Here is a 57,671-nt window from a genome sequence, read left to right on the forward strand (position 1 = left end):
CATAAAACCTGACACTTTTTGCCAACCCTCTTTTTGATCTGTTTTAGTACATGGATTTATCTGTTATATAACGGATTTCGCTTAATTTTACAGGGAAAATCAAAGAAAAAAGTAGCTGTTTCATAAAAAAATTGCAATTGTTTGATATTTATCACAGCGTAAAATAGCTCATTGCCTTAAAATTTAAACAATTACGTTTCGTTTGGGAGGGGCTTATGTCAATTTTACCTGTTAAAAATGAGTTAGGTTTTTTTGAAATACGATTGGAATCTATCGGAGGATTAGGTGCGAACTTAGCCGGAAAAATGTTAGCTGAATCTGGGGTACTTGGGCATGGATTGAATGGTTCAAACTTTTCTTCCTATGGTTCAGAAAAGAAAGGCTCACCAGTAAAGAGCTTTATCCGGTTTTGCGATGCTGAAGTCGCCATTAGAGACCATAGTCCAATAGAGCAGCCTCATGTAATTGGGGTTTTTCACGAGGCTTTATATAAAACGGTTGATGTCGTAAGCGGTTTAACTGGTGACGGTATTGTATTGGTTAATTCAACTAGAGATTTTGATGACGTGAAAAAAGACTTGAAACTTAACTATGGTACACTGGCCATCGTTGATGCACTGAGCATTGCCGTTGAAGAAAAAACAAAAGTGAATACTGCTATGCTAGGTGCCTTATTCCGCATATGTAGTTTTTTAAATCCTGAATCTATGCGGAATGTTATTCGAAAAACTTTTGAAAAGAAATATCCTCACTTAGTAGAACCGAACATTCGTACATTTGATCGTGGATATAATGAAGTGCAATTCAAAACTTACGAGGTACCAGAGTATGCGGAAGGACGATCCTTTACAAGACCTGTGCCGCAGCTTGGATATAACACACAGGCTATTGGGGGAGTAATGATTTCTCAAGCGAATAGTATTTTGAAGGATTTAAGTGGCTCTAGACAAGGGTTTGTTCCAGAATTCCATCAAGAAAAATGTATCAATTGTGCTGCTTGCGATACAGTTTGTCCTGACTACTGCTTCGTTTGGGAAGAAGGCGAAGATAAACGAGGCCGAAAGCAGACGTTCCTTAAAGGAATTGACTATCAATATTGTAAAGGCTGCTTGAAGTGTGTAGAGGCATGTCCGACAGAAGCGTTAAATGACCTTCGAGAAATGATTGGTTATGCAAAAGAACATTCAGTAAAACAATACTTTCCATTTGTAGGGGGTGTAAGGTAATGGCAACTTTAGAAAAAGAATTACAAGCAATGGGTTTGCCTGAACAATTAGCTACATTTGAATCTGGGAATGAAATGGCCGCTATGGCAGCAGCTCAAATTAACTATCATTTAATGGGATACTTTCCTATTACCCCATCAACAGAGGTAGCACAATATTTAGATCAGATGAAAGCTCGTGGGGAGCATAATATAAAATTGATTGCAGCGGATGGAGAGCACGGTTCTGCAGGTATTTGTTACGGAGCTGCTGTAACAGGTGCACGTGTGTTTAATGCGACAAGTGCAAATGGATTAATGTATATGCTTGAACAGCTTCCAGTTCAATCTGGCACAAGATTCCCGATGGTTATGAATCTGGTTACTAGATCTATTAGTGGACCGCTAGATATAAGAGGAGATCACTCTGATTTATATTTTGCGTTAAATACGGGCTGGGTGATCTTAACGGCAAGAACGCCTCAGGCAGTATATGATATGAACATAATGGCTCTAAAAATAGCTGAGCACTCAAAGGTCAGATTACCGGTGATAGTCGCTTATGATGGCTTCTTTACTTCTCATCAAAAGCGTAAGGTAAACTATTTTAAAGATCGAAAAGTAGTACAAAATTTTGTAGGAGAATGTCCAACTGATTATCATTTTGCTCGAGACCCTAAAAAACCTGTCACTATCGGAGCACATATGAATGGTGATGATCTATTAAACAACCATTTCCAGCAATCGGAAGCAATGTATGCAGCTGGCGATGTTTTTAAAGAGGTAGCAGAGCAGTACAAAAAAATATCAGGTAGGGAATATCCCGTACTTGACCTGTACGGAATGGAGGATGCAGAGGTTGCTTTATTCTTATTAAATTCTGCGGCAGAATCTGCAAAGGATGTAGTAGACCAGCTCCGAGCTAAAGGAATAAAAGCTGGAGTAATCAGCCCAAATATTATTCGTCCATTCCCTTCTGAACAGATTCGTGAGGCACTGAAAAATATAAAAGCACTTCTTGTTGGGGAACGAGCAGATTCATATGGAGCAAACGGACCAAACCTCACTCATGAGGTGAAATCTGCCTTACAGGAGGATAAAGAAAATCAAACACTTGTATTAAGTCGTGTTTTCGGACTTGGAGGAAAGGATTTTTACGCCGATGATGCAGCGAAGTTCTTTGAGCTTGCTCTTGATGCAAAGGAAAAAGGCTATGTTGAGAAGGCATTTGATTACTATGGTCATGTGCCTGGTGAAGTTGAAAATGTGCTGAAACCAGTTATAGAACCTCAGTATGGAGATGCATTCAAAACGGGGTTAATTGAAGTGAAACAAGATGAAGAAACGAAAAAGCTCAAGGTGAAAATTCCGCCTTTACGAGCTTTGACGACAAAGCCAAAGAGACTAGCATCAGGACATGGTGCTTGTCCTGGGTGTGGAATCTTCCCAGGTCTCGAGCTATTCTTTAAAGGAATAGAAGGGGATGTGGTGGTTTTATTCCAAACAGGCTGTGCATATGTTGTCACAACTGCGTATCCACATTCATCTCATAAGCAAACCATGATTCACAATTTATTCCAAAATGGTCCTGCAACTTTATCAGGAACACTTGAAGCATTTTTAGAGTTAAAGGAAAGAGGAGAAGTACCGGTTTCAGATGATGTCACGTATGTGATGATTACTGGTGACGGTGGGATGGACATTGGTATGGGTTCTGCAATTGGAACGGCCTTAAGAAATCATAAACTGATTATGCTTGAGTATGATAATGAAGGATATATGAATACTGGGTCACAAATGTCTTATTCTACTCCAATGGGTCATATGACAAGCACAACCAATGTAGGAAAAGCACAGCAAGGAAAGGCATTCCACCATAAAGATACCGCACAAATAATGGCGTCAACGAATATACCGTATGTGTTTACTGGTACAGAGGCATTTCCACAAGATTTGATAAAAAAAGCGGCAAAGGCACAGTGGTATGCTCAAAATGTGGGAACAGTTTATGGAAAGATCTTAATTACTTGCCCACTAAACTGGAAGTCTGAGGAAAGATTTGGTCAAACCATTATGGAAGCTGCTGTAAATTCATGCTTCTTTCCTTTATATGAAGTGGAACAAGGGGAAACGACCATTACGTACAATCCGGAAGATAAGAAAAAGCGTATACCATTGTCAGATTGGTTAGCCTATATGGGTAAAACCAAACACTTACTGAAAGAAGAAAACAAACCAATGCTAGATGATTTTGGTAAGGAAATTGAAGCGAGATGGCAACGTCTGAAGGCAAAGCACGAAAATCCATTATTATAATAAGAAGGAGCAAAGTTAACTACTTTGCTCCTTTTACTTTTAGGTTCGAAATATTTTTACAATTTTTATTTTAAATTCATAGTGGAGAAAGGTACACAGCAAATTAAGATATAGAACTAAGAGAAAATGAAAAAGTTCGCTTTCATTAGAAAGCGTTCTTTTTTCCTATAGAGGAGTTTTGGGAATAGTGTAGAATTCATAATTAAGAAGTTCCTTTATAAGGAGAGATACCGTGAATACGTTCCTTTCAAGTATAGGTATGGAGAATGTGCGAATCAATCAAATGAAGAAAAATAATATAGAGATACCAATTGAGGATCTGTTTAAATCATTTTTTATAGAATCGCTTGATGCGATTATTTTCTGGAATGAAAATATGAGTGTCATTGATGCAAACGATGCAGCCTGTCGCTTATTTGAATGTAGCCTTGATATATTAAAGCAATATCCTATTGATACTTTTGTGTACGAAAAGGATGAAAAGTATTATGCTATCATACAGGACTTAAACATAAGAGGATCCATTCGAGACGAATTACTATTTCAAATGTACAATGGTCAAATGAAATATCTTGAGTTTTCTACCAAGCTTTTTGTCGTTGATGGATATCATATGACCATTTTTAGAAATGTGACTGAACGGTACCAAATGGAAAAAAAACTAAGAGTGAGTGAGCAAAAATTCCGAAAGATTTTTGAAGGCTCTCTTGACGGAATGTTATTATGGGATGAAAATCAAAGAATTATTGATGTGAATCCTGCCGGTGAAAAGTACTTGAAAGCAAATAAATATGAAGTTGTCGGAAAAACAATGCGTGATTTGCTGATCAATTGTCATTTCCCAGATGACGAGTTAAATGAAGTTACAAAAAATCTCATGATTGAAGGTCATGCAACAGGTACGTTAACATTAACGACAAGAAGTGGGAAGACTTTGCATTATGAGTATTCCACGAAGCAAAATGTAGTAAGCAACCTAAGTTTAACAACCTTCAGGGATGTTACGGAAAAGCTAGAAATGGAGGCAAATCTTCATAAATCTGATACCCTTAGTGTAATCGGTCAGTTGGCAGCTGGAGTTGCACATGAAATTCGTAATCCTATGACTGCATTGAAAGGGTTTATTCAGCTTTTAGAAGACTCTAGTGAAGGAAAGCATCCCATGTATTTTGATGTGATTTCAACTGAACTGAATCGTATTGACGCGATAATAAATGAATTTTTAATTTTAGCTAAACCACAAGCGATTAAATTTGTGGAGCATAGTATCACTCAGATCATGTCTGAAACAGTCAATCTATTAAGTGCCCAAGCAGTTTTGTACAATGTTCAGTTCCTCCTTCATTATGATGATGATTTACCAACATTAATCTGCGAGCCTAATCAGCTGAAAAAGGTCTTTATTAATATGATTAAAAATGGCATAGAAGTTATGCCGAGCGGTGGATTTATCACGATTTCAATGAATCCAACAACAGATAATCGGATACATATTTCCATAAAGGATGAAGGCTATGGCATACCGGAGGAAAAACTGAAAAAACTCGGTCAGCCGTTCTATACGACAAAGGAGAGGGGAACAGGCCTAGGTCTTATGGTTTCTTATCGGATTATAGAGGAGCACGAGGGTACGATTAAAGTCGAAAGTGAAGTTGGTAAAGGGACGGTTTTTCATGTGTATTTACCAGTCGGAAAATAAAGGTGGGTTCATGTATGAATAGATGGTATGGAACGGTTGAATCGCAGTTAGGGACTATTTATATAGTAGTAGAAAATGGACTAGTATCGGCCGTTCATATTGGAGAAGAGGATTTTCAGGAGCACGAAAGAGGTCAGCAGACGATCCTTTCACTTGAAAATGAACTGGTAAAAGAAGCAGTGAAGCAAATGGAGGATTACTTTTCAAAGAGAAGAAAGGACTTTGATTTGCCACTTCAAATGGAAGGTACTGAGTTTCAGCGGTCTGTTTGGAAGGTCCTTTACTCGATTCCATTTGGAACAACATACAGCTATCAGGAAGTAGCAGAAAAGATTGGAAATAGTAAAGCGGTCCGTGCGATCGGACAGGCGAATAAAGCAAACCGTCTTCCTATTATCATTCCATGCCATAGAGTTATAGGGAAAAATAAGAAGCTAACAGGCTATGCAGGAACACGTATAGATATAAAGGAAAAGCTCCTTACATTAGAAGGAGCTGGCTTTAAACAATAGTAAGATTACGAGTAGAGAAACCTTCTACTCGTATTTTTTTGAGTTTAAAAATGTAACTAACTCTTCAATGGATGTGAATTCATTACGCTTAAGAATTAATTCTCTACCTAACGCTAATGATTTTTCTTTCGCTGTAATTCGTTCCTTTTCATCCGAAAGACCATCCAAGTCTGCAACATGGGCAAGACCGATTGTTCTTCTTATAAGTTCACATCCAGCAAAACCAACCGCATCCTGAAAGTATTTTTGTAGAGTAGAAGAAAGGAAACCATCAATACGTGCAAATGGTTCTAAATTGTCATGTTCCCATAGAACTGAAAATTGATTTTCATACACATTCCAGAATGTTCTTACATGTGAGTATACCGCATCGGATTTTTCCTCGAAGGCAATTGCTTGGAACAATAAATTGGCAATTACTTGCCCTATATCAAAACCGACAGGACCAAAGTAAGCAAATTCCGGGTCAATTACTTTTGTTTCTTCCTTCGAAACAAATAAACTGCCTGTATGAAGATCGCCATGTAAAAGTGCCTCTGCTTCCGTTAAAAAGCTTTTTCTCAGTAACGCTACTTGAAGTTTTAACTCTGTATCATTCCATAGTTTTTCAACTGTTGAAGTGAGCTGTGGTTCAAAATCATTTGTTTCTGCATCAAAGTAAGGATCTGAGAAAATTAGATCCTCAGTAATTTTACATAATTCTGGGTTAATAAATTTTCCAACAAGCTCTTTCTTTTGGCCCTTATCCAAACCAAACTCCGATGTGAAAAAAGTTGTATTGGCTAAGTATGTTCCAAGATGACTTGCAAGCAGGGGATATTCGTTTCCATCAATTAACCCTTTTCTGGCGATAGTCAAATGAGATAAATCTTCCATAATCGTTATAGCTAACACTTCGTTCGTATAATACACTTCAGGAACAAATTCTGGAGCGTGCTTTTTAAATAGTTTTAATGCTTCTGCTTCAATAGTTGCTCGTTTTATAGTGAGTGGCCATGACTCTCCTACTACTTTTGCATATGGAAGAGCTTGTTTTATAATGATGCCTTTTCCATCTTGATCTTTAATATGAAAAACTAAATTTAAGTTTCCATCTCCTATTTCTGTACACGATAGAGTACTATTTTCGGAGAATAAATTTCTCTCTTTTGCTAGTGAGATGGCTGTTTCTTCTGTTAATGGTTGATAGGTTTCTTGTACTACTGTTGACATAATGATTATCCTCCTATTGCATAAAAAAACCTCTTTCTGCTAGAAAGAGGTTTGAGGCTTTAGTCAACAAACCTCTTATCTACCAGAAAGGAAATTTCTTTCTGTTGGAATTAGCACCGTGCCTTACGGATTCATCCGGCGCTAAATTGATAGCGCCCCATTTCACAATGGTATTACGGTCGGTTGCTGGGCTTCATCGGGCCAAATCCCTCTGCCTACTCTTGATAAGAGATGTAATTTTCAGTTAATATTCACTGATGAGAATCATATCAGCATAGTGTTAAAGTTGTCAATAGTTTTTAATATAAGTCTGTCCGACGGTCTGAAAATATCGGAATCGTGTTGCGGACTTTCTTCACTTCTGCCAAATCAATTTGACCAGTAACAATGGATTCAAGTTCGTCTCCCTCTGCAATTACTTCTCCCCAAGGATTAATAATCAATGAATGACCAGCAAATACATTGTCGGGATCTGAGCCAGAACGATTGCATGCTATGACAAAGCATTGATTTTCAATAGCTCTAGCAATTAATAAAGATCTCCAATGATTCAAACGAGGGAGAGGCCATTCAGCAACAACCACGATGGTCTCCGCTCCTTCTGTCGTATGAGCACGAATCCATTCAGGAAAGCGAATATCATAGCAAATCAATCCTGCAAACAAATGATTGCCGAGCGCAAAAATCCCTTTTGTACTTCCTGATTGAAGATGTTCGTGCTCGTTCATCAGCTTAAAAAGATGCGCTTTGCTGTATGTGGAAACAAGTTCTCCTTCATTATTTATGACAAGCAGTGTGTTATACACACCGTTGTTTTCTTGAGAAGCAACAGATCCACCAACTATATGCACACGATGTTGTTTAGCTAATTTCTGCAAAAATTCAATGCTCTTTTTTGCTTCCACGTCTGCAAGAACATCGAGGCGGGTTAAATCATAACCTGTTGTCCATAACTCTGGAAGAATGACTAAGTCAGGTTTTTCAGCCATTGCTGACTCTATTAATCTTTCCGCTTTTTGAAAGTTTTCTTCTACATTTCCAAAGCTTATGTCCATCTGAATACAGGAAACTCTCATAAGAAACCACCTTTTCTAAAAAAATATTAGTAAAAATACTTTACAAGTTGTCATTTACGATATACATTTGTGACTAGTTTTTCAATATAAAAATTGCCAATTACCCGAATATATAAAGTAGGTGGAAAAATGATGATATATCCTCAATCAAAATTATTAAAAAGCTTACCTAAACAATTCTTCGCTTCACTTGTTGCAAAAGTAAATAAGCAGATCAGTGATGGTCATGATGTGATAAACCTTGGACAGGGAAACCCTGATCAACCGACAGCTTCACATATCGTAAAAGCACTGCAAGTGGCAGCAGAGAATCCGAATAATCACAAATACTCTCCCTTCCAAGGCTTCGCATCATTAAAAGAGGCTGCTGCGACATTTTATAAAAGAGAATATAACGTAGATATCAATCCAGAGAAAGAAGTTGCCATCCTTTTCGGAGGCAAAGCTGGGCTTGTTGAAATCCCACAATGCCTATTAAACCCAGGTGAACATGTTCTCGTCCCCGATCCGGGTTATCCTGACTATTGGTCGGGAGTTGCTCTTGCACAAGCAGAAATGATTACGATGCCATTGAAGGAGGAGAATCAATTTCTTCCCGATTATTCAGCTCTAACAGATAGCGAGCTTGAAAAGGCTAAGCTTATGTTCTTAAATTATCCGAATAACCCGACAGGCGCAATAGCCAATGCTAATTTTTTTGAGGATACGGTTGCACTAGCTAAAGAGCACGAGATTTGTGTTGTTCATGATTTTGCCTATGGAGCGATAGGCTTTAATGGTCATAAACCGATTAGTTTTCTACAAACAGAAGGTGCAAAAGACGTAGGGATTGAAATTTATACGTTATCTAAGACGTATAATATGGCTGGTTGGAGAGTAGGCTTTGCGGTTGGAAATGAAAGTGTCATTGCAGCCCTTAATTTGTTGCAAGACCATTTATATGTAAGTCTTTTTGGAGCTGTCCAAGAAGCGGCAGTTGCCGCATTAACTGAGTCTCAAAGTTGTGTTCGTGAGTTAAATGCATTGTACGAATCTAGAAGAGACGTCTTTATCGGAGGACTTCAAGAATTAGGTTGGAATGTCGTAGCTCCGGAGGGGTCATTCTTTGCATGGCTAAAGGTTCCTACTGGTTATACATCTGAACAATTTTCAGATCTATTACTAGAAAAAGCACATATTGCTGTTGCCCCTGGAGTTGGTTTTGGTACATGGGGAGAAGGCTATGTCCGAGTTGGGTTACTAACCTCGGAAGCACGTTTGCGAGAAGCGGTTGAAAGAATTTCAAAGCTCCAAATTTTTAGTTAATGTATTGACAGTCGAATTAAATTCTGGAATAATCAAAATCAATTGAAAGTATAAACAATAATTCCATAATGAAAACATTCGTTTTCTTATCAAGAGCAGGTGGAGGGACGAGCCCGACGAAGCCCGGCAACCGACTTACATGTTTTGTAAGCACGGTGCTAATTCTTGCAGCAAAGGCTGATAGATAAGGAGATGTTAGTTTACGATACTAACCTCTTCCTGATGATAAGAAGAGGTTTTTTTATGTATATGCGTATAGGAGAGAAAGGACGAAAGCAAATGAGTGAGATCATCGCAACGTACTTGGTACATGACGCCAAACACAATCCTGAGAAAAAAGCAGAGGAAATTGCGCTTGGTTTAACGGTTGGTTCATGGACTCAATTACAAAAGCTTGAGCAAGAGCAATTGAAAAAATATAAAGGTAGAGTTATTTCCGCAGAAAAATTACACATAGATGAACATACGAATGAAACGGTAGCGGTGTTAAAAATCGCTTATCCTTCAAATAACTTTTCGCTAGATCTTCCAGCTATTTTAACAACGGTGTTTGGAAAGCTGTCTCTTGACGGGAAGATTAAGCTATTAGATCTTGATTTTTCACAAGAGTTAAAATCGGCTTTTCCAGGTCCTAAGTTTGGTATTAATGGTCTAAGAGAGAAGCTTGGGGTATATGATCGTCCGTTATTGATGAGTATTTTTAAAGGAATTCTTGGTAGAGATCTTCCATTCCTCTTCAGCCAATTGCGCGAACAGGCATTGGGTGGAGTCGATTTTGTAAAAGATGACGAAATTCTTTTTGAAAACCCATTAACTCCTTTTGAACAGAGAATTACTGGTGGAAGAGAAGTTCTGCAACAGGTTTATGAAGAAACGGGACATCGTACCTTGTATGCTGTGAACTTGACAGGACGTACGTCTCAATTAATTGACAAAGCTAAAAGAGCAAAAGAACTTGGTGCGGACTTACTATTATTTAATGTGTTTGCGTATGGTCTTGATGTTCTTCAAGAATTACGCGAAGAAGAGGGTGTTGGTCTTCCGATTATGGCACATCCAGCTGTGAGTGGAGCACTCACTTCGTCTGATGTATACGGAATTTCTCATTCCCTACTACTTGGAAAATTGTTGCGTTACGCTGGAGCCGACTTGTCTCTATTCCCATCTCCATACGGTTCGGTGGCTTTGGAAAAGAAAGCAGCATTATCGATTGCTGAAGCGTTAACAGATCAATCAGAAGCTATGAATAAGGGCTTTCCAGTGCCTTCAGCTGGTATTCATCCTGGACTTGTTCCACTTTTACTACAAGATTTTGGCTTAGATAGTGTCATTAATGCTGGTGGTGGCGTTCATGGGCATCCGGCTGGTGCGAAAGGTGGAGGTCTTGCTTTCCGCCAAGCTATTGAGTTAAGTCAAAAAGGATTGCCATTGAGAGAAAACTCGCAGCAATATCCTGAACTGGCAACTGCAATCGAACTGTGGGGAGTCACTGAGGTGGCGAAACAATCATGACCAAGAAAATAGCCGTATTTTGTGATTTCGATGGCACGATTACCGAGAAGGATAATATTATTGCCATTATGAAAAAATTTGCTCCTCCCGAATGGGAAGCGCTGAAGGACGACATATTATCTGAGAGGATTTCGATCAGAGAAGGAGTGGGAAAGCTTTTCTCGTTACTGCCTTCCTCAAAAAAAGAAGAGATCATTACGTATTCATTAGAAAATGTTAGAATTCGCAAAGGATTTCCTGATTTTGTGAAGTTTTTGAAAGAACAGGATATTCCTTTGTATATTGTTAGTGGTGGTATTGATTTCTTTGTATATCCCATTTTACAAGCTTATGGCCCTTTTTCAGGAGTGTATTGTAATGCTGCTGATTTTAGTGGCGAATATATCAATATTCTTTGGCCAAATGCATGTGATGAACATTGCCAAAATGATTGCGGCTGCTGTAAACCTAGTATTATTCGTGGGCTTAAAGAAGATTTCTACAAAGTCGTTATTGGTGATTCAGTAACCGATTTGCAAGCAGCTAAACAGGCTGATCTAGTCATTGCAAGAGAACTACTATTAGAAAAATCGAAAGAGTATGGCTTGAATCATAGAGAGTTTGTTGATTTCTATGATGTGATCAAGCATATGTCGAAGGTTAGGAGTTGATTGGATGAGTCTGTTAACAGAACGTTGGGAGCAGCTTGCTGATGTGAAGGATGAGCTTGCTGTTCGAGATTGGTTTATGGGAACGAGCGGGAATTTAGCTATAAAGGTTAGCGACAATCCTATACAATTCTTAGTAACAGCAAGTGGCAAGGATAAGCGGAAGCGAACGTCAGAGGATTTTCTGCTCGTCGATGGAAATGGAAACCCAGTAAATGAGACACATTTGAAGCCATCTGCTGAAACCTTATTACATGTGGAAATCTATAAAAAAACAGCTGCTGGTTGTAGTTTACATGTTCATACGATTGATAATAATATCATATCTGAATTATATGGCGATCAAGGAGAAATCACCTTTACTGGCCAGGAACTCATTAAAGCATTTGATTTATGGGAAGAGGATGCCGTTCTTCGAGTTCCCATTATCAGTAATCCAGCACATATTCCGACACTAGCACAGGAGTTTAGTGAGCATGTAAAAGAGGATAAAGGCGTTGTGTTAATCAGAAATCATGGGATAACCGTTTGGGGAAAAAATGCATTCGAGGCAAAAAAACTACTCGAAGCATCCGAATTTTTATTTCGCTATCATCTAAGACTTTTAGAATATAAAAAATAAAATTTAAAGGAGTAAAAAAATGGCACATATCGTATTTCAAAGTACAAAAGAAGAAATTAAAGATCAAAAAGAAGTGGCAGCGTTTTTACAATCTCAAGAGGTAATCTATGAGCACTGGGATATTACAAAACTTCCTAGCAACCTTCAAGAGAAATATATTTTAACAGATGAAGAGAAAGCAGAAATCTTATCTGTATTCTCAACTGAAATTACCGAAATTTCAGAGAAGCGTGGATACAAAGCACAGGATGTTATTTCTCTTGCTGAACACACTCCAAACCTAGAGCAACTATTAACGAACTTCCAACAAGAACACCACCATACAGACGATGAGGTCCGCTTTATTGTTAGTGGACACGGAGTGTTTATTATCCAAGGATTAGACGGAGAATTTTTCGAGGTGTTTCTAAACCCTGGTGATCTTATTTCAGTTCCTCCGAATGTTAGACATTATTTTACCCTTCAAGAGGATAGAAAAGTTGTTGCCATCCGTATTTTTGTAACAACTGAAGGATGGGTTCCAATCTACGAAAAAAATGAAGTAGAAGCTTAAAAATAGTTTTCAAGGCACTAGAGTCTAAACACCTAGTGTCTTTATTGCTTTTGGTGGATAAAATCGATAATTGTCGAAAAGTAATAGGGATTTTAGGGTGTTTTTTGTCGTATACAGAAATATTAAGAAAACTATGTCTTATTTTGCGATTCTATTTACTTTTATTCAAATTCTTGCAATAATTCATCAAGTGATGATTTTTATTTAGGGGATTTAAGGAGTATTAGGAGGTTAACGGGGTGCAGCAGAATAGCAGAGAAATGCTTGCCACGATTCAACAAATGAGAGAGAAAATGATTGAATCTGCACAAGCAAATGGTCTAGGTGGGGAAGAGACAATTGAGTGTAGTCAGGAGCTAGATAAGCTAATTTTTGAATATCAATGCTTATCACAAGAGAAGAAGAAAAGCAAAAAAGAAATAAAGATTACCAGAAAACAAGCTATGTTTGTATGGCCTAATAACATCATATGCGTTTAAATAGATTGAAAAGGAAGGAGACGATAGCGCTCCTTCCTTTTTTGTAGGTATTCTAATGAATAGCTCGTTTTTTAAATCTTCCCCCTCTAACTTCGGCAATGTCTGCAACGGCCAGAAAGGCATTACTATCTAGATCCTCTACAATGAGCTTGAGCTTTGCTTCTTCCAGTCGTGTAATGACACAGAAGATAACCTTTTTATCGTCTCCTGTATAGGCTCCTTCTCCAGTAAGGAAGGTGACACCCCGGCCGAGTCGAGCCAAAATCGCATCACCAATTTCTTTATGCTTATCGCTAATGATCCATGCAGATTTTGATTGATCTAACCCTTCAATAACGATATCAATTGTTTTAAAAGCAATAAAATAAGCTAGGATCGAATACATCGCTCGGTCCCATCCAAACACAAATCCCCCGGTACCAAAAATAAAAATATTAAAAAACATGATCACTTCTCCAACAGAAAAAGGAACCTTTTTATTGATTAATATGGCAAGGATTTCTGTGCCGTCCAGTGATCCTCCATAGCGGATGACGATTCCTACACCAGCACCTAAGGCAATCCCTCCAAAAACCGTTGCTAACAGGATGTCATCAGTAAAGGCAGGAACAGGATGTAGATATACGGTTGTGATTGATAATATGGTTATAGCGAAGAGTGTAGATAGTGCGAAGGTTTTTCCGATTTGTTTATATCCGATGAAAAAGAATGGAACATTTAAAATGAAGATGATTAGACCGATTTTAATCGCAGTAATATGAGACAAAATAATTGAAATCCCGACGATTCCACCATCCATAATTTGATTGGGTATAAGGAAAATCTCTAATCCTACAGCCATTAGGATAGCGCCAATAAAAATAAAAATAGCTCTTTTAATAATACTCTTTTTCGGTAATTTTCGGTGCTGTATATGGTTCTCTAAATTCATTTGAATGGCTTCATGAATAAGTTGTTTTTCCATTAAGTCACCTCCATTTGTATTGATACTTGTTATTTATTATACAATAAATCGTTTCTATGTAGGTAAATCTGGAACTTGATCACTCAAAGGGAATAAAAAAGCGGCATGTATCACTCATGCCGAATTCATATTAGGAAAAGAGGTCAATTAACAATATCATAAATAGTAAACCAGAAATAAAGGAATAAGTTGATGTTCGTTCATTGCCATCCCCATGACTTTCAGGTATTAACTCTTTATATATAATGAACAGCATAGCACCTGCTGCAAAGGCTAGACCATATGGGACGAGACTTTCAACAAAGGAAGTTAAATAGAAACCTAGTAAACTTGTAACAATTTCAATTGCACCTGTTAAAGTAGCAACTATAAACGCTTTGCCTTTTTCAATTTTTTGATTCACTAAAAATAGTGCAACTAAAAATCCTTCTGGAGCGTTTTGGAGTCCGATTGCAAAAGCGATTAGATTACCTGTATTACCTTCAGCATTTGTAGCATAACTAACTCCAACTGATAATCCTTCGGGAATATTATGGAGCGTAATCGCCGCAATAATCAACATCGCTTTTTCATCAAATTCCATTTCGTATTTTTGAGTCGTATGCTGTAAATCAATATGAGGAATTCTCATCTCTAACCAAGTTAAGGTAATTACCCCTAAAAGGATACCAATCATTAGTGGTATAAACCCGCCAGTATTAAGGGCTTCAGGAATCAGGCCCATCGTGGAAGCTGCCATCATAATACCCGCCGTAAAAGCAAGTAAAATATCTCTCCAACGGTGTGTCACAGATCGATGCATAAACAAAATGATTGCTGCTCCTAATCCCGTTGACATAGCGGAGAGAACACTTCCAAGCAAAACTTCATTCATTCAGGTTCCCCCTAAAATTAAAACTTAGGTAATACACTCTATTATAAGGAAGAGCGATTGCTCACACAATTACATATATGATAATTACATGACATCTGTGATTTTTATCATATGGGAAATGTTCAATTTCTTTTAATATAGTAACTATAATGGTAAGTACTGTATCATTCCCTTCAAAAAATAATTGTTATTCCATCATAGTCGATAAACCCCATTGTTTAAATATGTCAATATAAAAAAATGAAGATTCCGTAAGCAATCCACTTCTCATACCGACATAATTTTTGAAAACGCATACAAATTATATTATTCACATAAAATATCAACTAATTTGTTTGTACTATGCTCGTAAACCGATACATATATCGTTATTACGAAGCTTTGCAAAATATATATAGGTGATTTAGCCATTAGTTATTAAGGAGGGGGATTTTTATGCACATTGTAGTATGTGTCAAGCAGGTACCTGACACAAAGATTATTAAGATTAATCCTAAGACGAATACGCTTGATCGTCGAAGTGCACCAGCAATTTTAAATCCTTATGATGCACATGCTGTCCAAGAAGCAGTTCGGATGAAGCGTCTCATCAAAGATGTATATATTTCTGTTTTATCAATGGGTCCACCACAAGCAAATGCGATTATTAAAAAAAGCGTTGAGATTGGTGCTGACGAGGGATATTTAATTTCTGACCGTGCATTTGCTGGTGCAGATACATTAGCAACCAGCTACGCATTATCGAAGGCTTTAGATAAAATCGCCAGTATCAGACCAATTGATATGATCCTTTGTGGTAAGCATGCGATTGATGGCGATACTGGGCAAGTGGGACCTGGAATTGCAAGAAGATTAGATATTCCTCCAGTTACGAACGTGATCGAAGTTACAGAGCTTAATGATAAGAAGCAATCCGTAGTTGTTAAGAGAAAGCTGTCAGGTGGTTACCAGTTGCTCCAAATCCAAATGCCTTGCTTATTGACTGTCGAAAAAGAAATAAATCAAATTGAATATTCCCCACTTCCTAATATGTTAAAAGCTGCAAGGTACGAGCCAGTTGTTTGGACGGTAAACGATTTAGAAGACGTGGACCGTACACAGCTAGGGCTTAAGGGATCACCTACCATCGTTGGTAAAATGTTTACTCCTCCAAAGCATGAAGGTGGGAAGCGTTTAGAGGGCTCTTCTGAAGAACAAGTAAGAGAGCTGATCAAATGCTTACTTGAAGAGAAAAAAGAGCTTTTTTATGTGAAGTGATACACATTAATAATCGATGATGGGGGTGCTTGGAATGAGTAAAGAATACCGTGGTGTGTGGGTATTCATTGAACAAAATGAAGGCGAGATTGAAGGTGTTTCGTTAGAATTGCTTGGAGCCGGAAGAAAGTTAGCCGATAAGCTAAGTGTTTCACTTGGGGGAGTGCTGCTAGGTAAAGAAGTTAAAGCTCTTTGTAATCAAGTCATCTCATACGGGGCGGATGAAGTATATGTGATTGATCATCCAGTATTAGAGGATTACCGGACAGAATCTTATATGAAGGGCGTGGTACTCCTCGCCGAAAAATACAGTCCTGAAATATTTTTATACGGAGCCACTCCAAATGGAAAGGACCTTGCCAGTGCAGTTGCGACCGATTTAAGTACGGGTTTGACTGCAGATACAACCATGCTTGATGTTGATCTTGAAAAAAGATTATTGGAGGCAAGTAGACCAGCCTTTGGTGGAAATATTATGGCAACGATTTTATGTAAAAAGCATCGCCCTCAAATGGCAACGGTTCGACCGAAAGTAATGAAAGCTCTCGAACCAGATAAAGAACGACAGGGAGTAATCATTGAAGAAAATATCGAATTGCATGAAGAAGATATGAGAACTAAAGTGCTCAAAGTGGTAAAAGATGTAACGAAAAGAGCTAATCTTGCGGATGCACATATCATTGTTTGCGGTGGAAAGGGATTAGGGGATCAGCAAAATTTCTCATTAATATATGAGCTCGCGGAAGTGATTGGTGCGAGTGTAGGTGGTACGAGGGATGTGGTAGAAGCAGGATGGCTACCACATGAGTTACAAATTGGGCAAACTGGTGAAACGGTAACACCTAAAATATATTTCGCAGTCGGTGTATCAGGTGCTATTCAGCACGTAGTCGGAATGAAGAATTCAGAAATTATAATTGCCATTAACAAGGATGCAAGTGCACCTATTTTTGATGTCGCAACCTATGGAATCGTAGGGGATGCTTTGGAAATTCTCCCGAAACTCATCCAACAATTTAAAGAAATACGTACAGAAAAGGGTGGTGAAATCAGTTATGCCTGAAAAATTTGACGTAATCGTTGTTGGTGCTGGACCTGCAGGAACTTCTTGTGCCTATACATGTGCAAAGCGTGGCTTGAAGGTGCTCCAACTCGAGCGGGGGGAGTATCCAGGTAGTAAAAATGTAATGGGTGGCGTATTATACAGGAAACAAATGGAGGAGATTATTCCTGAGTTCTGGAAGGAAGCGCCATTAGAAAGACCTGTTATTGAACAACGCTTTTGGATGATGGATAAGGAGTCTACCGTCTCCTTTGGCTACAAAGGGTTAGAGTGGGGAATGGAGCCCTATAATAATTTTACCGTATTAAGAGCTCCGTTTGATCAATGGTTTGCAGCAAAAGGGGTGGAACAAGGGGTATTACTCATCAATGAAACAGTAGCCAATGAGTGTATTGTAGAAAATGGTAAAGTGGTGGGTGTTCGAACCGATCGTCCTGATGGAGATGTGTATGCGGATGTAGTTGTATTGGCTGATGGCGTAAACTCTCTGTTAGGAAAGCAGCTTGGCTTTCATAAAGAATTTCGTCCTGATGAAGTAGCTCTAACGGTAATGGAGGTTATTAATCTATCAAAAGAGAAGATTAACGACCGCTTTAACCTTGAGGATAACCAAGGCTGTACCATTGAAATCTTTGGTGATTCAACAAAGGGGAACCTCGGTACAGCCTTTATTTATACGAATAAGGAAAGTATTAATATTGGTGTAGGTACTACCCTATCCAGCATGATAAAAGCTAAGCTCAAACCGTATGATTTACTAGATTACTTGAAAAATCATTCCATGGTAAAGCCACTCCTAGCTGGTGGGGAGTCTGCTGAGTATTTGGCACATTTAATTCCTGAGGGAGGATACCACTCTGTACCGAAGGTGGCCGGCAATGGTGTAGTGGTAGTGGGAGATGCTGCTCAACTAGTAAATGCCATCCATCGAGAGGGCTCTAATATGGCAATGGCATCAGGGAAAATGGCAGCTGAAGCAATAATTCGAGCAAAGGAAAGAAATGATTTTAGTGAGGCAAGTTTAAATAGTTATCGTGAAGCTTTATACAATAGCTTTATTATGAAGGATCTAGAAAAATATAAAGACGCTGCCCATACATTTGAGCATCACCCTCAGTATTTCAGAGAGTATATTCCAATGATGAACCAGGCAATGAGCAAGTTCTTTACGGTCGACGGAACACCAAAGCGTGAAAAACAAAAACAAATCATGAGAAGTGTAACTGGGACAAAAGGAACGTTTAAAGTCATTCAAGATGTCTATCGTGCTTGGAAGGCGGTGAAATAATGTCAACGAAAACAATCGAGGAAAAACAGTACTTACTGCGTTTTAAGTGTGATACGAAATCCCATCTAACAGTGCTTGACCACGATGTTTGTATGACAAAATGCCCCGATAAAATCTGTACCGTATTCTGTCCAGCGGAAGTATACAAGTGGGAAGGCACAAGAATGCAGGTGGGATACGAGGGCTGCCATGAGTGTGGAAGCTGCCGGATTGGCTGTCCATACCAAAATATTAAATGGGAATATCCGAAAGGCGGCCATGGAATTGTGTTTCGATTAGCGTAATGGCGAATAAATGATTAAGCGAAGACACCTTCATTGGATATGAGTGGTGTCTTTGTTTGTTATGTCTGAATCAAACTCCTATTCAGAGAATGAAGGTAGTTTGGTTTATATGTCCGAATGAACACCGTATTCGGACAAGGGTAGAAGGATCTTAGGATCAAGAGTCGGAATGAGCCCGGTATTTGGACAGGGCTGTAAGGGTTTTAGGATCAAGAGTCCGAATGAACACCGTATTTGGACAAGGGCAGAAGGATTTTAGGATCAAGAGTCCGAATGAGCCCGGTATTTGGACAGGGCTGTAAGGTTTTAGGATCAAGAGTCCGAATGAACACCGTATTCGGACAAGGGCAGAAGGGTTTTCATGATCAAGAGTCCGAATGAGCGCCGTATACGGACAAGGGCAGAACGGTTTTTGGGATGAAGTGTCCGAATGAGCCCGGTATTTGGACAAGGGCAGAAGGGTTTTAGGATCAAGAGTCCGAATGAACACCGTATTCGGACAAGGGCAGAAGGATATTCATGATCAAGAGTCCAAATGAGCCCCACATTTGGACGAAATCCCATGTTATCCATGTCCAAACCCCTACCGCCATTACTCAACTTTAATCATTTTTCTCACTCTTACCTGAAACACTAGTGTTTTGATAAAAAACTAGAATTTACTAAGTAGATTTATTATTTTATGTATAAAATGTGAATTATTAAAAAATTCCGATAATATAGTTGAAAACGAACGAGCGTTCCGTTACTATTAATATAGGTACTATTAATAGATTGGAGGAGACAGTATGGATCGAACATCGTATTTAGCTGGGATACTCTACTATTTGACAAGTGATGTACAAGTTCAGGAGGCAGCCATTGATATATTAAATGGAGAATTAACAGTGAAAGAGGCTGGGGCTTGTCCTACTTTGCAGCCCTTTGTTTTGCAGGCGAAAAAGCGGCTTAAGGAACTTGAAAAGAACACAACCGATAAGCAACATTTAGAAATTGTTCAGTTTGTTGAAAACTACTTATATAGCTATCAATCATAGATTTACTTCAACATCTTCGATAGACCTCTATGAATTCCATCATATTTTATGTTATGTATAAATTTTCACATAGTAGCATAAAAAGGAAAAGCCAAAAGTAATGATAATAATCCTTTTTAGCTGATTCTTACTCTAACTGTGTATTTCATCATCTCGTCGTTAAGTCCACTAATCAGTAGATCCTTAGCTGTATTGCAAGCCTGATCAAAGCAAGAATAACTTTCCGTACAATAATGTGGTTGACTTAACTCAAAGTTCCCATGAATGTCTGCTAGGTAGACAAGAACATTCCAAACATAAAAATCTTCTGTTCCGTTTTTAGGATGACCGTCTAATGCGACTAGCCAGTGTACGGAAGTCTCAGACATGAATCGACTTCCTTTTAGCATGGACTGGTCATTCTCTCCAATTCGAATAAATGCGGTTGGGTAAAATTCTTGTAGATTACATTGATACATTTTAACCCCTCCTAACTTCTCGTGTTTACAAAAGAAACTTCGTATATTTTTATTATATGAGCTTTTATAAAAAATTACCTCCTAAATTGTTAAAATTTTTAGAATTTTAAAAGCGTTTACATTCATTCTTCTCTGTGATATGCATCACAACAGAAAAGCTCTTACTTTCTTATAATCATAGTAACAATATGATTAAAAGGAGAAATGAACTATGCAAGGTTGTATGAGCTCAATGATGGATAGAAATGTAGAATTATGTGAGGGATTACAGCAATTAAAAAATGAGCATCCTCCACTGCTTTTAATGCTTGATGGACTGCTTGAAACATGTCAGCAAATAGAGCGTGTTGAAACTACAAGGGAAACGGTGTTTAAGGAATTAATTCAAAAGGTAGAAGCTTTTTTTCATGAATTAGAGCCCCATTCAGAAAGAGAAGAGGGTGTGTTATTCTCCATGATGGAAAAGTATATTGGTAGGGAAAGTGGACCGATTGCAGTAATGGAATATGAGCATGATCAGGCAAAAGGCTTTATCGGGACATTTTTAAAGGCAGCACTTTCTAATGACACATATACAGATGAAGAAATGATGGAGCTTGCTGGACTTATAAAAAATGCGTATTACACTCTTGTTGATCACTTTGCTAAGGAAGAAAATGTGCTATTCCCCATGGCACAAAACTTTTTTTCAGAAGAAGAAAAGCAGGAATTAAAGGACAGAATTAATAAATAAAACGGAAGAGGGTGCACCTCTTCCGTTTTATTTGTATATATCTGCAATTTGTTTGTCTGAAGGAAGGAGCAGTGTTAGGAACCCTAGTAATGGGAGAAAACCGGTTGAAATAATCGTTAAAGGTAATCCAATCGTATCTGCTAATATACCTAAAAACACAGATCCTAAAGCACCCATTCCAAAAGCTAATCCTACTGTCAAACCTGCCATGGTTCCTATCTTCCCAGGAACGAGTTCTTGGGCATAAACAACGGTAACTGAGAAACTAGACATGAGTATGAAGCCCGCTATCCCAAGTAAAACCACCGCGAAATAATGAGGCACAAAGGGAAGCAAAATGGTGAATGGAGCAGAACCAATCATGGATAGCAAGATGATGGTTTTTTTTCCAAATCTGTCAGCTAAAGGTCCACCGAAAAATGTACCTAAAGCTCCTGCAACTAGAAAAACAAATAAATAAAGCTGAGCTTGCTGTATGGAAAAGCTGTACTTGTCAATCGCATAAAACGCGTAGTAATTAGTGATTCCTGAAATATACCATGAACGAGCGAAGATTAAGAACAAGATCACAAGCAAATAGAAGCGAATTTGACGTTGAAATGAAAACGATGCAGGAGCTAAAGTCTGCTTTTGTTTTGGTTTCCGACTATCTATTTTGAGTTTGTTCGCGTACCAAAAAGCAATATAAACAAGCAGCCCTACTGCAACTGCTGCGACAATCGTAAACCAGCCTGCACCTCTTTGGCCAAAAGGAACGAGTATGAGTGCAGTAATTAATGGAGCTAGTGCTTGCCCGGAATTTCCACCAACTTGATAAATGGACTGTGCAAGCCCTCTTCTAGGTCCAGCTGCCATATAAGCAACCCTTGAACCTTCAGGATGAAATACGGCGGATCCTAATCCAATAAAGACTACCGAAATCACAATAAGTAAGAAACTAGGGGCGAAGGCAAGCCCTAGAACTCCGATTAGAGTAAACGTTAAGCCAATGGGTAAAGCAAATGGCATGGGCTTTCGGTCTGTAATCATTCCAACAAAGGGTTGCATGATTGAGGACACGATATTTAGAGAAAACCCAATGATTCCTAATTGAGTAAAGCTTAGTCCCATTGATTGTTCAAGTATAGGGAACATAGCGGGTACAACCGACTGAATCGAATCGTTTAACAGGTGACATAATGCGATAATGAATAAGATTTTATACGTTGTTGCACTGTCAGGTTTTTTAAATTCTTGAACAGTAGCAGTTTGTGCCATAATAAAAAGATCTCCTTTGATTGTAGAAGAATTGTATAAGGATATCTTACTAAATTTCCAGTGATTATGAAATGGTTTATTTCGTGAGGCAAAGTATATGGTGTATGAAACGAAGAGCTCGCATAAAAAAATAGAGAGCCAAACAGCTCTCTATTCTTTCATTAGTGGAAATGTTATAGTCACAGTTGTGCCTTTGTTTTCGATACTCGAAATTTGAATTTCACCATAAAACGATTGGACGATTCTTTTACAAACTACAAGCCCTAACCCAGTACCTGAGGCCTTTGACGTATAAAAGGGGTGAAAAATCTTTTCAAGCTCTTCTTTTCCAATCCCAACTCCCGTATCAGAGATTGTAAGGACACATTTTTCCCTTTCTTTCGAAATACGGATGTCAAGTGTACCACCTGTAGGCATGGATTCAAATGCATTTCTCGTAATATTTAAAATGACTTGCTTCATTTGATCCTTTGTACATAGAACGTCAACCGGTTCTTCTGGAAATGTATAATGGCATATCACATTGTATAGGTTTGCTTCAGAAGAAATAAGTGGTTGTAGCTCTTGGATGATCATTTTTAAATCAATCGGCTCGTTTTTCATGGCTGTCGGTTTTCCGAGAATCAGAAACTCGCTCACAATTTGATTAATTCGCTTAATTTCGTTATTGATAACCGAAAAATAAAATTGATCTTCTTTATCTTTATGTTTTTCACTTAGTAATTGGACAAGGCCGCTAATGCCAGTTAATGGATTTCGTATTTCATGTGCCGTCCCAGCAGCTAATGTACCAACCAGTTCGAGTTTTTGTGCCTCATTTTGCTTTCTTTCCTTAATTGATTGTCTTTTTAGTAAAATATATTTAACTAACAGAAACAGGATATGCGTCAAAATAAAAAACAAAGTAATCGTTCCCACTAAATGAGAAATATTTGTACGTGCTGCGTCTTCATCTACCTTTACTTTAATCGTCCAGGGTAGCTGATTCATAGGCGTTGATACCCAATGTCCACCTTGCTTGTATAAATGTTCAGAATCGAAATCAATGATCACCTGATCTTCCTGATTGAGGATGACTATAGGTGTCTCAGGTGTAAGTATTTTCATTATGTTTTGAACATGGTCAACCCGAAGCAGTGCAAGAGTGATAAATGTCAGTTGTTTTTGTTCATCCAACACAGGCGAAGCAAGTCCGATCACCTTTTGGTTATTTTTTAATGTATTCACCTGAGCAGATATAATAATATCCTTTGTACGAATGACTTCCTGAATATACGAGTTTTTGTACAGATTGTCCTCTAATAGATTGTTAGAGCCAACAATCATTCGCCCTTCTTCGTTCAATAAAAACAACCCACTGTATCTAGGATCTGTCTGAAACGCCTTTTGTAGTAGTGGGGCCATTTTTTCTGGGCTGTTAACGTATATCTCTGACGTAAGAGACAGAGTTTGAAGAGAAGTGACTGTTTCACTAATAAATTGATCCCAATGTGATTTATGAATAGAAGCAACCCATTCAGCATGTTGAACCTGCTCTAAAAGATTTTTTTCTTTTTCAATCTGTGAAAATATATAACTGCCACCTAGTGTTGGTAGTACTACGATGAGGCTATATAAAAGTAGGTTTAGTGAGTGTCTTTTCATGTAATTACTCCAAGCACATAATGTTTTTTCCATAGCTTTGCTTATTATATCACTATATAAGAAAGCTTTTTATAGGAATTAAGGATTAGACGGGAATTTGACAGAACAAAGCTAGTTTTTCTATAATAGTCTTAATTAAAAATATGTTATCAAAAAAGGTAAATATAATTGGATCTTAAAGGAATGAGAATCATGGAAGCTGAAATCAGTCAATCTTTAAAACTTTTTATTGTGCTATCTAGAGCATATCGCTCAGTCAATGAAAATGTAAATAAACTTATTCAAACATATGGACTAAATCCAACAGAATTTGCTGTTCTTGAACTTTTATACCACAAAGGAGATCAGCCGTTACAGCAAATAGGCGAAAAAATCCTTCTTGCGAGTGGAAGTATTACGTACGTGGTTGATAAGCTGGAACAAAAGGCATTACTAGCTAGAGTCGCTTGCCCTAGTGATCGAAGAGTAACGTATGCTCAAATCACAGAACAAGGGAAGACGTTTATCGAGGATATTTTTCCAGACCATGCACAAAAAATACATGAATTAATGAAAGAGCTTACAGCTGATGAAAAAGATCAAGCAACAGAACTGCTAAAGAAATTGGGATTATCTATTGAAAATAAGAAATAATAGTAACAAAGGCATCCACTGGGTGCCTTGTTTTTTTGTGCTTCTCTGCCGCCTGAGTTATAATAAAAGAGAGTTTTTTTCGAAATTTTTAAACAAAGGGGGATTCACTTTGCAATTCGAACAGTATACATATGAGAGACCAAATTTTGAGGTTGTAGAAAAGCAATTTTTAGATGCATTAGAGGTTTTTTCAAAAGCAGCCTCTGCAAATGAGCAAAATGTGGCAATGAAAGATATAAATAAAATACGTAATGATTTAGGCACGATGTTTAACCTCGTATATATTCGCCATTCGATTGATACGAATGATGAGTTTTACAAGGCAGAACAAGATTATATAGATGAAATTCAACCAAGTGTTGAGGGGTTAGTTACTAAATATTACGAGGCGCTTGTAAACTCACCTTTTAAGCTCGAGCTGGAAGAAAAGTGGGGAAAACAGCTTTTTGCCTTAGCAGAAGCACAGTTAAAGGTGTTCTCTCCTGATATCATTCCTTTGCTTCAACAAGAAAATAAGCTTACGACGGAATATACAAAGCTCCTTGCTGCTGCGAAAATTCCTTTCGAGGGCGAAGAACGTACGTTAGCTCAAATGGAACCGTTTACAGAATCAAAAGACCGAGGTATGAGAAAAAAGGCAAGTGAAGCTCGATTTAATTATTTTTCAGAAAACGAAAGTGAGTTAGATCGTATATATGACGACTTGGTCAAGGTTCGTACAGAAATTTCTCAAAAACTTGGCTATAAAAACTTTGTTGAACTAGCTTATTACCGTATGTATCGTACCGACTATAACGCGGAAATGGTCGCAGGGTTTAGAAAACAAGTGGAAGATTATATTGTACCGATTGCTACAAAACTAAAGGAACGTCAAAGACAAAGAATTGATGTTGACACTCTTAAGTATTATGACGAAAACTTCAAGTTTAAATCAGGGAATGCGGTACCGAAGGGTGATCCTGAGTGGATTATTCAAAATGGACAAAAGATGTATGATGAACTCTCAAAGGAAACAGGCGAGTTCTTTCATTATATGGTAGAGAATCATTTAATGGACTTAGTGGCAAAGAAAGGAAAAGCTGGTGGTGGATATTGTACATATATTGAAAACTACAAGTCACCTTTTATCTTTTCAAATTTTAATGGTACGTCAGGTGATATCGATGTATTAACACATGAGGCAGGGCACGCATTCCAGGTGTATTCAAGCAGTCATTTTGAAATTCCAGAATACAATTGGCCTACATATGAAGCAGCTGAAATTCATTCGATGAGTATGGAATTTTTCACATGGCCATGGATGGAGCTATTTTTTAAGGAAGATACAGATAAATATAAGTTTGCTCATTTAAGTTCCGCCCTTTTATTCCTTCCATATGGCGTAAGTGTGGACGAATTTCAGCATTGGGTGTATGAAAATCCTACCGCTACACCAAAGGAGAGAAAGTTAGCTTGGCGTGAGATTGAAAAGAAATACATGCCTCACAAAGATTACGATGGAAATGAGTATTTAGAGGGTGGCGGATTCTGGCAGCGTCAAGGTCATATATACACGACTCCGTTCTATTATATTGATTACACATTGGCACAAATTTGTGCATTCCAATTCTGGAAGCGTTCTGGTGAGGATCATAAAAAAGCATGGAATGATTATCTACATCTTTGTACTTTAGGCGGTAGCATGCCTTTTACTGAGCTTGTAAAAGCAGCAAACTTAATTTCACCATTTGAAGATGGTTGCGTACAATCTGTCGTAGGTGAAATTGAGGCTTGGTTAAACTCAATTGAAGATCAAATGTTATAAGAAAAAGAGCGAAGCCAATGATAATGGGGGCTTCGCTCTTTCTATTTCTATGCTTTCTTAATAATAATCGTGTCGTCCTCAACTACCGCAATTAATTCCTTACAATCAGGATCGTTTATAATAAAGTCTGAAATTTGATCTTCAATCTGGTCTTGAATCACTCTTCTTAATGGACGTGCCCCAAACGAAGGGGAGTAACCTAATGTAGCAAGCTTTCTTTTCACTTCTTCCGTTACTGTCACTGTCATCTGTTGCTCTTTAAGCATAATATTTAAGTCACTAATCATAATATCAACAATTTGGAGTAAATCTTCTTCATGTAATGATGAGAACTCAATAATCGCATCAAAACGATTGAGGAATTCAGGCTTAAAGAATGTTCCTAATGTGGCTAATAAATTGCTTTCGTGTTCGTGATGATCATTTCCAAAGCCAACCTTCACCGTCTTATGACCGACACCTGCATTGGAAGTCATAATAATAACCGTATCTTTAAAGCTGACTGTTCTTCCTTGGCTGTCCGTTAATCTACCGTCTTCAAGGATTTGAAGAAACATATTTAGAACGTCTGGATGAGCTTTTTCAATCTCATCTAGCAAAATAATACTATAAGGATTACGTCTTACTTGTTCCGTTAACGGTCCTGATTCCTCATGTCCAACATAACCAGGAGGAGAACCAATTAATTTAGAAACACTATGCTTTTCCATGTATTCACTCATATCTAAGCGAATCATAGAGTTTTTTGAACCAAATAGTTCTTCAGCTAATGACTTGGAAAGTTCTGTTTTCCCGACACCGGTTGGACCAACGAATAGGAAGGATCCAATAGGGCGTCCTTTTGCTTTTAAACCAGCTCGACTTCGGCGAATGGCTTTAACTACTTTTTTCACAGCTTCCTGCTGTCCTATTACCTTATTTGATAAATGGGCTTCAAGGTTTTGTAGCTTTTCTTGTTCTGATTGCTCAAGTTTACCTACAGGAATTCTTGTTTTCTTTTCAATTAATTCATGGATATGCTCTACTTTTACAATTGGTCGATGATCAAGTTCCCGGTGAGAAAGCTTTTGTTCAAGTTCTTTTTCTTCTTCACGTAGCTTAGCTGCGAGCTCATATTTTTCTACCTTTAAAGCTTCTTCTTTTTCTTTTGCGATTTCCTTCAAACGATTTTCGATGCCTTCCGTATTAGAATAATTAGCGGTTAAATTCAGTTTTGACCCAGCTTCATCGAGTAAATCAATCGCTTTATCAGGAAGAAAACGGTCTTGGATGTATCGATGTGATAAATTCACACATGCTTCAATCGCCTCGTCTGTAAATACAACCTCATGATAATCCTCGTATTTACTTTTCAGACCTTTAAGGATTTCAATCGATTCAGAGATCGTTGGTTCTAGTACTTGAACGGGTTGGAAGCGTCTCTCAAGAGCGGCGTCTTTTTCAATTTTTCTGTATTCTTTTAAAGTCGTTGCACCAATAAGTTGAAGTTCTCCACGTGCTAATGCTGGCTTTAAAATATTTCCAGCATCCATCGAACCTTCTGCACTCCCAGCACCAACTAACTGATGAATTTCGTCGATAAATAGAATAATATTTTTCTTTTGCTGAAGCTCAAGCAGTATTTCTTTCATTCTTTCTTCAAACTGGCCACGAATACCTGTGTTCGATACTAAAGAAGCCACATCCAAAAGATACACTTGTCTTTTTTTAAGCTTGTTTGGAACACTTCCTTCAGCAATTTTAACTGCTAGATGCTCTGCAATGGCTGTTTTACCAACACCAGGTTCACCTATTAAGACAGGATTATTTTTATTTCTTCTATTTAATATTTCAATGACACGGTTAACCTCTTCGTCACGTCCAATCACTGGATCAATTAAACCAGCTTGTGCCAATGTGGTTAAGTTTCTTCCATATTGTTCAATAAAGCCTCCATTTCCATTACTTTTCTGCGGAGTCTCCATATTTCTTTGCTGTTTGCCTTTTTGATTCATATTCATAGGTTGAAAGAATGATTCAAAAGGGGAAAAAGATTGAAAACCAGATAGGTTTGGTCCAAAAGTCGATAACATCTTTTCATGCTCCTTCTGGAAGCAGCTTTGACAAAGATGTAGTTGATTTTCATTCCCATTTATAGTCATTCTTACAGTAATAGTAGCTTCTGTTTTTTGACATGTTTGACAAAGCATACATTTTTCCTCCTATTATTATATATTTGACTTTGACTAACTTTGACCTTTTGTAATTATGATTATACTTTGACCTTTTTTGACTTTCAAGTATTTTGATTTGTTTTTTTTGTAAGATTGTTCCAAAGGTGTTTGATATTCTTTTCATCTTGAAAAAGCTCGTCATTGTTTGTCCTTCTGTTCATATAAATAAATGGAAGGGGGAGATGGAGTGAGAAAGAAATGGGGGGCAGCGTTTCAGCTCGCTGCAGTTTACGTAGGAACTGTGGTAGGAGCTGGGTTTGCCACAGGAAAGGAAATCGTAGAGTTTTTCTCCCGATTTGGTTTTATCGGACTAATAGGGATTTTAATGAGTGGTTATATTTTTATCTTTTTAGGCTCTAAGCTGATGCGACTTGCCGCAAGATTGCGAGCAAAATCGTATCAGGAGTTAAATACCTTCTTGTTCGGCCCTTATTTGGGAGGGGCGATAAATATTTTAATGTTATTCATGTTACTTGGAGTTAGTGCTGTTATGTTAAGCGGTGCCGGTGCCGTTTTTCAGGAGCAGCTTGGTCTTTCAAGAAGTTTAGGAATTATGCTAACGATCGCCCTTTCATTTATCGTCATGATTGTTGGAACAAAAGGTTTATTTGCCGTTAACACTTTTGTGGTACCTATGATGATATGTTTTAGTTTTCTGTTATTTATGGTTACGATTCAGCAACCTAATTTTCTTGAACAGCTCTTGTTAATTCCTCCAGCTGACGATGGCTGGAAGTCTGTTGTTAACCCGTTTTCCTATACCGCCTTTAATATTGGGCTTGCCCAAGCCGTGCTTGTCCCAGTTGCAGCAGAAATAGAGGATGAAGATACGGTAAAGTGGGGGGGGATTATCGGAGGTGCTGCGTTAACAGTTATTCTTCTTTCTAGTCATGCGACATTAATCATGCTCCCTAATTTAGAAATATATGAGATTCCAATGGCTGCAATTATGAAAAATCTGGCTTATGGTTTCTATTGGATTTATGTACTTATAATATATGGAGAGATTTTTACATCCGTCATTGGCAATGTGTATGGTCTTGAGAAGCAACTCAATAATTACTTAAAACTACCTAGGATTGCTTGGGTATGCATTATTTTTATCATTTCCTATTTAGGTAGTTTTGTAAATTATGGAACATTGCTTTCTTACCTATACCCTATATTTGGTTACGTAACGATCATATTTATTGTTCTATTGTGGATGAAGCCTATAGATTCCGTAAAAAAATAAGACTCGGGAAAAAATCCCCGAGTCTTATTTGGCTTCGTTAACTATGGTTTCTGCCATTTTAATAAATGAGTCACGATGATCAGCTGACTCTTTTGTAAATGATGTTAGTTTGATTACCCCTTCATTGTTGTTTACTAGGTATGAAGTAATAACTTCCCCGTTTATCTTAGCTTCATACACCTTACTATTTGCAAAAAACTCAAGTTTCGGTGGTGTGACTTCATTTACTTCAGAAGCTACAGCCTGCAATTGTTCGACCGCAGTCTGTTCAGTAGCATCCCAGTCAACATCCTCTGGTAAGAGTTCGACCCTCATAAAAATTTCACCATCGTTTGAGAGCATGACTACATCTTTATTTGGTTCCTCTGCTGTTAGTTCATACTCAGGGAGGATATACATTGAATATCCTTGATTATCACTATGTTTTAAAAATGCTGTTTCTTCTTTTGTTTCTCCATTTAATGTAAAGGATAATTTATTTTCAAGAAGGCGAATCATTGTATCCGATTGATCCGTTTCTTCATTATTATCCTCTTGAAGTGATTCTTCCTCTGGTTCTACGTTCTCCTGTTCGGGGGATGTCCCATTTTTTGCTTCCTCTAGGCTTGTTTCTCCAGTTCCACAGGCTGTTAATACCGCAGCGAGTATGCCAATTGTTATATACAAATTAATAAACTTCAATTACATATCCTCCTAGTCGTCTACTGAGTCTCATAATAATAGACGGAGATGGTTTAGAAAGGTTACATAGCCAAACTAACTTAAAGGGAATAAGACTAACAAAAATAAATCAAATACGAGGTGTGAAACAATTAGTAAAGGAATGCTCTTCTTCCAAACGTAGAGGCTTGACCAAACTAGTCCGGCAACAATCGAAGCGAGAATCAGGTGACTTGACCCCGAGTATATGTTGACAGAAGTATATAATAATGTTGATAACAAAATACTTGGTAGGATTTTTATCCGTACAAGAAGTCGTTTTAAAATAAATCCTCTCCAAAAGATCTCTTCCCCTGGAATTATGATAAGAAATAAGACGATGTACTGCCATATTTGAGTAGGGGACATTTGTTTGTACAGCTTTGCGACAGATCCTTTTAAGGGAAAATCAATCATATGTAATAAGAAATTACCTAGGTAAAATAAGCCAAACAAACTTATTCCCGAAATTACACCATACGTAATATAAATTCTAAACGGTTGTTGATCATCTATTTCCTCTTGGATAATGGAATAAGTAATTAGAAACAGCATCGAAGCTGTGAATATGTACCAAAACACACTTTTCTCTTGAAAAGTAATAAATAATAATACGTGAGCAAGTAATATGCCGAAAATCATTCTTACATCCATTTGTTTCTGAACCATATGATGACTCCTCTCTAAAGCATGGTCTTACATTTATTTTATAAAAAAGAAGAAACCTCCTAAATAAGAGGTTTCCTCATATTATAACCTATTTTTATTTTCGAGACAAAAATCTCACTACTAAACATATAGAATGCGCTTCCAATAGTTCGTTTTAAAATGAAGATTCTTTAATAACTTTATAGTTTTTATGATTTACAACAGTTCTTTGGTCTAATTCAAGATCTCGATAATTGTCCATAAAAGTAAGGTCAACAATTACTGAATTTTCGTTTACTTTTTCAACAATACCTTGTAACCCGTCTCTAAATTCGATCACGTTCCCCACTTCAGCTCTTTTCAATGTCGCTCTCTCCTTTTCTTTCCAGATGACGATATTATAAACATTTTGCACTACTTTTTCCTGTACGTAAAGAATTTTTTGTAAATTTTAATAATTATTTATTATAGTAATAGTTTTTAAGAGAATGAATAGTCGATTTTGAAACCCTTTATTTTTTTTATATAATAATTCTAGAGGGAGGGATTACTTATATGGAAAAAGATCTGATTTTAGAAATGATCGAAAAATTAAGAAGTGGACAAATAAATGAGTGGTATGTACATAAAGAAGTATTCCTTGATGTAAGGGCTGTAGTTGTTGCTTTGGAAGATTTTAAGCATTTTAGGGGAATTGCCCAAAGAAGCGGAGATGTGATTTATCAGTATTTACAAGAACCTAGAAGCTAGGGCAGGAGGACAAATATGTACAATGACAAAATCGTAATTATTACAGGCGGTGCCAGCGGGATTGGTGCCGGTATTGTTCATGCTTTTTATGAAGCTGGAGCGAAGGTAGTTATTGCTGATTACCATGCAGAGAATGGTAAGCAAACAGAGAAGAAATATAACAGTGAGAGGGTGATTTTTTTTGAAACGGATGTTTCAATCGAGCAATCAGTTGTTTCTTTAGTTACTTATGTAATGGAAAAATTCGGTCGAGTCGACATTCTGATTAATAATGCAGGTATTTCCTCTTTTTCAAATTTCTTCGAAACGACCGTGGAGCAGTGGGATAGAGTACTAAATACCAATTTAAAGGGTGTTTTCCTCTGTTCGAGGGAGGTAGCCAAGGTGATTGAAGAAGGGGGAGCAATCGTTAATATTTCTTCCACTAGGGCCTTTATGTCTGAACCGCATTCGGAAGCATATGCAGCATCAAAAGGAGGGATTGTTGCACTAACTCATGCATTAGCTGCTACATTATCTGAAAAGAAAGTGAGAGTCAATTGCATAAGCCCGGGTTGGATTGAAACGAATGATTATGAGGAGCTTCGTGAGATCGACCATTCACAGCATTTTTCCAAAAGGGTTGGTAAGTCAAGTGACATTGCACGCGGGTGTTTATTCTTATGTGACCCGAATAATGATTTCATTACTGGTGCAAATATTACCATTGATGGAGGAATGACAAAAAAGATGATTTACGAAGAATAAGTAAAAAGCTACCTAAGTTAGGTAGCTTTCTAGTCTGGATTTTTTGATTCGTTGTGAATCATTTTTGTATAAATTTTAAGGACGTTGACGATTTCTTTTTTAGTTTCTTTGTCATCTAAACCTGTAAATCCGTATACACACATTTTGCCTTCAATCTTTTTCCATTTTGGCTTTCCTAGAACATGAATTAATCGGTCAGCTAATAAAAATGAAATCTCTAGCAAAAAATCATTTTGTTCAATGGGTAAGTTAATTGGTGATCTAAATTTTATCCCATTTGGGCTAATATCTACTATATAAGCAATAGCGGATTTAACATCCCCTTGCATTCCATTTATGCTTACAATCTTGAATGTTCCATGAATAGGCTGTTGAAATTGAAATCGAAAGGCCTCTTGTCTTTTATAAATCATGCATATCACCTTGTAAGAAAATGTAACAAATTAACTATTACTAAAATCATACATTTTCCATTTATTGATTACAAGTATTTTATTTTCACGGTTTTCATCAAAAACTCACTTTATTGGATAATATTTACCATTCTAACTCATGTTGGAAAATTTCATTATAATGAGTAATAATGTAAGCGGTTAAATAAAAAAACTGTGAAAATTCCTCTACATTTGTGGCTTTTTCATTGTATACACGCTAAGGAAATGCTATTCTTTTTTTTGAGATGTCGATTGTCTGATGACCCTAAGAACTTTAGTCGGCGTTAGCTATATTTAATGAATAAAAAGGACAGTTGAAAAAATACTAAAGTATGCTGTATATTTTTCAATGTCGGAATGAATAGGTAAAGTGAAGGAATTAGACAATTAACGAGAAACATCTTAGCAAATATATGTATAGGAAAAAGGAGTTTGATTAACCATGGCAGAAAAACAATTTAAAATTATAGCTGAAACAGGAATTCACGCTCGTCCTGCAACATTACTAGTACAAGCAGCTAGCAAGTTCGATTCTGATATTAACCTTGAGTACAAAGGGAAAAAAGTAAACCTTAAGTCAATCATGGGTGTTATGTCTCTAGGAGTTGGACAAGGAGCTGACATTACTATTTCTGCAGTAGGTGGAGATGAGCAAGAAGCTCTAGCTAGTCTTGAAGAAACTTTGAAAAAAGAAGGTTTAGCATAAAAATGAACTTTTTAAATGGAATTGCTGCATCTAGCGGAATAGCAATCGCAAAAGCATACCGTTTGGTAGAACCTGATTTAACCTTTACAAAAAAGTCAATCGACAACGATACAGTTGAAATTGATCGTTTCCGTGCGGCACTAAGTCAGTCAAAGGTTGAACTTGAAGGTATTAGAGACAAGGCAAAAGTAGAATTAGGTGCTGATAAGGCAGCTATTTTTGAAGCGCACTTGCTCGTACTAAGTGATCCAGAGCTTGTTTCTCCAATTGAAGATAAAATTAAAACAGATAAAGTAAATGCTGAATTTGCTTTAAAAGAAACAGCTGATATGTTTGTAGCGATGTTTGAGTCAATGGACAATGAATACATGAAGGAAAGAGCTGCTGATATTCGAGATGTAACAAAACGCGTTCTTTCTCATTTACTAGGTGTACAAATCGTTAACCCTAGTATGATTTCAGAAGAAGTAATTATCGTTGCTGAAGATCTTACACCATCAGACACAGCACAGCTAAACCGCCAATTTGTGAAAGGCTTTACAACCGACATCGGTGGTAGAACATCTCACTCTGCAATTATGGCTCGCTCAATGGAAATTCCAGCAGTTGTAGGTACAAAGATCGCAACTGAAGAAATTCAAAACGGTGATCTTGTAATTGTAGATGGATTAAATGGACAAGTCTATATTAATCCAACTGCTGAGGAAGTTGAACGTTTCAAGTCCGAGCACGCTGCTTTTGAAGCACAAAAAGCTGAGTGGGCAAAGCTTGTTAACGAGCAAACAGTCACTTCCGATGGTCATCATGTGGAGCTTGCTGCAAATATCGGAACACCTAAAGATCTAAAAGGTGTTATTAACAATGGTGGCGAAGGTGTAGGTCTTTACCGTACTGAATTCCTTTACATGGGTCGTGACCAACTTCCAACAGAAGAGGAGCAGTTTGAATCATACAAAGCTGTTCTAGAAGGAATGGATGGAAAGCCAGTTGTTGTTCGTACATTAGACATTGGTGGAGACAAAGAACTTCCTTACTTAAACTTACCGAAGGAAATGAATCCTTTCTTAGGATTCCGTGCGATCCGTTTATGTCTTGAAGAGCAAGATATGTTCCGTACACAACTTCGTGCACTTCTTCGTGCAAGTGTATATGGAAACTTAAAAATTATGTTCCCAATGATTGCAACACTAGCTGAATTCCGTCAAGGAAAAGCAATTCTTGAAGAGGAGCGTCAAAAGCTTCAAGCTGAAGGAGTAGCTGTTTCTGAGAAAATTGAACTAGGAATCATGGTGGAAATCCCTTCTACTGCTGTTATTGCTGATCAATTTGCTAAGGAAGTTGATTTCTTCAGTATTGGAACAAATGACTTAATCCAATACACAATGGCTGCAGACCGTATGAACGAAAGAGTATCTTACTTGTATCAGCCATACAATCCAGCTATTTTACGTTTAGTAAAAATGGTTATTGACGCTGCACACAAAGAAGGCAAGTGGGCTGGAATGTGTGGAGAAATGGCTGGCGACGAGCAAGCGATCCCTGTTCTTCTTGGCTTAGGCTTAGATGAGTTCTCTATGAGTGCAACTTCTATCCTAAAAGCACGCTCTCAAATCCGTAACTTGTCAAAAGCAGATATGGAAGCATTAGCTTCAGAAGTGCTTCAAATGAGCACGACGGAAGAAGTGTTAGAAGCAGTAGCGAAAGCAACTCAACGCTAAAAAAGAAACCCAACTGATTTTAATCAGTTGGGTCTTTTTGATAAGAAGGGATTTTTCCATTCCATCAGAAGTCCGTAATTTAACGAATGTTCATCCTCTAAATAATCCTTTACAGCTACGACAGGTGTTCTACCGCATCTCAATAAAAAGGTGATAACAGGGTCTTGTATTTCTCCTAGTATCAACTTCTCAACATATTCCTCTACCGAAAGTTGATCCGCATGCTTATGATACCCAGGCATACGTCCTCCTCCTAGCAATCGATCAAGCTTAAGTTGAACCACTGTTTCATACATGGACTGCATTAGCCATTTTCCTAATCCTAGTTTTCGATAAGCGGGTGAAATACAAATATCGACTATGTACAAGGAATTACCATTTGTCACATGGTTAGTAATGTAGCCATTGTCAGTCGCTTCCTCCCATGTATGACTTGGATGGTTTTTATCAAAGTTAGTAATTAATCCTGTGATCGAACCGCAAATAACACCTTCTACTTCTACACATAATGCTCCTTCAGGGAACAGTTTGACATGATTGGTTAACTGTTCTTCATTCCACCAAAGCTCAGAAGGAAAGGGGGGAGGAAATGCCTCTTGTTGAATCCGTATTAATTCTTGAAAATCGTCTTTTGTATACGTTCGTATAATCGCTTTTGTTGGTTTTGAGGAGTTAAACACATACAGTTCTTTAAAATACATAATATTCCCCCTTCTTTTCCTGATTGTAAAATGAATGGAGTTGTGTAGTCAAATCACTATGAATTGTAAACTTTTCTAATTGACCGTTTATACTTTACATTTCTAGGCAAAGGTAAGTGGTAAAGGAGGACGATCATGAAGAAAGCATTTTTCGTATTATGTTGTTCACTTATTCTAGCAGGATGTGAGGGAAGTCAAAAACAATCGTTTATTAATCAGTATGCGGATGTATTACTTACAAAAAACAATGAACTTCAGTTTCGATTTAAATTTGATGAACGATTATTTTCTGAAGAAGATATGTACAAAGTAAAAGTCTTAATCGAAAATAAACAATTAGCAAAAGCGTTAGGAACAGCAGAAATTTATTATGGAGAGCAATATGTTCATGATGGAAAACTACTACATGTAGGAAATCAGGAGGAAATTTATCTGTCAATGGATCCCATTCCTTTACAGATTGATTTACATACATTCGTATTAGAAGAGATGATTCAGCAAGAAAAAGCGGTCAAGGTACAGATTTTTAATGAAAATGATATGATCGTTTCAGGGTATGTTCAGAACTTTCAATCTCAGCTATAGTCATTTCTTTGAACAAATTGGAAATAAGTGATAAAATACTACTTATTTCTAGCGGGGAGAAGTGAGTATGGAACTGAATTCAAATAGCACAATCGGATTTATTGGTTTAGGGGTCATGGGCAAAAGTATGGCGAGAAATCTAGTAAAAGCAGGCTACAAGGTCTTTGCCTATACCCGTACAAAAGAAAAAGCACAAGATATTTTAGATGAAGGTGTAGCTTGGATAGAATCCCCAGAGGCTATTGCAGAAAAGGTTGATATTATCATAACAATGGTTGGATATCCATCTGATGTTGAACAAATTTATCTCGGAGAAAAAGGAATTGTACATACTGCGAGACCAGGATCTTTCTTAATAGATATGACAACCTCCACTCCTACATTGGCTAAAAAAATATATAACGAGTCTAAGAAAATGGGAATCTATTCTGTAGACGCTCCCGTTTCAGGTGGAGACATTGGAGCGAGAGAGGGCAAGCTTTCCATAATGGCTGGTGGTGATCAAGAGGTTTTTGATGCATTACAACCTATTTTTCAGGTATTAGGAAGCAATATTGTGTATCAAGGAAGTGCTGGAGCTGGTCAGCATACTAAAATGTGTAACCAGATTGCCATTGCATCTAATATGCTTGGTGTTTGTGAGGCGGTTGTATACGCGGAAAAGGCAGGGCTTGACCCGACAACAGTACTTAAAAGTATTTCATCGGGAGCAGCGGGGAGCTGGTCTCTTTCGAATCTTGCGCCAAGGATCATTGGAGGGGATTTTTCTCCAGGTTTTTATATCAAACACTTTATTAAAGATATGACAATTGCTTTAGATGAGGCGGAACAAATGGGAATGATGACTCCTGGATTATCCCTTGCCAAATCGTTATACGAGAAATTAGCGGAACAAGGCGAGGAAAATAGTGGTACACAGGCTCTATATAAATACTGGAAATAAATGAAACCCAAGCTCGAATTAGAGCTTGGGTTCACTTTTATGACTGATGATCTTTTAAAAATGCCTCCAGCCTATCCAATGCCTCAGCAAGTACTTCCATGGAATAAGCAAACGAGATACGTATATATCCTTCACCAAGCGGAGAAAATGCACTTCCAGGTACGACAGCTACGCCTCGGTCTTGAACTAATTGTAGGGCAAAGTCAAACGAATTGGTAAACGGTTCTGGTAGCTTTACAAAGAAATAAAAGGCTCCATCTGGTTTGATAACTGACAAATTCATGTTGGTTAATCTCTCATAAACATATTCTCTTCGTTCCATATAGGCTTGTCTCATCTCAACTGCATCATTTATGCCTGCAGTAAGTGCTTCTAATGCAGCCATTTGAGAAACAGAAGAAGCGCAAGAGACATTATATTGATGAACCTTCAAAATATGTTCAGTTATAGAACTAGGAGCAAAAATCATACCAATTCTCCAACCGGTCATGGAATGTGATTTAGAAAGACCATTGATGACGATCGTTTTTTCTTTTAGAATCGTACCAATTGAGAAATGCTTGTGGTCAAATACTAATTCACTGTATATTTCGTCAGCTAATACAAATATTTCTTTATCTTTTAGCAATTCTGCAATATCGCTTAATTCTTCCTTTGTTAAACTCACTCCAGTAGGGTTGGACGGATAGGGTAAGACGATACAACGAGTTTTATCTGTTATGTAGTTGCTAATAATGTCAGCAGTCATTCGGAAGTTGTTATCTCTTGTATCCGCATATACGGGCTCAGCACCGCATAATTTTATAATTGGCTCATAGCCAGGATATACAGGTCCAGGTAATATAACCTCCACACCTTCTTCTAAAATGGTTCGAAACGTAATATCTATCGCTTCACTAGCTCCCGAAGTGATAATAATTTCATCGTTTGGATTGTAAGATAAACCGTATTTAGTTTGAACAAAATGAGCAGCTGCTGTACGCAGTTCAATGTATCCAGCATTATGAGTATATGTTGTGAAATTTTCATCAATTGCTTTTTTTCCTGCTTCTTTCACATGCTTTGGTGTAGGGAAGTCTGGCTGGCCAAGAGTTAATGAAATCATATCCTTTGTGCCTGCAACCATATTAAAAAACTTACGAATTCCTGATATTTCAATGTTTTTTACTTTTGAATTAACCAAATGTTCCAAGTGATCACTCTCCTATTCGTTTATTTTATCATGTGAAGGTAAGAGAGTGAAAAAATCCTCTTAATTTTCATATTAAAAATAGCTTCTTATGGGTTATTATGTAAGTATTGGAAAGATAGTTTTTTAGGGGGAAAGGGTATGAATAAAGTAGAAATTACACAAGCTTATGAAAGTTTAAATCAATGGTTTCAATCACTAACTGAAGTAGATGAACAAAAGTGGTTTGCACCAATAGATGAAGGGAAATGGTCAATGGCAGCAGTTCTTTCCCATCTGTTATTCTGGGACCGCTTTTCACTTAAGGAAAGATTCCCTTTCATGAAGGAAGCTGCTAGCTTGCCACCATTTCCTGATTTTCAAACGGTAAACGACAAGGCCCGTGAATATGCGGAAAGTGGAATAACGAAAAACGAATTGTTGCAAGAGTTAATTCATACTAGAATGGAGCTTCTCTCCGTTATAAGTTCCTATAATGAAGAAGAACTAGATACTACATTTTCTATTGGTGATCATCAGTTCACTATACGTGAATATTTTGTAGACTTCATTCAGCATGACTATCATCATAAAAATCAATTAGAAGTGTTACTTTCATAGTCTACTAGTTGTCTAAAGATGGTAGAAAAGTAACATATTTTATGTGAAAGTTAACTGTTAATTAGACCATTTCGTGGTATAGTATTTGTATGCTAACTCAGATATAATGCTAGCCAAAAGGGGTCGAACCGTTAATGGATAATAAAAAAGGAATTTTGTTAGAAAGTGGAACAAATGAACTAGAGATCGTTGAATTTAGTATCGGCAAAAATAAATTCGGTATTAATGTTATAAAAGTGAAGGAAATAATAAATCCCGTTCAAGTTACTCAAGTACCTCATTCACATCCACATGTAGAGGGAATCATTGAGCTAAGAGGGGAAGTATTACCAGTTGTGAATGTGGCTAATGCATTAGGATTTCCTCCTTCACAATCTCCCGAACAGGATAAATTTATTGTTGCAGAATTTAACAAGCAAAAGATTGTCTTTCACGTTCATACTGTTACACAAATTCACCGTATTTCTTGGGACCAAATTGAAAAGCCTTCAGAAATGTATCAAGGTCCGGAGAGTCAAATTATTGGAGTTGTAAAGCTTCATGGTGAAATGATCTTGCTACTTGATTTTGAAAAGATTGTAGTTGAGATCAACCCAGAAACAGGGATTAACGTTCAGCAAGTTAAGAAGCTTGGCCAAAGAGAAAGATCCACGAAAAAATTGGTGGTTGCAGAGGATTCACCTTTATTAAGAAAGCTGCTTCATGACACGCTAAATGAAGCAGGGTTTACCAATATTGAGTTTTTTGAAAATGGAAAAGATGCCCTTCAATATTTAGAAGCCATCACTTCTCAAGGGAAAAACATAACAGATGAAGTTCAGCTCGTTATAACTGATATCGAAATGCCTCAAATGGATGGACATCATTTTACAAGAAGATTAAAAGAAAATAGTCAAACGGCAAAATTACCGGTTATCATTTTCTCTTCGTTAATTACCGATGACCTTCGTCATAAAGGACAAATGGTTGGTGCAAATGCACAGGTTAGCAAACCTGAAATAGCTGAATTAGTTCAATTGATTGATAAGCATATATTATAATGATAAAAGGGTGTTCCTAAGTACTTAGGGACACCCTTTTTTTAAAAATAGCTTTCACCTAATTTTTTAAAGACTGGTTTCTCATATCCTTTTTTCTTATAAGAAACATTCGGTTCTTCTTTCATTCCGGTGTATTTAGATAGAAGCTTCTTTGCCTGATTGAGAGATAGAACAGCTCTCGGATTACGTATATTATTATCTAATTTTCCTAAGTGTGGTAGACTCTCGAAGTCCTGTTTTGATGGGGGGAGATGAAAGGAGTAATTTCCACACACCACGAGTACATCTGATTGTTGTTGGCTGTATCTAGGATTGTTCGAGAAGTGTAATCCTTCCTTTCTTGCTTTTCCTTCTTTTATAAGCTTTTGTAAGGCGTTTCGCTTCAATTCGTATAAAAATTTTGGATTTGGAGCGGTTTTTGCATGACGATTCACAATGAAGATTGCCTGTGAGAGGTTTTCTATCGTTGGTTTTAAGGGAGGATGTTGTGTTTTTTCCTGACTCAAGGTTTTGAGCTCCTTTCACTCGTTCAAACTACTGTATTGTTATTATACCTTTTTTTAGTTGGAAAGAAAATGGTTCTGAAATTTTGATTACAAAAAACAAGGTACTTGATAAGGTTGGATGGTTAGAGGAATGTCGAACGTGGAATAGAATAAATATAATAGTGAATAGTAAAGGAGTTTGAACAGATGAATAAGTGGGCTGTAATCGATATAGGCTCGAACACCATACGATTAGTGATTTATATAGAAACCATCAACCATTTCTACAAGGAAGTTGAAAATATTAAGGCTGTTGCAAGGCTTAGAAAATACTTAAACGAAGAGAAAGTTCTCTCCTATGAAGGAGTTCAGAAATGTCTTACGATCCTAAAAGGATTTAAAGAAATTATTGACTTTAATGGTATAAACGAAGTAAAATGCGTGGCCACGGCAACCATACGACAGGCGGTGAATAAGTATGAAGTTCTTGAAAAGATAAAGGTAGAGCTGGGCTTTGATATCCAAATTTTAAGTGAGGAAGAAGAAGCATATCTTGGCTTTTTAGCCGTAGTGAACACTACTGCCGTAAAAGATGGTGTGACCATTGACATTGGTGGGGGAAGCACAGAAATTACGTATTATCAAAATAAGACGCTTGTACAATCCCATAGTTTTCCGTTTGGTGTCGTGTCTTTAAAGGAAAAATTTATGAGTGGGAGCCGGATGACAAATGAAGAAAGAATGGCTCTGCAAAAAATGGTTTTGGAAGCTTTAGAATCATTACCTTGGCTTAAGAACAAACAGGTTCCGATTGTTGCCATCGGGGGGAGCGCGAGAAACATCGCTCAAGTTCATCAACATTTAAAAAACTATCCATTAGCAGGAATTCATCAGTATGATATGAGTCCTGATGATTTACATAATATATTACAAATGATGGAGAGTATGGAGGTTGCTGATATTGAAAAATTAGAGGGACTTTCAAAAGACAGAGCCGACATCATCCTTCCAGCCCTTGAAGTATTCGACATGCTTTGTATGTATGTTCAAGCAACACGTTTTATTTTTAGTAAAAGAGGTCTAAGAGAAGGAATCCTTTACAAAGAAAAAGGCGGGGGAAAGAAACCATCTAATTTTATATTAGAAAGTAGTATTGATCACCTGATTAGAGATTATGGGATTGAGGAGGGCCATTCCGATCATGTGGCATGGTTAGCAAAACAAATTTATCTCGAACTTTCTAATGTTTTCGGGAATAAAACAAATGAATATAGTGAGCGTCTAATTGAACAAAGTGCACGCATATATTATATCGGGCAATACGTCGATTCAGATGTTAGCAGCCAGCATACCTTTAATCTCCTAGCCCATCAATCAATAGACGGGATTACGCATAAGGAAAGACTTATTCTTGCCTTTATTGCATCGTATAAAAACTGGGCACTATTAAAGCAATATTCCACTCCTTTTATAGAATGGTTTTCAAAAGGAGAATTAAAGGATATTCGAATAGCTGGTGCGATGGTGAAGCTTGCCTCTGCTTTGGATTCATCCAAACGTATGCTGGTAAAGAAAATAAAAGTACAAAAGAGACAGGATGAGCTCCTGATTCAACTATCTTGTGTGGGAAATACATTTGTTGAACAATATCAAGCGGAAAAGCAGATTCGTCATTTAGAAAAGTCTTTAAAATATAACATTACACTTGAATTCATATCAGAAAGATAAGGATGGGAGACCAAATGAATGGTGAGAGGCAATACAATCTACCTTCCTATTATAATAACCGTGAGTTAAGCTGGTTAGCTTTTAATGAAAGAGTACTTGAAGAGGCACTTGATACGAGTAACCCACTTCTTGAAAGGCTTAAATTTCTATCGATATTTAGTTCTAATCTAGATGAATTTTTTATGGTTAGAGTTGCTGGATTACAGGACCAAGTGGATGCTGGATATAATAGGCCAGAAAATAAGGCAGGATTAACTCCGAAGCAACAGCTCGAGGAAATTTCGAAGCTCACTCATAAGCTAGTGAATACCCAATGTGAAACCTTTACCAACGTCCTGCTTCCGGAACTTAAAAAGGAATCTATTTACCTCCTTGCCATTACTAGTTTGGATAAAAATCAACTTTCTTTTTTAGAAGAATATTTTGAAGAACAGATCTTTCCGGTATTAACTCCGATGGCTATTGATGCGTATCGTCCATTCCCGATGCTATCAAACAAAAGTTTAAACCTTGCCGTTTTGCTAGAAGAGGAAATAGAGGGCCAGGTGAGTAATCGTCTTGCTTTTGTTCAAGTACCAGCGGTTCTTAATCGTTTTATTAGTATACCAAGTGACGAAGGTAGCTCCTTTGTTCTTTTAGAAAATGTGATTTGCTACTTTATACATAAGCTGTTTAAAGGATATAAAGTAGTATCTGTTACCCCTTTTCGTATTACGAGAAATGCTGATTTAACGATACATGAAGAGGGATCAAGAGACCTATTACTAGAAATTGAAAAAGAACTGAAAAAACGAAAATGGGGAGCGGCTGTTCGTTTAGAGGTGAGTGATGACCATTTTGATAACTCTGTTGTTGAGCATATAACAAAAGAACTAGAGTTAGATGAAGAGGATATCTACAGAATTAATGGGCCACTCGATCATACATTTTTAGCTCAGTTTTCAAAGCATTTATCAAGAAAAAGAGAGCATTTAAGCTTTGAAGCCTTTATTCCTCAAAAGCCAGTGGATCTTGATTTTGACGAAGATCTATTTACGAAGCTACTTGAACAAGATGTTTTTTTACATCATCCGTACGAATCGTTTCAACCTGTTGTCGACTTTGTTACCGAAGCTGCCAGTGACCCGGATGTCTTAGCGATCAAACAAACTCTGTATCGTGTAAGTGGTGATTCCCCCATTATTACAGCTCTTAAAAATGCTGCCGAAAATGGAAAGCAGGTGACTGTTCTAGTCGAGTTAAAAGCTAGGTTTGATGAGGAAAATAATGTTCACTGGGCGAAAGAACTAGAGAAAGCTGGCTGTCATGTTATTTATGGTATGACCCATTTAAAAACGCATAGTAAGATTACATTAGTAGTTAGAAGAAGAAATCAAACGATAGAAAGATTTGTTCATTTAGGGACCGGAAACTACAATGATCAAACAGCCAATTACTATACAGACTTAGGTTATTTAACTTCCAAACGAAAATTCGGTATTGATGCAACAAACTTTTTTAATTTTTTGAGTGGATATACAGAGAAGCCAAAGTATGATCATATCGTTGTTGCCCCCTATGATATAAGAGGTAAGTTTATTGAATTAATTGACCAGGAAATAACCTATCATAAGCAATACAAAAATGGACGGATTATTGCAAAGATGAACTCCCTAACTGATAAGGAATTAATCATGAAACTCTATGAAGCGTCGTCTTCTGGAGTGAAAATCGATTTAATTATTCGAGGCATATGCTGCTTAAAACCAAAAATTCCAATGGTAAGTGAAAATATTCGGGTCATAAGTATTGTTGGTCGTTTTTTGGAGCATAGCCGTATTTATTATTTTTACCATAACGGGGAGGAAAAGGTATATTTGTCTTCTGCCGATATGATGACTAGAAATATGGAGAAACGAGTAGAAATTCTATTTCCAATCTTTGAAAATCATCACAAAGCCAGAATCAGCCATATATTGAATCTCCAGCTTTCAGACAATGTAAAAGCAAGAGAACTGCATCAAGATGGGAAGTACTCTTATGTCTCCTCAAACAATGAAAATTTACTAAACCATCAAGTAGAACTAATGAAAGAAACCTATCAATTAAGAGAAGATGAGGAATGAGAGATACAGTAGTATCTCTTTTTTTAAAAGATAAGAAAGTATAAAATTTTCGACTTTGAGAATTGTCTAGCTCCAGCGCCCTAGCGCCTAGTGTCCTTCGCTCTCCGCCCTACGATAAGTCAACATCGAATCGCCTCTGGCTCTTCGTGTTTCCTTTATCTCAGTTGGAGCGCTCCAGGCCATACGGCGCTGACCAGGGCGCTTGCGCTTTTCTTATGATTCTTCTTAAGTTGTACACTTTACGAAACAACTTGACGATACTATCGATATTTAAGGATAATATAAGTTAAGAAGTTTTAATACAACAAATGCTCAGGTACAAACGAGGATGATGGGATGGAGCAGTTTAAAAAGGTAATCTCTCGTGAAGTGATTAATGATAAAAATAGACGTGAAATAGAAGGAATGATCTTTGATATTATCCTTAACCATATTAATGACATGGTGTTCATTATGAAGGTGGATGGAGATCAGTTTCGATACGTTTTTGCCAATAAATCTGGTGCGACACATGCAAGGCTGACAGTGGAAACGATGGGAAAAACCTTATTTGAGGTAATGCCTCCAGAGACTGCTGAAAGACTGCAAGCTGCATATATGAATGTAGTAGAATCAAAAGAAGTTCAAGTGCTTATTGATCAATCAACATTAGAGGATGGAAGGCTGGTTCATGGGCAGTCGATTTTAACACCAGTCCTTAATGAAAATCAAGAAGTCAGATTTGTTGTGTCTGTAACTCGTGATATTACAGAGTTAGAGGCGGAAAGAAGTCGGCTTAAAGTGACAGAACAGCGTTATCGTTCTATTGTGGACCATAATCTGGATGGGGTTATTCTCGCCACTCACGTAGGAGATATTATTGACTCGAATCCAGCTAGTGAACTTCTATCAGGATATACGGTCGATGAGTTAAAGAAGAAATCAATTTTTGATTTTGTTGATGAATCCGACGTAGATAAATTTCGAGAATTTATCGAGCATTCTCTCTCGGGGATATCTTTAGAAACTTTAGACTTCCGATTCGTTAACAGCAGTAAAAGAAAAATTACGGTCCAATTAAAAACGGTTCCTTTTACCATTCATAATAAAATTACAGGTATTTATTTGATTTTTCGAGATATTACGGAGCAGGCGATAAATGCTGAGACGATAAAGTTCATGGCATTTCATGACCAGTTAACAGGGTTATACAATAGAAGGGCCTTATTACGCGATTTAGATCTTCTTTTAAATCATTCAGAAAGTAATAAAGAGGAACCATTTTCTCTTCTATCCATTGATATTGATCGATTTAAACAACTCAATGACTCTCTAGGACATTTTGCAGGTGATCAAATTTTAATTAAGATTGCTGAAAGATTAAGTGTTGATCGAACAGATGATTATAAGGTATACCGGCAGGGTGGAGATGAATTTATTGTTCTTCTAAAGGGAAATCGCCAAAGCGCGAACCAATTGGCGCAAAATATTTTGAAGCGATTTGCTAAGTCCTTTTATTTGGATTCACATGAATATTATATTTCACCAAGCATAGGGTTAAGCATGTATCCACAGGATGGTGAAGATGCAGAAACTTTAATCAAAAACGCTGATGAAGCATTGTTTCGTGTGAAAGAGAAGGGAAAAGCTCATTATCAGTTTTATCGAAGTGATAAAACACAATCATTTGCCAATATCGTTTCGTTAGAGACACAACTTAGAAAAGCTCTAGAGCGTGATGAATTGATACTATTATATCAGCCACAGGTAGAACTAAGAAGCGGGAAGATCAATAGCTTTGAAGCGTTGATCAGGTGGAATTCAAAGGAGTTTGGGTTGGTCCCGCCATCAGAATTTATCCCTCTTTCGGAAGATACGGGTTTGATTATTCCTATAGGTAATTGGGTCATTGAACAAGCTTGTATGCAAATAAAGGAATGGAATGATCTTTGTGGTGAAGAAATTACGATTGCGATAAATATATCAGCGAAACAATTTCAACAACCAACTCTTGTCAGTACGATTCAAAAAGCGATTCAGACGTTCCAAATTAATCCTTCCTTGCTTGAAATTGAGATTACAGAGGGAGTGATGCAGGATACGGCTGAAACTGCTCCAATACTTAAAAGTTTAAAGGACTTAGGAATTAGTATTGCGATTGACGATTTTGGTACCGGCTACTCATCGTTAAACTATTTAAAAAGTTTCCCCATTGATGTTCTCAAAGTAGATCAATCGTTTGTCCGAGGTATCCATAATAACGAAAAGGATGCGGCCATTACAACAACGATTATCCACCTAGCAAATAGCCTTGGAATGACAGTAGTTGCTGAAGGGATTGAAGAAGAAGCACAGGCAAAGTTCCTTTTAAATACAAACTGTCATAAAGGACAGGGTTACTTTTATTCAAAACCGTTGAGTAAAATTGAAATTGAACAAACCATTTTTAACAGACCGACCAACTCATAATGGACGGTCTGTTTTATTTTGGTAGTGTTTGAAGAGTAAATAAGGTAATTTCGGGTGGAGAGAGAAACCGAAAGGGTAGCCTTGTTGTACCTAAGCCTCTATTTACATAAAGAGACATAGGATTACTTGTCTGTCCAATTTGATAAAATCCTTCATAATATTTTTTGGCAAACGGGGGCTTAATAATTGCTCCTAAAAAAGGAATTTGAATTTGTCCACCATGACTGTGTCCACTTAATTGGAGTTGAACATTTCCTATGTCAGCAGCCTGGTCGGCTAAATCAGGTGCATGTGATAAAAGGATGGTATAAGCCTCATTAGGGATGCTTTCCAATGTCGCTTGAATATCTGGCCTGCCTAACATTGCATCATCAATCCCAGCGATATACAAACTCTCATTTGTAAGAAGAGAGACTTGATGAGTTTCATTCAATAGAAGGGTAAATCCAGCTTCTTTCATAACATTTCGATATAAATCCGAACCATAGCCTCCGTGATCGTGGTTCCCATATATAGCATACGAACCAAACGGAGCTTGGAGATTTTTTAAAATCGGTGCGATTGAGTTAATTTCAGCATACTGATTAGGTGTATCCATTAGATCACCCGTAAAAAGAATCATGTCGGGCTCAAGTGAATTTATTTTTTTGACCAATTCTTTAAGTTGGGATAAATCATATTGAAATCCAACATGCGTATCGCTGAATTGAAGTATTTTAAAGCCGTTGAAACCATTGGGAATCATGGGGTGAGTGATGGTGTGTTTCTTTATCGTTAATAGCTTTGGCTCAATTTCTCGAGCATAGAAGCCACCTCCACCGACAGCAACAATTCCCGTTAGAAAAGTGCCAATCCCTCTTTTCAAAAATCGTCTTCTCGACATTTTTGTGTTCATTACTAATCAACCTATTCTCATTTCTAAATTTAGGACAATCCCCTCTATACTAACAAAATCAGGGGGATATGAGAACTAAAAAGGCATGATTAAATTCTTGTCCATGAAATATATGTATACAGATGTAGAATAAAAAATGATAAAATAGAAATGAATGAATGTTCATTCTTTTTTTAAAAAAAGGGGGATGGAAGATGGATAGAAAAGTTGTTATCATAACCGGTGGATCATCTGGCATGGGGAAAGCAATGGCGAAAAAGTTTGCAGATAGCGGTTTTTATGTGGTCATTACAGGAAGAGATGAGGAAAAACTACAAGCGGCCAAAAAAGAAATTGAAAAAGAAAATGACCAAGTTCTAACTGTGAAAATGGATGTTAGAGAAGTGGAGGACGTAAAAAGAATGGTCGAGCTGACGGATGAAACCTTCGGGCGGATAGACATTCTCATTAATAATGCAGCCGGAAACTTTATATGTCCAGCGGAAAAACTATCTGTGAATGGATGGAATTCCGTGATAAATATTGTGTTAAACGGTACGTTTTATTGTAGTAGCGAGGTAGGGAAGTATTGGATTAGTAAAGGGATAAAGGGGAATATCATAAATATGGTTGCTACATATGCCTGGAACGCAGGTGCGGGGGTGATCCATTCAGCAGCTGCAAAAGCGGGAGTACTATCCATGACAAGAACGCTCGCTGTTGAGTGGGGGCAAAGATATGGCATAAGAGTCAATGCTATTGCACCTGGACCAATTGAACGAACGGGTGGTGCACAACGATTATGGGAGTCCCAAGAGGCAGCCAATCGAACTCTTTCAAGCGTGCCGCTAGGAAGACTAGGTACTCCTGAAGAAATCGCTGAATTGGCCTACTTTTTATGCTCAGAAGGTGCCCAGTATATTAATGGAGATTGTATTACGATGGACGGTGGGCAATGGCTTAATCAGCATCCATTTTAAGATAAGAAGACAGGCTAGTCGGAAACTAGCCTGTTTAAAAAATATGAAAGAAGATTTTTAACTTTGAAAATTGTCTAGCTCCAGCGCCCTAGCGCCTAGTGTCCTTCGCTCTCCGCCCTACGATAAGTCAACATCAAATCGCCTTTGGCTCTTCGTGTTTCCTTTATCTCAGTTGGAGCGCTCCAGGCCATACGGCGCTGACCAGGGCACTTGCGCTTTTCTAATTTATTGATAGCTAACCGCTCTATTTTTTAATGCGTTCCAAGACTGTAAAAATTGTTGCTTATTCACTTTTACCTGTTTTCTACCCGATAAAGGATCATTCAAATAAACAAATGATTGATCATAGCCAACTAATACGACCGCATGCAAATCAAGAGGTGTATCTATTTTTTTATTACCATGCATCCAAGATTCTGGTCGGTCTGGTAAACGGTAATCACCTGTTGTCCACACTACAACAGGAAAGCCCTTTGCAACATGTGCTTCAATTTCATGAAACGGTTTATTGGTTAGATTGACGGCTTTCCCTGGCAAATAAGTATTAATTAAGTCAATCATTGGTCCATCAAACACCGCATATCCAGCCCTTTGGCCAGTCATATCACCAACAAATCCTACATCTGGATCTCCCCAACGAATAATATCACCATTTTGTTTTACTAATGGATCATTGTCTTTTTTTATTTTATTGAAAAGATCCATTTTATTTGTATTCACTCCAGCAAATTGCAGCATCATAGCGAGGCTTGTAACCTCACAACCATACCTTAATTCTGGATTTTGCTTGATTAAAGGAACATCCAACAATGCACTGCTTTGTGCGAATGTTGAGAAAGGTATGCTCATCACTAAAAGAATGGATAGAAACATTGATTTTATTTTCATTTTGTACCTTCCTTTCGGTGGTTAAGCTTAGAATGCAAAAAAGGAAAGGTGATTATAAGGGAAGGTTTATGGAAGAGGTTCATGGAAAAGGAATATTAAGCCTTTTTATGGTATAATTATTGAAAAGATGGATGTAAGGAGCGATCGTAATTGGATGCATTGGATATCTTAACAGATCTTGAAAATGTACTTCCTTTTTTTCAACCGATATTCAGTGCGGATGAACACCAGGTTATCGGTTATGAGGTATTAGGAAGGTACTATGATGGCTCGGAGTATATAAGCCTTGGTCCGTTTTTTCATGACTCAAGTATTCCCGAAGAATATCGAACGGAAGTTGACCAGGTTGTATTAAAAAAAGCACTCGATCGTTTTCTAGAGATTGATGAACACCTCTTAATCTTTATTAACAGAGATGCGGATTTGTTGATGAAGGGGGCAGATGATCCTTTTTTAGAAGTGCTTCACGAATACGAAGAGCTTGGGTTGCCGTTAAATAGATATGTGCTTGAAATTTCTGAAGCTAATTATAAAGGTGAGCTTGATCAGCTAGATCATTTTCTCAATTATTTAAAGACGCTAGGGATTAAAATAGCCATAGATAAGCTTGGTCACGAAAGCAGTCACTTGGATCGAATTGGCCAGCTATCTCCTAATATTTTGAAAGTGGACTTGCGTGCCCTTCGTTCTAACCGTGCTTCGCAAGGGTTTCAAGATATCTTGTACTCACTTTCTCTATTAGCGCGAAAAATTGGTGCAACCTTGCTCTTTGAAAACATTGAAATGGTATACCAACTCCAATTTGCCTGGAAAAATGGAGGTAGATACTACCAAGGATTTTACTTACATAAACCAGCAAAAGATTTTGTAGAGCGCACTATTTTAAAGGATAAATTAAAGGAAGAGTTTCACCGTTTTATTGCCTACGAGAAAAAACGAATAGAAACTTTACATCAAATCACAGAATCTTTTCAACTCCGTATGCAGGATTTGGTGTCCAAATATAAGAAGCAAGAAAAGTATGAGGAATTTTTAGGATCCTTAACGAAGGAATTAGATTCAATCGCTTTTCGCTTATACATTTGTGATGAAGATGGGTTCCAAGTGTCACCAAACTTATTTAAAGGTGATCACGAATGGGTTAGCCAAGTCGAATATATGAATAAAAACTGGAGCTGGAGACCTTATTTCTTAGAAAATATTCATAAAATGCGCTTAGAGAAAAAAGGTATTTTATCGGATGTATATAGCGATATTGAAATCGGTGATAACATTCGAACATTCTCTTACCCATTAAGTACAAAGCATTACTTGTTTATAGACCTTTCGTATGCCTTTCTTTATGACAATGACGGTTTGTTATAATTTGCCCTACTCATAAAAAGAATAAACGAGGACTATTGTGGAATCGTATAGATATGACAAATTATAAAGGAGGAGTTCTCCTTGAGTACCTACATGTCAATCTTATTATTTATTTCCATGGGTGTCCTCGTTTTTTCATTGGGGTATACATTAGCCGTAACAAGAAGACCAAAGCAACTAAAACCAGAAGCAGATACACCTCTTCCAACAAAGGTCCAATCGCATATATATTTGCGAAATCCTGTTTTTTTAACGTATGGGATATTCTTCTTGCTGCTGATTCTAATTATTTTATTTTATAACCTATCGTAAAAACCTCTTGTGTAGAGGTTTTTTGTTTTTGTAAGACACTCTTTTTTATCTTTGTAGGTATTTTTCCTTATTTTTTCGCCTTTTTCTTCATAAAAAGTTATATCTGTTGTCACAAAGGGTAACTTCATCTATATAAATGTCAGATTAGCGCGTTATTTTACGAACGAATGCGTGCATCAAGGGCTGAGATTGTTGTTAAAATGGAAATTATTACGAGGAAGGGAAAGTGAGCTTATGAGTCGAAAAAAACGTATACTATTATTGGTATTTTCCATTCTATTCTTTTTTCCTTTAATTGGACAAGCTGCTTCTGTATCAACGATTGAAACCAGAGAAGATGTTCTTGGTTTTTTACATGAAGCGTTTCAGGCGCAGGTGTCGTTAAGTGAAGAAGGAAGAACAGAAGAAGAAGTAAATTCGATTTTAAAGCCTTACTTTACGGATTCCTATAATCAGCTTTTTAAAAAGGAAAATATTGTGGAGGAGAATGGATTACAGTTTACATATGGAATGGACTTTGCACCTTACTACATTCCGTTTTTTCAATTTTCTGACCAAACAGAAATAGTCATAAATAAAAACAGTATTTATGTGTATGAATTTTTTGAAGGGCAAAATGAGGGACCGGTAACTTACAAAGACCATTATGAAGCTATCATTTTGAAAAAGGAGCATACAGGGAATTGGAAAGTAAGTGATTATTTATATGACTTTAACCCATCCTCAGATATTGTTCCTGAAAAAGAGGAGAAAAAGAGTAGTCTTGAAAAAAACAATCCATTTCAAGCGCTAATGATTAGCACTCTTCATCATATGAAGCAGACCGCGAGCTTTTTCAACCATTATATAACATTTGGAAACGAGTAGAGCGAAACAAAAGCTCTACTCGTTTTTATCTGATAGACCTAGCGCTTCCATAATTCGTTCTTGCTCAAATCCAATAATCACATCTCCATTAATTACAATGGTTGGCGTAGAGTAAGAACCAAGCTTAATTAATTCATCTCGAGCGGATGAATCTTTTTTTATATCCTTTAGTTCATAAGAGATCTTTTGATCATTAAAAAAGTTTTTCGTAAATTCGCAAGGGGGACAGCCTGGCTGGGTATATAAGGTAACTTTGTTCATTGTATCACTCTATTCAAGGTTTATTTTTGTTTGTCGATAAAATCAATTAATCCGATAGCACATATGCTCATATCTAAAGAAATGACCTCATTTACTTTATGGTCTTTTGATATAGAATAAGATTCTAAATGATTTTGTATCATTTCAAATAAGTAATTAAAGGCTAATTGAACTCGGTCGTCAAAAGAAGTACGAGCTTCATATGCTTTTTTTCCCTGCTCTACAAAATGATCCAGCCAGCTATCCACTTGTATAAACACTTGATTTGGTTGCTTAGTAATTCCATAATGCCCAAAACAGAGGTATTGAGGTTTTAGCTCCTTGAACATTTTAAGAGACTGACGCATTTTGTCAGGATGAAATTGATTTGGCGACGTTGATGGCAAATATAGCTTAACGCCTGTATCCTCTAGGTCCGGATAGTAGACACCCGCAGTATCTCCCGTAAAGAGCGCCTTATTGGATTCATCAAAAATACTAACATGATGATTCGCATGCCCTGGTGAGTGATAGAAGGTAAGTACATGATGTGGTCCTATTTGAAGCTTTTCTTCATGTTCCATCGACCTTATACGATCTTCAGGGATAGGAACAATTGGATCAAACAGTTCATCGAATTGATCTCCATACACCGCTTTTGCTCCAGAAATTAATCTGGTAGGATCAATTAAATGTCTTTTACCAGCAGGGTGGACGTACACAGTTGCATTCGGACAGGTTTGTAGTAAAAGCCCAGCACCACCAGCATGATCAAGATGGATATGTGTAACAATAATGTTCTTGACCTGACTAGGCTTGAACCCTAGTTCCTGTAATCCAGCAAGGATGTATGGGACAGAGGGGCTAGCACTCGTTTCGATGATAGTAAGTTCGTCGGCAACTAGCACGTAGCTACCTGTTCTATTCTTAAGTCCTAAGTCATGACCGTCAATAATGTACAAATTTTCGAGGAGTTTCACTACATTTTTCAAAAAAAAACCTCCTTTTTTATACTTTTCCTTGTACAAATACCCTTCATTATTTTATGCTGTTAATATTGGCATGTAAAGAAGGATGGCACGAATTTTCTGATTTCTTTTTTCGTATAGAAACATGTCAAAAGAGAAACCTAGGAGTATCAATAGGTTTGTTTCGAAAGGAGAGAGAGTATGTCGCAGCTTCAAGGAATCATTACACGTTTAAAAAATCTTCAAGAGCAAGCGAGTTCAGGTGAGCCAGCTCAACGCTTTTTTGAAGTTAATGGAGAAAGAAAGTGTCAGGTTACTTTTCACCCAAAAACAGAAACATTTGAACTAGAAGTATACAATGACAAAGAAAAACCGAAGAGATACCAATTCGACAACATCGATATGATTACTATTGAAATCTTTGATCTCATACAGTAACCACCTATACATAGAGGGGCCATTTATTGGTCCCTTTTGTATGTAAAGAAGTTAAAAAGAGCAAACCCTTTCAAACTGTGATAAAATAAATATAGCTGAAAACAAGAGATGAGGAGTTTTCGACAATGATAAGTCTTCACAGTGGGGAATTTTTAGAAATTAATATTAGAGATTTGATGATACCGTCCGAACGCGTGGCACATGTGCAAGTTAAAAACAATTTAGAGCATGCTTTATTAGTGTTAACGAAAAGTGGATATACCGCTATACCTGTTCTTGATCCACATTATAAGCTTCATGGATTAATAAGTACTCCAATTATTATGGAGTCTATATTAGGCCTAGAGCGGATTGAGTTTGAGAAACTTGAGGAAAAGAAGGTTGAAGAGGTCATGAATAAAGATGTTCCTCGGATATCAATTGATGCTAGTATAAAAAGCTCTCTTGAAACTCTTATCGATCACCCGTTTATTTGTATCGAAAGTGCAGAGGGGATTTTTGAAGGGATTTTAACTCGTAGAACTGTTTTGTTTCACTTAAATAAGCATATAAAAAAATTAAATAAATAAAGATGTGCTCCCTTTTGGGGGCTTTTTTCAATTATAATATAAGTAAAACTTATTAACCGAGGGATGTTGTGTCTACACTATCAGAGTTTCAATTATTATCCGTACTAGCAACTGAAATGAATATGAGAAAAGCCGCAGAGCGATTATTTGTTTCTCAGCCTGCTCTTTCCCAAAGACTACAAACGATTGAGAAAGAATGGGGAACTAAGCTATTTATTCGTTCACAAAAGGGATTAACACTTACTCCAGCAGGAGAACTTGTTATTGAGTTTGCCAACGAAGTATTAGGGAAAGAAGAAAAAGTAAAAGAAGCGATACACGGGCTTGATACAGAGGTATATGGAACCTTAAAAATAGCTGTAGCTTCCATAGTAGGTCAAAACTGGCTTCCCAAAGTACTAAAGAAGTACATGAACAGATATCCTCATGCAAAAATAGCTCTAATAACTGGCTGGAGCAGTGAGATTTCAAAGGCGCTGTATGAAGATCAAGCACATATCGGAATCATCCGTGGTACACCTGAGTGGAAGGGTGTAAAGATGCATTTATTCGAAGATAGTCTTTATTTAGTCGACAAGGTGATCACAAGCCCGGAACAGGTATTGAAAACAGATCGACCATTTATTCAGTTTAAAAGTGATTCTAATTATTTTCAGGAAATCCAAGATTGGTGGTATCGGAATTTTCAAACCTCACCAAAAAGAACTTTAGTCGTGGATCAAATTGAAACATGTAAACAGATGGCTCTGAATGGAATTGGTTTTGCAATATTACCAGCTATTACATTAAATCAGATGGATAAGGATATATTTAAAATTCCGTTACTTGACGAAGCCGGAATGCCTTTAAAACGGGACACTTGGCTCATGGGTTATGAATCTTCCTTTAAGTTAAAACAGGTGCAAGCATTTGTGGAAATTATTAAAGAATTTATTAATGAAAGCTAAAGGGTTCCCACTTGTCTTGAATGCGGTTGTTTGTTAAAGTAATTTTTAGATTGTACAAATTGGAGGGAAAGATATGAAAATGATGGATGCAAACGAAATCATTTCGTTTATTCAAAATAGCAAAAAAGCAACACCAGTTAAGGTATACATAAAAGGTGATCTTGAAGGAATTGACTTTGGTGCAAGCGCAAAGGCCTTTATCACTGGAAATACAGGAGTTGTATTTGGTGAGTGGAGCGAAGTTAGTGAAGCATTAGAAGCAAACAAGGGGAAAATTGAGGACTATGTTGTTGAAAATGACAGAAGAAACTCAGCTATTCCACTTTTAGATATGAAAAACATTAAGGCGCGTATTGAGCCAGGTGCTGTTATTCGTGATCAAGTTGAAATTGGTGACAATGCTGTTATCATGATGGGCGCATCTATTAACATTGGTGCGGTAGTTGGTGAAGGAACGATGATCGACATGAACGTTGTTTTAGGTGGACGAGCTACTGTAGGTAAAAACTGCCATATCGGTGCTGGATCTGTGTTAGCAGGGGTTATTGAACCACCTTCTGCAAGCCCTGTTGTGATCGAGGATGATGTTGTTATTGGAGCAAATGTTGTTGTACTAGAAGGAATTCGCGTTGGTAAAGGTGCTCGTGTAGCTGCTGGTGCAGTTGTCATCGAGGACGTTCCAGCTGGTGCAGTAGTTGCAGGTGTTCCTGCTCGTGTCATCAAACAAGCGGATGAGAAAACATTATCAAAAACAGAAGTAATCCAAGCATTACGTCAACTATAATACATTCTTGAGAGCGTGGATTCCTATCCACGCTTTCTCCTTAAATAAAGGGGGAGAAGTAATGAGTAATCCGTTTGTTCATATTCGGAGAGACTTGCATCAAATCCCTGAGCTTGGCTTTCAGGAGTTTAAAACGCAGAAATATTTACTATCATATATTGAATCGTTGCCAAAAGAGCGGTTAGAAGTAAAGAAATGGGAAACAGGTTTATTTGTAAAGGTACATGGGTTAAATCCAAGAAAACTAATTGGTTATCGCGCCGACATTGATGGGCTACCAATAAAAGAAGAAACCAAACTTCCTTTTCAGTCTACTCATGCAGAACAAATGCATGCTTGTGGCCATGACTTTCATATGAGTATTGGATTAGGAGTATTAACTCACATAGTCCACCACCCTATTCAGGATGACATGCTGTTTATATTTCAACCTGCTGAGGAAGGTCCCGGTGGGGCAGAACCTATGCTGAAGTCTAGGGAAATGCAAGAGTGGAAGCCTGATATGATTCTTGCCTTGCATATTGCACCGGAGTATCCTGTTGGTACAATTGCAACAAGAGAAGGTCTTTTATTTGCTAATACATCTGAACTCTTTATTGACTTAGTCGGAAAAGGTGGACATGCCGCCTATCCTCACCAAACGAATGATATGGTAATTGCCGCTTGCAGCCTTGTAAGTCAACTACAAACGATTATTAGTAGAAATGTTGATCCCTTGGATAGCGCCGTTATTACAATTGGAAAAATTACTGGTGGGACTGTTCAGAATGTCATTGCTGAGAAGGCTAGACTAGAAGGCACGATACGGACCCTCTCGGTTGATTCGATGAAAAAAGTGAAAAAAAGAATCGAGTCTATCGTACAAGGGGTAGCTACTGGATACGAGTGCGAGGTTAAGATAGATTACGGTAGTATGTATCATCAAGTATATAATGACCATTCCATAACAAGAGAATTTATGAATTTTGTCGAGGAACAATCCTCGGTTCACGTGATTGAATGTAAGGAAGCGATGACAGGAGAAGATTTTGGA

General features: G+C 37.4%; 58 protein-coding genes and 2 riboswitches (1 of these 60 only partly in view). Of the genes, 39 read left to right on the top strand and 19 right to left on the bottom strand.

Annotated elements, in window-relative coordinates; all coding sequences use genetic code 11:
• The first annotated feature begins 215 nt into the window (after positions 1-215).
• From ACRX5O_RS13345 to ACRX5O_RS13360, 4 genes are all read left to right on the top strand, one after another.
• A complete protein-coding gene (locus ACRX5O_RS13345) occupies positions 216-1,226 on the top strand; it encodes a 2-oxoacid:acceptor oxidoreductase family protein (RefSeq protein WP_433906407.1) in 1,011 nt (336 codons plus the stop codon).
• Positions 1,226-3,520 (top strand): thiamine pyrophosphate-dependent enzyme, encoded by a 2,295-nt coding sequence (locus tag ACRX5O_RS13350; RefSeq protein WP_433906408.1) that lies wholly within the window; start codon positions 1,226-1,228, stop codon positions 3,518-3,520. The genes ACRX5O_RS13345 and ACRX5O_RS13350 overlap by 1 nt, the downstream gene beginning before the upstream one ends.
• A gap of 232 nt (positions 3,521-3,752) precedes the next feature.
• Positions 3,753-5,219: a PAS domain-containing sensor histidine kinase gene (locus ACRX5O_RS13355; RefSeq protein ID WP_433906409.1), complete on the top strand. Its 1,467-nt coding sequence runs from the start codon at positions 3,753-3,755 to the stop codon at positions 5,217-5,219.
• A gap of 14 nt (positions 5,220-5,233) precedes the next feature.
• Positions 5,234-5,731, top strand: coding sequence for a methylated-DNA--[protein]-cysteine S-methyltransferase (locus ACRX5O_RS13360; RefSeq protein WP_433906410.1), 498 nt, complete (start codon positions 5,234-5,236; stop codon positions 5,729-5,731).
• Between the two features lie 24 nt (positions 5,732-5,755).
• Here ACRX5O_RS13360 and mtnK read toward each other — a convergent pair whose 3' ends face one another.
• Both mtnK and ACRX5O_RS13370 read right to left on the bottom strand, forming a co-directional pair.
• Complete coding sequence (gene mtnK, locus ACRX5O_RS13365; RefSeq protein WP_433906411.1) at positions 5,756-6,943, bottom strand: S-methyl-5-thioribose kinase; 1,188 nt, start codon at positions 6,941-6,943, stop codon at positions 5,756-5,758.
• A 72-nt stretch (positions 6,944-7,015) separates the two neighbouring features.
• A riboswitch (SAM riboswitch) is annotated at positions 7,016-7,174 on the bottom strand.
• 68 nt (positions 7,175-7,242) lie between these two features.
• Entirely contained in the window at positions 7,243-8,019 is a 777-nt protein-coding gene (locus ACRX5O_RS13370; protein ID WP_433906412.1) for a carbon-nitrogen family hydrolase, read from the bottom strand.
• Between the two features lie 129 nt (positions 8,020-8,148).
• Here ACRX5O_RS13370 and ACRX5O_RS13375 point away from each other — a divergent pair, with 129 nt between their 5' ends.
• The 6 genes from ACRX5O_RS13375 to ACRX5O_RS13400 all read left to right on the top strand — a co-directional run bounded on the left by ACRX5O_RS13375 (position 8,149) and on the right by ACRX5O_RS13400 (position 13,137).
• Entirely contained in the window at positions 8,149-9,324 is a 1,176-nt protein-coding gene (locus ACRX5O_RS13375; protein WP_433906413.1) for a pyridoxal phosphate-dependent aminotransferase, read from the top strand.
• An 83-nt stretch (positions 9,325-9,407) separates the two neighbouring features.
• Positions 9,408-9,515: riboswitch (SAM riboswitch) on the top strand.
• Between the two features lie 88 nt (positions 9,516-9,603).
• Positions 9,604-10,836 (top strand): 2,3-diketo-5-methylthiopentyl-1-phosphate enolase, encoded by a 1,233-nt coding sequence (locus tag ACRX5O_RS13380; RefSeq protein WP_433906489.1) that lies wholly within the window; start codon positions 9,604-9,606, stop codon positions 10,834-10,836.
• A complete protein-coding gene (locus tag ACRX5O_RS13385) occupies positions 10,833-11,486 on the top strand; it encodes a 2-hydroxy-3-keto-5-methylthiopentenyl-1-phosphate phosphatase (RefSeq protein ID WP_433906414.1) in 654 nt (217 codons plus the stop codon). Before ACRX5O_RS13380 ends, ACRX5O_RS13385 begins: the two co-directional genes overlap by 4 nt.
• Before the next feature lie 4 nt (positions 11,487-11,490).
• Positions 11,491-12,105 carry a methylthioribulose 1-phosphate dehydratase gene (locus tag ACRX5O_RS13390; RefSeq protein ID WP_433906415.1) on the top strand — a complete coding sequence of 205 codons (615 nt, stop codon included), beginning with the start codon at positions 11,491-11,493 and terminating at the stop codon, positions 12,103-12,105.
• 19 nt (positions 12,106-12,124) lie between these two features.
• On the top strand, positions 12,125-12,658 hold the full coding sequence (locus ACRX5O_RS13395) for a 1,2-dihydroxy-3-keto-5-methylthiopentene dioxygenase (protein ID WP_433906416.1): 534 nt from the start codon (positions 12,125-12,127) through the stop codon (positions 12,656-12,658).
• A 239-nt stretch (positions 12,659-12,897) separates the two neighbouring features.
• The gene (locus tag ACRX5O_RS13400; protein WP_433906417.1) at positions 12,898-13,137 is read left to right on the top strand and encodes a Spo0E family sporulation regulatory protein-aspartic acid phosphatase; all 240 of its coding nucleotides are present in this window, start codon (positions 12,898-12,900) and stop codon (positions 13,135-13,137) included.
• Positions 13,138-13,189: 52 nt separating this feature from the next.
• Here ACRX5O_RS13400 and ACRX5O_RS13405 read toward each other — a convergent pair whose 3' ends face one another.
• Positions 13,190-14,068: a YitT family protein gene (locus ACRX5O_RS13405; RefSeq protein WP_433906490.1), complete on the bottom strand. Its 879-nt coding sequence runs from the start codon at positions 14,066-14,068 to the stop codon at positions 13,190-13,192.
• Positions 14,069-14,231: 163 nt separating this feature from the next.
• The gene (locus ACRX5O_RS13410; RefSeq protein WP_433906418.1) at positions 14,232-14,975 is read right to left on the bottom strand and encodes a ZIP family metal transporter; all 744 of its coding nucleotides are present in this window, start codon (positions 14,973-14,975) and stop codon (positions 14,232-14,234) included.
• Positions 14,976-15,410: 435 nt separating this feature from the next.
• Here ACRX5O_RS13410 and ACRX5O_RS13415 point away from each other — a divergent pair, with 435 nt between their 5' ends.
• The 5 genes from ACRX5O_RS13415 to ACRX5O_RS13435 all read left to right on the top strand — a co-directional run bounded on the left by ACRX5O_RS13415 (position 15,411) and on the right by ACRX5O_RS13435 (position 19,904).
• On the top strand, positions 15,411-16,232 hold the full coding sequence (locus ACRX5O_RS13415) for an electron transfer flavoprotein subunit beta/FixA family protein (protein ID WP_433906419.1): 822 nt from the start codon (positions 15,411-15,413) through the stop codon (positions 16,230-16,232).
• Between the two features lie 34 nt (positions 16,233-16,266).
• Positions 16,267-17,295, top strand: a complete 1,029-nt coding sequence (locus tag ACRX5O_RS13420) for an electron transfer flavoprotein subunit alpha/FixB family protein (RefSeq protein WP_433906420.1) — start codon at positions 16,267-16,269, stop codon at positions 17,293-17,295.
• Positions 17,288-18,583, top strand: a complete 1,296-nt coding sequence (locus ACRX5O_RS13425) for an FAD-dependent oxidoreductase (RefSeq protein ID WP_433906421.1) — start codon at positions 17,288-17,290, stop codon at positions 18,581-18,583. Before ACRX5O_RS13420 ends, ACRX5O_RS13425 begins: the two co-directional genes overlap by 8 nt.
• On the top strand, positions 18,583-18,867 hold the full coding sequence (locus tag ACRX5O_RS13430; protein WP_066058155.1) for a ferredoxin family protein: 285 nt from the start codon (positions 18,583-18,585) through the stop codon (positions 18,865-18,867). The genes ACRX5O_RS13425 and ACRX5O_RS13430 overlap by 1 nt, the downstream gene beginning before the upstream one ends.
• Before the next feature lie 788 nt (positions 18,868-19,655).
• Positions 19,656-19,904: a hypothetical protein gene (locus ACRX5O_RS13435; protein ID WP_433906422.1), complete on the top strand. Its 249-nt coding sequence runs from the start codon at positions 19,656-19,658 to the stop codon at positions 19,902-19,904.
• A 116-nt stretch (positions 19,905-20,020) separates the two neighbouring features.
• On the opposite strand, the gene ACRX5O_RS13440 is transcribed toward ACRX5O_RS13435, so the two are convergent.
• Positions 20,021-20,362, bottom strand: a complete 342-nt coding sequence (locus ACRX5O_RS13440) for an SAM domain-containing protein (RefSeq protein WP_433906423.1) — start codon at positions 20,360-20,362, stop codon at positions 20,021-20,023.
• 211 nt (positions 20,363-20,573) lie between these two features.
• On the opposite strand from ACRX5O_RS13440, the gene ACRX5O_RS13445 reads away from it, so the two are divergent.
• A complete protein-coding gene (locus ACRX5O_RS13445; RefSeq protein WP_433906424.1) occupies positions 20,574-21,095 on the top strand; it encodes a hemerythrin domain-containing protein in 522 nt (173 codons plus the stop codon).
• 27 nt (positions 21,096-21,122) lie between these two features.
• Here ACRX5O_RS13445 and ACRX5O_RS13450 read toward each other — a convergent pair whose 3' ends face one another.
• The gene (locus tag ACRX5O_RS13450; RefSeq protein ID WP_433906425.1) at positions 21,123-22,352 is read right to left on the bottom strand and encodes an MFS transporter; all 1,230 of its coding nucleotides are present in this window, start codon (positions 22,350-22,352) and stop codon (positions 21,123-21,125) included.
• A 150-nt stretch (positions 22,353-22,502) separates the two neighbouring features.
• Complete coding sequence (locus tag ACRX5O_RS13455; RefSeq protein WP_433906426.1) at positions 22,503-23,996, bottom strand: ATP-binding protein; 1,494 nt, start codon at positions 23,994-23,996, stop codon at positions 22,503-22,505.
• Between the two features lie 183 nt (positions 23,997-24,179).
• Here ACRX5O_RS13455 and ACRX5O_RS13460 point away from each other — a divergent pair, with 183 nt between their 5' ends.
• A complete protein-coding gene (locus ACRX5O_RS13460; RefSeq protein WP_391558373.1) occupies positions 24,180-24,629 on the top strand; it encodes a MarR family winged helix-turn-helix transcriptional regulator in 450 nt (149 codons plus the stop codon).
• Positions 24,630-24,738: 109 nt separating this feature from the next.
• The gene (locus ACRX5O_RS13465) at positions 24,739-26,433 is read left to right on the top strand and encodes a M3 family oligoendopeptidase (protein ID WP_433906427.1); all 1,695 of its coding nucleotides are present in this window, start codon (positions 24,739-24,741) and stop codon (positions 26,431-26,433) included.
• A 47-nt stretch (positions 26,434-26,480) separates the two neighbouring features.
• On the opposite strand, the gene ACRX5O_RS13470 is transcribed toward ACRX5O_RS13465, so the two are convergent.
• Positions 26,481-28,622 carry an ATP-dependent Clp protease ATP-binding subunit gene (locus tag ACRX5O_RS13470; RefSeq protein ID WP_433906428.1) on the bottom strand — a complete coding sequence of 714 codons (2,142 nt, stop codon included), beginning with the start codon at positions 28,620-28,622 and terminating at the stop codon, positions 26,481-26,483.
• Positions 28,623-28,833: 211 nt separating this feature from the next.
• Between ACRX5O_RS13470 and ACRX5O_RS13475 the strand changes: the two genes are divergently transcribed.
• A complete protein-coding gene (locus ACRX5O_RS13475) occupies positions 28,834-29,880 on the top strand; it encodes a YkvI family membrane protein (protein ID WP_433906429.1) in 1,047 nt (348 codons plus the stop codon).
• A gap of 24 nt (positions 29,881-29,904) precedes the next feature.
• On the opposite strand, the gene ACRX5O_RS13480 is transcribed toward ACRX5O_RS13475, so the two are convergent.
• The 3 genes from ACRX5O_RS13480 to ACRX5O_RS13490 all read right to left on the bottom strand — a co-directional run bounded on the left by ACRX5O_RS13480 (position 29,905) and on the right by ACRX5O_RS13490 (position 31,591).
• Positions 29,905-30,561, bottom strand: a complete 657-nt coding sequence (locus ACRX5O_RS13480) for a DUF8580 domain-containing lipoprotein (RefSeq protein WP_433906430.1) — start codon at positions 30,559-30,561, stop codon at positions 29,905-29,907.
• A 75-nt stretch (positions 30,562-30,636) separates the two neighbouring features.
• Complete coding sequence (locus tag ACRX5O_RS13485; RefSeq protein ID WP_433906431.1) at positions 30,637-31,248, bottom strand: CPBP family intramembrane glutamic endopeptidase; 612 nt, start codon at positions 31,246-31,248, stop codon at positions 30,637-30,639.
• A gap of 154 nt (positions 31,249-31,402) precedes the next feature.
• On the bottom strand, positions 31,403-31,591 hold the full coding sequence (locus ACRX5O_RS13490; RefSeq protein WP_119710521.1) for a YkvS family protein: 189 nt from the start codon (positions 31,589-31,591) through the stop codon (positions 31,403-31,405).
• Between the two features lie 191 nt (positions 31,592-31,782).
• Here ACRX5O_RS13490 and ykzS point away from each other — a divergent pair, with 191 nt between their 5' ends.
• Together ykzS and ACRX5O_RS13500 are read left to right on the top strand one after the other, a co-directional pair.
• The gene (gene ykzS / locus ACRX5O_RS13495; protein ID WP_433906432.1) at positions 31,783-31,977 is read left to right on the top strand and encodes a protein YkzS; all 195 of its coding nucleotides are present in this window, start codon (positions 31,783-31,785) and stop codon (positions 31,975-31,977) included.
• A 15-nt stretch (positions 31,978-31,992) separates the two neighbouring features.
• Complete coding sequence (locus ACRX5O_RS13500) at positions 31,993-32,724, top strand: SDR family NAD(P)-dependent oxidoreductase (RefSeq protein ID WP_433906433.1); 732 nt, start codon at positions 31,993-31,995, stop codon at positions 32,722-32,724.
• Positions 32,725-32,753: 29 nt separating this feature from the next.
• On the opposite strand, the gene ACRX5O_RS13505 is transcribed toward ACRX5O_RS13500, so the two are convergent.
• Positions 32,754-33,137: a PilZ domain-containing protein gene (locus ACRX5O_RS13505; protein ID WP_433906434.1), complete on the bottom strand. Its 384-nt coding sequence runs from the start codon at positions 33,135-33,137 to the stop codon at positions 32,754-32,756.
• Between the two features lie 463 nt (positions 33,138-33,600).
• On the opposite strand from ACRX5O_RS13505, the gene ACRX5O_RS13510 reads away from it, so the two are divergent.
• Both ACRX5O_RS13510 and ptsP read left to right on the top strand, forming a co-directional pair.
• Positions 33,601-33,864, top strand: coding sequence for a phosphocarrier protein HPr (locus ACRX5O_RS13510; RefSeq protein ID WP_066058111.1), 264 nt, complete (start codon positions 33,601-33,603; stop codon positions 33,862-33,864).
• Positions 33,865-33,866: 2 nt separating this feature from the next.
• Positions 33,867-35,582 carry a phosphoenolpyruvate--protein phosphotransferase gene (gene ptsP, locus ACRX5O_RS13515; RefSeq protein ID WP_433906435.1) on the top strand — a complete coding sequence of 572 codons (1,716 nt, stop codon included), beginning with the start codon at positions 33,867-33,869 and terminating at the stop codon, positions 35,580-35,582.
• 23 nt (positions 35,583-35,605) lie between these two features.
• Here ptsP and ACRX5O_RS13520 read toward each other — a convergent pair whose 3' ends face one another.
• Positions 35,606-36,283, bottom strand: a complete 678-nt coding sequence (locus ACRX5O_RS13520; RefSeq protein WP_433906436.1) for a GNAT family N-acetyltransferase — start codon at positions 36,281-36,283, stop codon at positions 35,606-35,608.
• 135 nt (positions 36,284-36,418) lie between these two features.
• Between ACRX5O_RS13520 and ACRX5O_RS13525 the strand changes: the two genes are divergently transcribed.
• Together ACRX5O_RS13525 and ACRX5O_RS13530 are read left to right on the top strand one after the other, a co-directional pair.
• On the top strand, positions 36,419-36,868 hold the full coding sequence (locus tag ACRX5O_RS13525) for a hypothetical protein (protein ID WP_119707354.1): 450 nt from the start codon (positions 36,419-36,421) through the stop codon (positions 36,866-36,868).
• 67 nt (positions 36,869-36,935) lie between these two features.
• A complete protein-coding gene (locus ACRX5O_RS13530) occupies positions 36,936-37,811 on the top strand; it encodes an NAD(P)-dependent oxidoreductase (RefSeq protein WP_433906437.1) in 876 nt (291 codons plus the stop codon).
• Between the two features lie 37 nt (positions 37,812-37,848).
• On the opposite strand, the gene ACRX5O_RS13535 is transcribed toward ACRX5O_RS13530, so the two are convergent.
• Positions 37,849-39,003: an aminotransferase A gene (locus ACRX5O_RS13535; protein WP_433906438.1), complete on the bottom strand. Its 1,155-nt coding sequence runs from the start codon at positions 39,001-39,003 to the stop codon at positions 37,849-37,851.
• A gap of 138 nt (positions 39,004-39,141) precedes the next feature.
• On the opposite strand from ACRX5O_RS13535, the gene ACRX5O_RS13540 reads away from it, so the two are divergent.
• Both ACRX5O_RS13540 and ACRX5O_RS13545 read left to right on the top strand, forming a co-directional pair.
• Positions 39,142-39,600, top strand: coding sequence for a DinB family protein (locus ACRX5O_RS13540; protein WP_433906439.1), 459 nt, complete (start codon positions 39,142-39,144; stop codon positions 39,598-39,600).
• 134 nt (positions 39,601-39,734) lie between these two features.
• Positions 39,735-40,640, top strand: coding sequence for a chemotaxis protein (locus ACRX5O_RS13545; RefSeq protein WP_433906440.1), 906 nt, complete (start codon positions 39,735-39,737; stop codon positions 40,638-40,640).
• A gap of 41 nt (positions 40,641-40,681) precedes the next feature.
• On the opposite strand, the gene ACRX5O_RS13550 is transcribed toward ACRX5O_RS13545, so the two are convergent.
• Positions 40,682-41,146, bottom strand: a complete 465-nt coding sequence (locus ACRX5O_RS13550) for a YkyB family protein (RefSeq protein WP_433906441.1) — start codon at positions 41,144-41,146, stop codon at positions 40,682-40,684.
• Positions 41,147-41,332: 186 nt separating this feature from the next.
• On the opposite strand from ACRX5O_RS13550, the gene ppx reads away from it, so the two are divergent.
• The 3 genes from ppx (at position 41,333) to ACRX5O_RS13565 (ending at position 47,406) form a co-directional block, all read left to right on the top strand.
• Complete coding sequence (gene ppx, locus ACRX5O_RS13555; protein WP_433906442.1) at positions 41,333-42,853, top strand: exopolyphosphatase; 1,521 nt, start codon at positions 41,333-41,335, stop codon at positions 42,851-42,853.
• A 14-nt stretch (positions 42,854-42,867) separates the two neighbouring features.
• Positions 42,868-44,958, top strand: coding sequence for an RNA degradosome polyphosphate kinase (locus tag ACRX5O_RS13560; RefSeq protein WP_433906443.1), 2,091 nt, complete (start codon positions 42,868-42,870; stop codon positions 44,956-44,958).
• 336 nt (positions 44,959-45,294) lie between these two features.
• Positions 45,295-47,406 (top strand): putative bifunctional diguanylate cyclase/phosphodiesterase, encoded by a 2,112-nt coding sequence (locus ACRX5O_RS13565; protein WP_433906444.1) that lies wholly within the window; start codon positions 45,295-45,297, stop codon positions 47,404-47,406.
• Between the two features lie 13 nt (positions 47,407-47,419).
• On the opposite strand, the gene ACRX5O_RS13570 is transcribed toward ACRX5O_RS13565, so the two are convergent.
• A complete protein-coding gene (locus ACRX5O_RS13570; RefSeq protein WP_433906445.1) occupies positions 47,420-48,301 on the bottom strand; it encodes a metallophosphoesterase in 882 nt (293 codons plus the stop codon).
• A 194-nt stretch (positions 48,302-48,495) separates the two neighbouring features.
• Between ACRX5O_RS13570 and fadH the strand changes: the two genes are divergently transcribed.
• Positions 48,496-49,260: a 2,4-dienoyl-CoA reductase gene (gene fadH, locus ACRX5O_RS13575; RefSeq protein WP_433906446.1), complete on the top strand. Its 765-nt coding sequence runs from the start codon at positions 48,496-48,498 to the stop codon at positions 49,258-49,260.
• 225 nt (positions 49,261-49,485) lie between these two features.
• Here the strand turns inward: fadH and ACRX5O_RS13580 are convergent, their stop codons facing one another.
• Positions 49,486-50,109 (bottom strand): C39 family peptidase, encoded by a 624-nt coding sequence (locus tag ACRX5O_RS13580; RefSeq protein ID WP_433906491.1) that lies wholly within the window; start codon positions 50,107-50,109, stop codon positions 49,486-49,488.
• Positions 50,110-50,298: 189 nt separating this feature from the next.
• Between ACRX5O_RS13580 and ACRX5O_RS13585 the strand changes: the two genes are divergently transcribed.
• From ACRX5O_RS13585 to ACRX5O_RS13595, 3 genes are all read left to right on the top strand, one after another.
• Positions 50,299-51,513, top strand: a complete 1,215-nt coding sequence (locus ACRX5O_RS13585) for an EAL domain-containing protein (protein ID WP_433906447.1) — start codon at positions 50,299-50,301, stop codon at positions 51,511-51,513.
• A gap of 81 nt (positions 51,514-51,594) precedes the next feature.
• On the top strand, positions 51,595-51,825 hold the full coding sequence (locus ACRX5O_RS13590; protein ID WP_119707367.1) for a hypothetical protein: 231 nt from the start codon (positions 51,595-51,597) through the stop codon (positions 51,823-51,825).
• 234 nt (positions 51,826-52,059) lie between these two features.
• Complete coding sequence (locus ACRX5O_RS13595) at positions 52,060-52,692, top strand: DUF3993 domain-containing protein (protein ID WP_433906448.1); 633 nt, start codon at positions 52,060-52,062, stop codon at positions 52,690-52,692.
• Positions 52,693-52,707: 15 nt separating this feature from the next.
• Here the strand turns inward: ACRX5O_RS13595 and ACRX5O_RS13600 are convergent, their stop codons facing one another.
• The gene (locus tag ACRX5O_RS13600; RefSeq protein WP_433906449.1) at positions 52,708-52,953 is read right to left on the bottom strand and encodes a glutaredoxin family protein; all 246 of its coding nucleotides are present in this window, start codon (positions 52,951-52,953) and stop codon (positions 52,708-52,710) included.
• 20 nt (positions 52,954-52,973) lie between these two features.
• Complete coding sequence (locus ACRX5O_RS13605) at positions 52,974-53,924, bottom strand: MBL fold metallo-hydrolase (protein ID WP_433906450.1); 951 nt, start codon at positions 53,922-53,924, stop codon at positions 52,974-52,976.
• A gap of 177 nt (positions 53,925-54,101) precedes the next feature.
• On the opposite strand from ACRX5O_RS13605, the gene ACRX5O_RS13610 reads away from it, so the two are divergent.
• The 5 genes from ACRX5O_RS13610 to ACRX5O_RS13630 all read left to right on the top strand — a co-directional run.
• Positions 54,102-54,338 (top strand): YkuJ family protein, encoded by a 237-nt coding sequence (locus ACRX5O_RS13610; protein WP_066059865.1) that lies wholly within the window; start codon positions 54,102-54,104, stop codon positions 54,336-54,338.
• A gap of 125 nt (positions 54,339-54,463) precedes the next feature.
• The gene (cbpB, locus tag ACRX5O_RS13615; RefSeq protein WP_433906451.1) at positions 54,464-54,907 is read left to right on the top strand and encodes a cyclic-di-AMP-binding protein CbpB; all 444 of its coding nucleotides are present in this window, start codon (positions 54,464-54,466) and stop codon (positions 54,905-54,907) included.
• Positions 54,908-54,975: 68 nt separating this feature from the next.
• The gene (gene ccpC, locus ACRX5O_RS13620) at positions 54,976-55,854 is read left to right on the top strand and encodes a transcriptional regulator CcpC (protein ID WP_391558393.1); all 879 of its coding nucleotides are present in this window, start codon (positions 54,976-54,978) and stop codon (positions 55,852-55,854) included.
• 73 nt (positions 55,855-55,927) lie between these two features.
• Positions 55,928-56,638 carry a 2,3,4,5-tetrahydropyridine-2,6-dicarboxylate N-acetyltransferase gene (gene dapD / locus ACRX5O_RS13625; protein ID WP_119707373.1) on the top strand — a complete coding sequence of 237 codons (711 nt, stop codon included), beginning with the start codon at positions 55,928-55,930 and terminating at the stop codon, positions 56,636-56,638.
• 61 nt (positions 56,639-56,699) lie between these two features.
• Positions 56,700-57,671 carry the 5' portion of an N-acetyldiaminopimelate deacetylase gene (locus ACRX5O_RS13630; RefSeq protein WP_433906452.1) on the top strand. 150 nt of this gene lie beyond the right edge of the window, so the window shows 972 of its 1,122 coding nt (coding positions 1-972); the start codon lies at positions 56,700-56,702; the stop codon falls past the right edge of the window.

Origin of the sequence: Robertmurraya mesotrionivorans (assembly GCF_050971805.1) — a bacterium.
GTDB lineage: Bacteria > Bacillota > Bacilli > Bacillales > Cytobacillaceae > Robertmurraya_A.

Coding starts and splice junctions, on each gene's coding strand:
- ACRX5O_RS13345 (WP_433906407.1), top strand. CDS start 216: ATGTCAATTTTACCTGTTAAAAATGAGTTAGGTTTTTTTGAAATACGA.
- ACRX5O_RS13350 (WP_433906408.1), top strand. CDS start 1,226: ATGGCAACTTTAGAAAAAGAATTACAAGCAATGGGTTTGCCTGAACAA.
- ACRX5O_RS13360 (WP_433906410.1), top strand. CDS start 5,234: ATGAATAGATGGTATGGAACGGTTGAATCGCAGTTAGGGACTATTTAT.
- mtnK (WP_433906411.1), bottom strand. CDS start 6,943: ATGTCAACAGTAGTACAAGAAACCTATCAACCATTAACAGAAGAAACA.
- ACRX5O_RS13370 (WP_433906412.1), bottom strand. CDS start 8,019: ATGAGAGTTTCCTGTATTCAGATGGACATAAGCTTTGGAAATGTAGAA.
- ACRX5O_RS13375 (WP_433906413.1), top strand. CDS start 8,149: ATGATGATATATCCTCAATCAAAATTATTAAAAAGCTTACCTAAACAA.
- ACRX5O_RS13380 (WP_433906489.1), top strand. CDS start 9,604: ATGAGTGAGATCATCGCAACGTACTTGGTACATGACGCCAAACACAAT.
- ACRX5O_RS13385 (WP_433906414.1), top strand. CDS start 10,833: ATGACCAAGAAAATAGCCGTATTTTGTGATTTCGATGGCACGATTACC.
- ACRX5O_RS13390 (WP_433906415.1), top strand. CDS start 11,491: ATGAGTCTGTTAACAGAACGTTGGGAGCAGCTTGCTGATGTGAAGGAT.
- ACRX5O_RS13395 (WP_433906416.1), top strand. CDS start 12,125: ATGGCACATATCGTATTTCAAAGTACAAAAGAAGAAATTAAAGATCAA.
- ACRX5O_RS13405 (WP_433906490.1), bottom strand. CDS start 14,068: ATGAATTTAGAGAACCATATACAGCACCGAAAATTACCGAAAAAGAGT.
- ACRX5O_RS13410 (WP_433906418.1), bottom strand. CDS start 14,975: ATGAATGAAGTTTTGCTTGGAAGTGTTCTCTCCGCTATGTCAACGGGA.
- ACRX5O_RS13415 (WP_433906419.1), top strand. CDS start 15,411: ATGCACATTGTAGTATGTGTCAAGCAGGTACCTGACACAAAGATTATT.
- ACRX5O_RS13420 (WP_433906420.1), top strand. CDS start 16,267: ATGAGTAAAGAATACCGTGGTGTGTGGGTATTCATTGAACAAAATGAA.
- ACRX5O_RS13425 (WP_433906421.1), top strand. CDS start 17,288: ATGCCTGAAAAATTTGACGTAATCGTTGTTGGTGCTGGACCTGCAGGA.
- ACRX5O_RS13430 (WP_066058155.1), top strand. CDS start 18,583: ATGTCAACGAAAACAATCGAGGAAAAACAGTACTTACTGCGTTTTAAG.
- ACRX5O_RS13435 (WP_433906422.1), top strand. CDS start 19,656: ATGGATCGAACATCGTATTTAGCTGGGATACTCTACTATTTGACAAGT.
- ACRX5O_RS13440 (WP_433906423.1), bottom strand. CDS start 20,362: ATGTATCAATGTAATCTACAAGAATTTTACCCAACCGCATTTATTCGA.
- ACRX5O_RS13445 (WP_433906424.1), top strand. CDS start 20,574: ATGCAAGGTTGTATGAGCTCAATGATGGATAGAAATGTAGAATTATGT.
- ACRX5O_RS13450 (WP_433906425.1), bottom strand. CDS start 22,352: ATGGCACAAACTGCTACTGTTCAAGAATTTAAAAAACCTGACAGTGCA.
- ACRX5O_RS13455 (WP_433906426.1), bottom strand. CDS start 23,996: ATGAAAAGACACTCACTAAACCTACTTTTATATAGCCTCATCGTAGTA.
- ACRX5O_RS13460 (WP_391558373.1), top strand. CDS start 24,180: ATGAGAATCATGGAAGCTGAAATCAGTCAATCTTTAAAACTTTTTATT.
- ACRX5O_RS13470 (WP_433906428.1), bottom strand. CDS start 28,622: ATGCTTTGTCAAACATGTCAAAAAACAGAAGCTACTATTACTGTAAGA.
- ACRX5O_RS13485 (WP_433906431.1), bottom strand. CDS start 31,248: ATGGTTCAGAAACAAATGGATGTAAGAATGATTTTCGGCATATTACTT.
- ykzS (WP_433906432.1), top strand. CDS start 31,783: ATGGAAAAAGATCTGATTTTAGAAATGATCGAAAAATTAAGAAGTGGA.
- ACRX5O_RS13500 (WP_433906433.1), top strand. CDS start 31,993: ATGTACAATGACAAAATCGTAATTATTACAGGCGGTGCCAGCGGGATT.
- ACRX5O_RS13505 (WP_433906434.1), bottom strand. CDS start 33,137: ATGATTTATAAAAGACAAGAGGCCTTTCGATTTCAATTTCAACAGCCT.
- ACRX5O_RS13510 (WP_066058111.1), top strand. CDS start 33,601: ATGGCAGAAAAACAATTTAAAATTATAGCTGAAACAGGAATTCACGCT.
- ptsP (WP_433906435.1), top strand. CDS start 33,867: ATGAACTTTTTAAATGGAATTGCTGCATCTAGCGGAATAGCAATCGCA.
- ACRX5O_RS13520 (WP_433906436.1), bottom strand. CDS start 36,283: ATGTATTTTAAAGAACTGTATGTGTTTAACTCCTCAAAACCAACAAAA.
- ACRX5O_RS13525 (WP_119707354.1), top strand. CDS start 36,419: ATGAAGAAAGCATTTTTCGTATTATGTTGTTCACTTATTCTAGCAGGA.
- ACRX5O_RS13530 (WP_433906437.1), top strand. CDS start 36,936: ATGGAACTGAATTCAAATAGCACAATCGGATTTATTGGTTTAGGGGTC.
- ACRX5O_RS13540 (WP_433906439.1), top strand. CDS start 39,142: ATGAATAAAGTAGAAATTACACAAGCTTATGAAAGTTTAAATCAATGG.
- ACRX5O_RS13545 (WP_433906440.1), top strand. CDS start 39,735: ATGGATAATAAAAAAGGAATTTTGTTAGAAAGTGGAACAAATGAACTA.
- ppx (WP_433906442.1), top strand. CDS start 41,333: ATGAATAAGTGGGCTGTAATCGATATAGGCTCGAACACCATACGATTA.
- ACRX5O_RS13560 (WP_433906443.1), top strand. CDS start 42,868: ATGAATGGTGAGAGGCAATACAATCTACCTTCCTATTATAATAACCGT.
- ACRX5O_RS13565 (WP_433906444.1), top strand. CDS start 45,295: ATGGAGCAGTTTAAAAAGGTAATCTCTCGTGAAGTGATTAATGATAAA.
- ACRX5O_RS13570 (WP_433906445.1), bottom strand. CDS start 48,301: ATGAACACAAAAATGTCGAGAAGACGATTTTTGAAAAGAGGGATTGGC.
- fadH (WP_433906446.1), top strand. CDS start 48,496: ATGGATAGAAAAGTTGTTATCATAACCGGTGGATCATCTGGCATGGGG.
- ACRX5O_RS13580 (WP_433906491.1), bottom strand. CDS start 50,109: ATGAGCATACCTTTCTCAACATTCGCACAAAGCAGTGCATTGTTGGAT.
- ACRX5O_RS13595 (WP_433906448.1), top strand. CDS start 52,060: ATGAGTCGAAAAAAACGTATACTATTATTGGTATTTTCCATTCTATTC.
- ACRX5O_RS13600 (WP_433906449.1), bottom strand. CDS start 52,953: ATGAACAAAGTTACCTTATATACCCAGCCAGGCTGTCCCCCTTGCGAA.
- ACRX5O_RS13610 (WP_066059865.1), top strand. CDS start 54,102: ATGTCGCAGCTTCAAGGAATCATTACACGTTTAAAAAATCTTCAAGAG.
- cbpB (WP_433906451.1), top strand. CDS start 54,464: ATGATAAGTCTTCACAGTGGGGAATTTTTAGAAATTAATATTAGAGAT.
- dapD (WP_119707373.1), top strand. CDS start 55,928: ATGAAAATGATGGATGCAAACGAAATCATTTCGTTTATTCAAAATAGC.